This is a genomic window from Weizmannia sp. CD-2023 (genome assembly GCF_036225245.1).
In the GTDB taxonomy this organism is placed as follows: domain Bacteria; phylum Bacillota; class Bacilli; order Bacillales; family Bacillaceae_C; genus Weizmannia; species Weizmannia faecalis.
This window is the reverse complement of sequence record NZ_JARTJQ010000047.1, coordinates 1-57135: the sequence shown is the minus strand read 5'-3', so window position 1 is coordinate 57135 and position 57135 is coordinate 1. Positions and strand designations below refer to the sequence as shown.

63 protein-coding genes, 1 pseudogene and 1 other annotated feature (1 of these 65 only partly in view) are annotated in these 57135 nt (G+C 47.7%); of the genes and pseudogenes, 60 read left to right on the top strand and 4 right to left on the bottom strand.

The window, feature by feature from the left end; all coding sequences use genetic code 11:
- The 47 genes and pseudogenes from rplA to P9687_RS06525 form a co-directional block, all read left to right on the top strand.
- Window positions 1-204 carry the final stretch of a 50S ribosomal protein L1 gene (rplA, locus tag P9687_RS06755; protein WP_061565124.1) on the top strand. 498 nt of this gene lie to the left of the window's left edge, so only the last 204 of its 702 coding nucleotides appear in the window; its start codon lies beyond the left edge, outside the window; it ends in the stop codon at window positions 202-204.
- Between the two features lie 46 nt (window positions 205-250).
- Window positions 251-397 (top strand) — a sequence feature (ribosomal protein L10 leader region).
- A 35-nt stretch (window positions 398-432) separates the two neighbouring features.
- A complete protein-coding gene (gene rplJ, locus P9687_RS06750) occupies window positions 433-933 on the top strand; it encodes a 50S ribosomal protein L10 (protein ID WP_014096510.1) in 501 nt (166 codons plus the stop codon).
- Between the two features lie 47 nt (window positions 934-980).
- A complete protein-coding gene (gene rplL / locus P9687_RS06745) occupies window positions 981-1346 on the top strand; it encodes a 50S ribosomal protein L7/L12 (RefSeq protein ID WP_014096509.1) in 366 nt (121 codons plus the stop codon).
- A gap of 88 nt (window positions 1347-1434) precedes the next feature.
- Window positions 1435-2037 carry a class I SAM-dependent methyltransferase gene (locus tag P9687_RS06740; RefSeq protein WP_035189281.1) on the top strand — a complete coding sequence of 201 codons (603 nt, stop codon included), beginning with the start codon at window positions 1435-1437 and terminating at the stop codon, window positions 2035-2037.
- Between the two features lie 236 nt (window positions 2038-2273).
- Window positions 2274-5834 carry a DNA-directed RNA polymerase subunit beta gene (gene rpoB / locus P9687_RS06735; protein WP_061565126.1) on the top strand — a complete coding sequence of 1187 codons (3561 nt, stop codon included), beginning with the start codon at window positions 2274-2276 and terminating at the stop codon, window positions 5832-5834.
- A 132-nt stretch (window positions 5835-5966) separates the two neighbouring features.
- On the top strand, window positions 5967-9560 hold the full coding sequence (gene rpoC / locus P9687_RS06730) for a DNA-directed RNA polymerase subunit beta' (protein WP_035182958.1): 3594 nt from the start codon (window positions 5967-5969) through the stop codon (window positions 9558-9560).
- A gap of 158 nt (window positions 9561-9718) precedes the next feature.
- Window positions 9719-9967: a 50S ribosomal protein L7ae-like protein gene (locus P9687_RS06725; protein WP_014096505.1), complete on the top strand. Its 249-nt coding sequence runs from the start codon at window positions 9719-9721 to the stop codon at window positions 9965-9967.
- Between the two features lie 96 nt (window positions 9968-10063).
- Window positions 10064-10483, top strand: coding sequence for a 30S ribosomal protein S12 (gene rpsL / locus P9687_RS06720; RefSeq protein WP_014096504.1), 420 nt, complete (start codon window positions 10064-10066; stop codon window positions 10481-10483).
- Between the two features lie 36 nt (window positions 10484-10519).
- Window positions 10520-10990 carry a 30S ribosomal protein S7 gene (gene rpsG, locus P9687_RS06715; RefSeq protein WP_013858074.1) on the top strand — a complete coding sequence of 157 codons (471 nt, stop codon included), beginning with the start codon at window positions 10520-10522 and terminating at the stop codon, window positions 10988-10990.
- Between the two features lie 49 nt (window positions 10991-11039).
- Window positions 11040-13118, top strand: a complete 2079-nt coding sequence (gene fusA / locus P9687_RS06710; protein ID WP_026684118.1) for an elongation factor G — start codon at window positions 11040-11042, stop codon at window positions 13116-13118.
- Window positions 13119-13242: 124 nt separating this feature from the next.
- On the top strand, window positions 13243-14430 hold the full coding sequence (gene tuf, locus P9687_RS06705) for an elongation factor Tu (RefSeq protein WP_014096502.1): 1188 nt from the start codon (window positions 13243-13245) through the stop codon (window positions 14428-14430).
- 319 nt (window positions 14431-14749) lie between these two features.
- A complete protein-coding gene (gene rpsJ, locus P9687_RS06700; RefSeq protein ID WP_013858078.1) occupies window positions 14750-15058 on the top strand; it encodes a 30S ribosomal protein S10 in 309 nt (102 codons plus the stop codon).
- A 37-nt stretch (window positions 15059-15095) separates the two neighbouring features.
- On the top strand, window positions 15096-15725 hold the full coding sequence (rplC, locus tag P9687_RS06695) for a 50S ribosomal protein L3 (RefSeq protein WP_017551220.1): 630 nt from the start codon (window positions 15096-15098) through the stop codon (window positions 15723-15725).
- A 24-nt stretch (window positions 15726-15749) separates the two neighbouring features.
- Window positions 15750-16373 carry a 50S ribosomal protein L4 gene (gene rplD, locus P9687_RS06690; RefSeq protein WP_035189286.1) on the top strand — a complete coding sequence of 208 codons (624 nt, stop codon included), beginning with the start codon at window positions 15750-15752 and terminating at the stop codon, window positions 16371-16373.
- Window positions 16373-16657 carry a 50S ribosomal protein L23 gene (gene rplW / locus P9687_RS06685; protein WP_014096498.1) on the top strand — a complete coding sequence of 95 codons (285 nt, stop codon included), beginning with the start codon at window positions 16373-16375 and terminating at the stop codon, window positions 16655-16657. The genes rplD and rplW overlap by 1 nt, the downstream gene beginning before the upstream one ends.
- A gap of 35 nt (window positions 16658-16692) precedes the next feature.
- Window positions 16693-17523, top strand: coding sequence for a 50S ribosomal protein L2 (gene rplB, locus P9687_RS06680; RefSeq protein ID WP_014096497.1), 831 nt, complete (start codon window positions 16693-16695; stop codon window positions 17521-17523).
- Between the two features lie 60 nt (window positions 17524-17583).
- The gene (gene rpsS / locus P9687_RS06675) at window positions 17584-17862 is read left to right on the top strand and encodes a 30S ribosomal protein S19 (protein ID WP_013858083.1); all 279 of its coding nucleotides are present in this window, start codon (window positions 17584-17586) and stop codon (window positions 17860-17862) included.
- A gap of 17 nt (window positions 17863-17879) precedes the next feature.
- The gene (gene rplV, locus P9687_RS06670; RefSeq protein WP_035189288.1) at window positions 17880-18221 is read left to right on the top strand and encodes a 50S ribosomal protein L22; all 342 of its coding nucleotides are present in this window, start codon (window positions 17880-17882) and stop codon (window positions 18219-18221) included.
- A 3-nt stretch (window positions 18222-18224) separates the two neighbouring features.
- The gene (rpsC, locus tag P9687_RS06665; protein WP_026104594.1) at window positions 18225-18881 is read left to right on the top strand and encodes a 30S ribosomal protein S3; all 657 of its coding nucleotides are present in this window, start codon (window positions 18225-18227) and stop codon (window positions 18879-18881) included.
- Window positions 18882-18883: 2 nt separating this feature from the next.
- Window positions 18884-19318: a 50S ribosomal protein L16 gene (rplP, locus tag P9687_RS06660; RefSeq protein WP_013858086.1), complete on the top strand. Its 435-nt coding sequence runs from the start codon at window positions 18884-18886 to the stop codon at window positions 19316-19318.
- Complete coding sequence (gene rpmC, locus P9687_RS06655; protein ID WP_013858087.1) at window positions 19308-19511, top strand: 50S ribosomal protein L29; 204 nt, start codon at window positions 19308-19310, stop codon at window positions 19509-19511. Before rplP ends, rpmC begins: the two co-directional genes overlap by 11 nt.
- A 20-nt stretch (window positions 19512-19531) precedes the next feature.
- Entirely contained in the window at window positions 19532-19795 is a 264-nt protein-coding gene (rpsQ, locus tag P9687_RS06650) for a 30S ribosomal protein S17 (RefSeq protein ID WP_013858088.1), read from the top strand.
- Between the two features lie 47 nt (window positions 19796-19842).
- Entirely contained in the window at window positions 19843-20211 is a 369-nt protein-coding gene (gene rplN, locus P9687_RS06645; protein ID WP_035189290.1) for a 50S ribosomal protein L14, read from the top strand.
- Window positions 20212-20249: 38 nt separating this feature from the next.
- Complete coding sequence (gene rplX, locus P9687_RS06640) at window positions 20250-20600, top strand: 50S ribosomal protein L24 (RefSeq protein WP_014096496.1); 351 nt, start codon at window positions 20250-20252, stop codon at window positions 20598-20600.
- A 5-nt stretch (window positions 20601-20605) separates the two neighbouring features.
- On the top strand, window positions 20606-21145 hold the full coding sequence (gene rplE / locus P9687_RS06635) for a 50S ribosomal protein L5 (protein ID WP_014096495.1): 540 nt from the start codon (window positions 20606-20608) through the stop codon (window positions 21143-21145).
- 28 nt (window positions 21146-21173) lie between these two features.
- Window positions 21174-21359, top strand: coding sequence for a type Z 30S ribosomal protein S14 (locus P9687_RS06630; RefSeq protein WP_014096494.1), 186 nt, complete (start codon window positions 21174-21176; stop codon window positions 21357-21359).
- Window positions 21360-21388: 29 nt separating this feature from the next.
- On the top strand, window positions 21389-21787 hold the full coding sequence (gene rpsH, locus P9687_RS06625; protein WP_013858092.1) for a 30S ribosomal protein S8: 399 nt from the start codon (window positions 21389-21391) through the stop codon (window positions 21785-21787).
- A gap of 29 nt (window positions 21788-21816) precedes the next feature.
- The gene (rplF, locus tag P9687_RS06620) at window positions 21817-22353 is read left to right on the top strand and encodes a 50S ribosomal protein L6 (RefSeq protein WP_017554010.1); all 537 of its coding nucleotides are present in this window, start codon (window positions 21817-21819) and stop codon (window positions 22351-22353) included.
- Between the two features lie 31 nt (window positions 22354-22384).
- Window positions 22385-22747 (top strand): 50S ribosomal protein L18, encoded by a 363-nt coding sequence (gene rplR, locus P9687_RS06615; RefSeq protein WP_013858094.1) that lies wholly within the window; start codon window positions 22385-22387, stop codon window positions 22745-22747.
- Window positions 22748-22770: 23 nt separating this feature from the next.
- Window positions 22771-23271: a 30S ribosomal protein S5 gene (gene rpsE, locus P9687_RS06610; protein ID WP_013858095.1), complete on the top strand. Its 501-nt coding sequence runs from the start codon at window positions 22771-22773 to the stop codon at window positions 23269-23271.
- 13 nt (window positions 23272-23284) lie between these two features.
- On the top strand, window positions 23285-23464 hold the full coding sequence (gene rpmD, locus P9687_RS06605; RefSeq protein WP_014096490.1) for a 50S ribosomal protein L30: 180 nt from the start codon (window positions 23285-23287) through the stop codon (window positions 23462-23464).
- A 30-nt stretch (window positions 23465-23494) separates the two neighbouring features.
- Entirely contained in the window at window positions 23495-23935 is a 441-nt protein-coding gene (gene rplO / locus P9687_RS06600) for a 50S ribosomal protein L15 (RefSeq protein ID WP_013858097.1), read from the top strand.
- A complete protein-coding gene (secY, locus tag P9687_RS06595; RefSeq protein ID WP_179234124.1) occupies window positions 23935-25227 on the top strand; it encodes a preprotein translocase subunit SecY in 1293 nt (430 codons plus the stop codon). The genes rplO and secY overlap by 1 nt, the downstream gene beginning before the upstream one ends.
- 49 nt (window positions 25228-25276) lie before the next feature.
- A complete protein-coding gene (locus P9687_RS06590; protein ID WP_035189293.1) occupies window positions 25277-25927 on the top strand; it encodes an adenylate kinase in 651 nt (216 codons plus the stop codon).
- A gap of 567 nt (window positions 25928-26494) precedes the next feature.
- Complete coding sequence (gene infA / locus P9687_RS06585; protein ID WP_013858101.1) at window positions 26495-26713, top strand: translation initiation factor IF-1; 219 nt, start codon at window positions 26495-26497, stop codon at window positions 26711-26713.
- A 102-nt stretch (window positions 26714-26815) separates the two neighbouring features.
- Window positions 26816-26929 carry a 50S ribosomal protein L36 gene (gene rpmJ / locus P9687_RS06580; RefSeq protein ID WP_003156543.1) on the top strand — a complete coding sequence of 38 codons (114 nt, stop codon included), beginning with the start codon at window positions 26816-26818 and terminating at the stop codon, window positions 26927-26929.
- Between the two features lie 21 nt (window positions 26930-26950).
- The gene (rpsM, locus tag P9687_RS06575; protein WP_013858102.1) at window positions 26951-27316 is read left to right on the top strand and encodes a 30S ribosomal protein S13; all 366 of its coding nucleotides are present in this window, start codon (window positions 26951-26953) and stop codon (window positions 27314-27316) included.
- A 21-nt stretch (window positions 27317-27337) separates the two neighbouring features.
- Window positions 27338-27727 (top strand): 30S ribosomal protein S11, encoded by a 390-nt coding sequence (gene rpsK / locus P9687_RS06570; protein WP_013858103.1) that lies wholly within the window; start codon window positions 27338-27340, stop codon window positions 27725-27727.
- A gap of 182 nt (window positions 27728-27909) precedes the next feature.
- On the top strand, window positions 27910-28854 hold the full coding sequence (locus tag P9687_RS06565; protein ID WP_014096487.1) for a DNA-directed RNA polymerase subunit alpha: 945 nt from the start codon (window positions 27910-27912) through the stop codon (window positions 28852-28854).
- 48 nt (window positions 28855-28902) lie between these two features.
- Window positions 28903-29319: a 50S ribosomal protein L17 gene (rplQ, locus tag P9687_RS06560; protein ID WP_014096486.1), complete on the top strand. Its 417-nt coding sequence runs from the start codon at window positions 28903-28905 to the stop codon at window positions 29317-29319.
- A gap of 525 nt (window positions 29320-29844) precedes the next feature.
- Entirely contained in the window at window positions 29845-30693 is an 849-nt protein-coding gene (locus P9687_RS06555; protein ID WP_328228660.1) for an energy-coupling factor ABC transporter ATP-binding protein, read from the top strand.
- Window positions 30669-31538 (top strand): energy-coupling factor ABC transporter ATP-binding protein, encoded by an 870-nt coding sequence (locus P9687_RS06550; RefSeq protein ID WP_014096483.1) that lies wholly within the window; start codon window positions 30669-30671, stop codon window positions 31536-31538. Before P9687_RS06555 ends, P9687_RS06550 begins: the two co-directional genes overlap by 25 nt.
- Window positions 31535-32344 (top strand): energy-coupling factor transporter transmembrane component T family protein, encoded by an 810-nt coding sequence (locus P9687_RS06545; RefSeq protein ID WP_014096482.1) that lies wholly within the window; start codon window positions 31535-31537, stop codon window positions 32342-32344. The genes P9687_RS06550 and P9687_RS06545 overlap by 4 nt, the downstream gene beginning before the upstream one ends.
- Window positions 32341-33078, top strand: a complete 738-nt coding sequence (gene truA, locus P9687_RS06540; RefSeq protein ID WP_035182950.1) for a tRNA pseudouridine(38-40) synthase TruA — start codon at window positions 32341-32343, stop codon at window positions 33076-33078. The genes P9687_RS06545 and truA overlap by 4 nt, the downstream gene beginning before the upstream one ends.
- A gap of 199 nt (window positions 33079-33277) precedes the next feature.
- Window positions 33278-33715, top strand: coding sequence for a 50S ribosomal protein L13 (gene rplM / locus P9687_RS06535; RefSeq protein ID WP_026684511.1), 438 nt, complete (start codon window positions 33278-33280; stop codon window positions 33713-33715).
- Window positions 33716-33736: 21 nt separating this feature from the next.
- Complete coding sequence (rpsI, locus tag P9687_RS06530) at window positions 33737-34129, top strand: 30S ribosomal protein S9 (RefSeq protein ID WP_013858111.1); 393 nt, start codon at window positions 33737-33739, stop codon at window positions 34127-34129.
- A gap of 281 nt (window positions 34130-34410) precedes the next feature.
- A pseudogene (locus P9687_RS06525) lies at window positions 34411-36464 on the top strand (catalase).
- A gap of 173 nt (window positions 36465-36637) precedes the next feature.
- Here P9687_RS06525 and P9687_RS06520 read toward each other — a convergent pair.
- Complete coding sequence (locus P9687_RS06520; RefSeq protein WP_035182948.1) at window positions 36638-38590, bottom strand: alkaline phosphatase family protein; 1953 nt, start codon at window positions 38588-38590, stop codon at window positions 36638-36640.
- A 612-nt stretch (window positions 38591-39202) separates the two neighbouring features.
- Between P9687_RS06520 and sat the strand changes: the two genes are divergently transcribed.
- The 6 genes from sat to P9687_RS06490 all read left to right on the top strand — a co-directional run bounded on the left by sat (window position 39203) and on the right by P9687_RS06490 (window position 45192).
- Entirely contained in the window at window positions 39203-40357 is a 1155-nt protein-coding gene (gene sat / locus P9687_RS06515) for a sulfate adenylyltransferase (RefSeq protein ID WP_019722045.1), read from the top strand.
- Window positions 40358-40390: 33 nt separating this feature from the next.
- Window positions 40391-40996 (top strand): adenylyl-sulfate kinase, encoded by a 606-nt coding sequence (cysC, locus tag P9687_RS06510; protein WP_035189300.1) that lies wholly within the window; start codon window positions 40391-40393, stop codon window positions 40994-40996.
- A 199-nt stretch (window positions 40997-41195) separates the two neighbouring features.
- A complete protein-coding gene (locus P9687_RS06505) occupies window positions 41196-42677 on the top strand; it encodes an amino acid permease (protein ID WP_035189301.1) in 1482 nt (493 codons plus the stop codon).
- A 118-nt stretch (window positions 42678-42795) separates the two neighbouring features.
- Entirely contained in the window at window positions 42796-43239 is a 444-nt protein-coding gene (locus P9687_RS06500) for a YbaK family protein (protein WP_014096473.1), read from the top strand.
- A gap of 91 nt (window positions 43240-43330) precedes the next feature.
- Window positions 43331-44044 carry an N-acetylmuramoyl-L-alanine amidase CwlD gene (gene cwlD / locus P9687_RS06495; protein WP_014096472.1) on the top strand — a complete coding sequence of 238 codons (714 nt, stop codon included), beginning with the start codon at window positions 43331-43333 and terminating at the stop codon, window positions 44042-44044.
- A gap of 95 nt (window positions 44045-44139) precedes the next feature.
- Window positions 44140-45192 carry an Mrp/NBP35 family ATP-binding protein gene (locus P9687_RS06490; protein WP_014096471.1) on the top strand — a complete coding sequence of 351 codons (1053 nt, stop codon included), beginning with the start codon at window positions 44140-44142 and terminating at the stop codon, window positions 45190-45192.
- Window positions 45193-45223: 31 nt separating this feature from the next.
- Here the strand turns inward: P9687_RS06490 and gerD are convergent, their stop codons facing one another.
- Window positions 45224-45778, bottom strand: coding sequence for a spore germination lipoprotein GerD (gerD, locus tag P9687_RS06485; RefSeq protein ID WP_014096470.1), 555 nt, complete (start codon window positions 45776-45778; stop codon window positions 45224-45226).
- A 254-nt stretch (window positions 45779-46032) separates the two neighbouring features.
- Between gerD and P9687_RS06480 the strand changes: the two genes are divergently transcribed.
- Window positions 46033-46671, top strand: a complete 639-nt coding sequence (locus P9687_RS06480) for a KinB-signaling pathway activation protein (RefSeq protein ID WP_328228658.1) — start codon at window positions 46033-46035, stop codon at window positions 46669-46671.
- Between the two features lie 255 nt (window positions 46672-46926).
- On the opposite strand, the gene P9687_RS06475 is transcribed toward P9687_RS06480, so the two are convergent.
- Together P9687_RS06475 and P9687_RS06470 are read right to left on the bottom strand one after the other, a co-directional pair.
- Complete coding sequence (locus tag P9687_RS06475) at window positions 46927-47991, bottom strand: C45 family autoproteolytic acyltransferase/hydolase (protein WP_035189302.1); 1065 nt, start codon at window positions 47989-47991, stop codon at window positions 46927-46929.
- A 106-nt stretch (window positions 47992-48097) separates the two neighbouring features.
- Window positions 48098-48838 (bottom strand): polysaccharide deacetylase family protein, encoded by a 741-nt coding sequence (locus P9687_RS06470; protein ID WP_035189303.1) that lies wholly within the window; start codon window positions 48836-48838, stop codon window positions 48098-48100.
- Between the two features lie 138 nt (window positions 48839-48976).
- Here P9687_RS06470 and P9687_RS06465 point away from each other — a divergent pair, with 138 nt between their 5' ends.
- The 6 genes from P9687_RS06465 (at window position 48977) to P9687_RS06440 (ending at window position 56716) form a co-directional block, all read left to right on the top strand.
- Complete coding sequence (locus tag P9687_RS06465) at window positions 48977-49204, top strand: hypothetical protein (protein ID WP_014096466.1); 228 nt, start codon at window positions 48977-48979, stop codon at window positions 49202-49204.
- 332 nt (window positions 49205-49536) lie between these two features.
- Window positions 49537-50928 carry a cytochrome ubiquinol oxidase subunit I gene (locus tag P9687_RS06460; protein ID WP_014096465.1) on the top strand — a complete coding sequence of 464 codons (1392 nt, stop codon included), beginning with the start codon at window positions 49537-49539 and terminating at the stop codon, window positions 50926-50928.
- A complete protein-coding gene (cydB, locus tag P9687_RS06455) occupies window positions 50928-51938 on the top strand; it encodes a cytochrome d ubiquinol oxidase subunit II (RefSeq protein ID WP_014096464.1) in 1011 nt (336 codons plus the stop codon). Before P9687_RS06460 ends, cydB begins: the two co-directional genes overlap by 1 nt.
- A gap of 328 nt (window positions 51939-52266) precedes the next feature.
- The gene (gene cydD, locus P9687_RS06450) at window positions 52267-54015 is read left to right on the top strand and encodes a thiol reductant ABC exporter subunit CydD (protein WP_017551209.1); all 1749 of its coding nucleotides are present in this window, start codon (window positions 52267-52269) and stop codon (window positions 54013-54015) included.
- Window positions 53990-55714 (top strand): thiol reductant ABC exporter subunit CydC, encoded by a 1725-nt coding sequence (gene cydC / locus P9687_RS06445; protein WP_035182943.1) that lies wholly within the window; start codon window positions 53990-53992, stop codon window positions 55712-55714. The genes cydD and cydC overlap by 26 nt, the downstream gene beginning before the upstream one ends.
- Window positions 55715-55927: 213 nt before the next feature.
- The gene (locus tag P9687_RS06440) at window positions 55928-56716 is read left to right on the top strand and encodes an SDR family NAD(P)-dependent oxidoreductase (protein WP_026684497.1); all 789 of its coding nucleotides are present in this window, start codon (window positions 55928-55930) and stop codon (window positions 56714-56716) included.
- Window positions 56717-57135: the final 419 nt, after the last annotated feature.

The window sequence follows — 57135 nt, the reverse complement described above, 5'->3', positions numbered from 1 at the left end:
AAAGCGGGCAATGTCCATGCCCCGATCGGGAAAGCCTCTTTTGAACCGGAAAAGTTGGTTGAAAACCTGTCAACCTTGTTTGACACATTGATGAAAGCAAAACCGTCAGCTGCAAAAGGCACTTACATGAAGAATGTTTCTGTCACATCGACCATGGGGCCTGGCATCAAAGTAGACCCGTCTTCTTTTGTGGCAGCAAAATAATGATTTGACATGCTGCCTGCGGGCTGCTATAATTAAGAACGGTTTTAAAAAGTAAACATTTGTACCGTAGACAGCAGGTGCCGGAGGGCTTAATTTCCTGCCGAGGTAATGCGTATAAATCCGGGGGTGCCTTAGGCCCTCCGCATGCATGAAACCTCCATGTCTCGGGATATGGAGGTTTTGTTTTGGTATAAATGTTCATCAAGAATATCTGTAGGAGGTGTCAAGATGGGCAGTGTAATTGAACAAAAGAAACAACTGGTGGAAGAAATCACCGATAAATTCAAATCAAGTACAGCTGTTGTGGTTGTCGATTACCGCGGCTTAAACGTGGCTGAAGTAACTGAACTGCGTAAACAGCTGCGCGAAGCAGGCGTTGAATTCAAAGTGTACAAAAACACGATGACGCGCCGTGCTGTAGAAGCAGCCGGGTTGGATGGATTAAACAGCGTGATGACCGGCCCGAATGCGATCGCATTCAGTACGGAAGACGTGGTTGCACCTGCGAGAATCCTGAATGATTTTGCAAAAGACCACGAAGCTTTGGAAATCAAAGCGGGTGTCATTGAAGGCAATGTTGCAACCGTTGATGAAATCAAAGCACTCGCAACGCTTCCTTCACGCGAAGGCCTGCTTTCCATGCTTCTCAGCGTACTGCAGGCGCCGATCCGCAACTTTGCTCTTGCTGCAAAAGCAGTCGCAGATCAAAAAGAAGAACAAAGCGCATAAGTTTTACGGAATATACTTTGAAAAATATCTTGTAGGAGGATATGAAAATGACGAAAGAAGAAATCATCTCTGCTGTCAAAGAAATGACAGTGCTTGAATTGAACGATCTTGTGAAAGCCATTGAAGAAGAATTTGGCGTAACCGCTGCTGCACCGGTTGCTGTTGCTGGCGGCGCTGCAGGCGGAGAAGCTGCTGCAGAAAAAACGGAATTTGATGTTGTGCTGACTGAAGTAGGCGCACAAAAAATCAAAGTCATCAAAGTTGTCCGCGAAATCACAGGCCTTGGCCTTAAAGAAGCAAAAGAACTCGTTGATAATGCTCCAAAACCGCTTAAAGAAGGCGTATCGAAAGAAGAAGCCGAAGAACTTAAAGCGAAACTTGAAGAAGTTGGAGCCGGCGTAGAAGTGAAGTAAGACCCTTTTTAAAGTAAAAGCCCGCATTTGGCGGGCTTTTTTCAACATCTCTTCTTCCTGAATCCTCCAAGAAAGAGTGGGACTTTTCATGGCTGAACATTACTACTCGCAAAACCCTGAAGCAAAGCATCAACCGATAGATTTCACCTTTACATTGAGAGGCCATACCTTTCATTTTCAAACAGACCAAGGGGTTTTTTCAAAAAAAGAAGTCGACTTCGGCTCCCGCGTTTTGCTCGATCTTGTGGCCATGCCTGAAACGGAAGGGCCGGTCCTTGATATGGGTTGCGGTTACGGACCGATCGGCCTCGCGCTTGCAAAATCTTTTCCCGACCGCCATGTGCATATGGCGGATATTAATACAAGAGCGGTCGAGCTGGCAAAGAAAAATGCTGCCCGGAACCATATTTCAAATGTTTCCATATACGAAAGCAATCTTTTTGAAAATGTGAAAAGCGGCCCGTTTGCCTTGATTGCCACAAATCCCCCGATCCGCGCCGGAAAGCAGATTGTGCACCGGATTTTTGAAGAAAGTTACCAATATCTCGCAAAAAACGGGGAACTTTGGGTGGTCATCCGGAAAAAGCAGGGCGCCCCTTCTGCCAGGAAAAAATTAGAAAGCATATTTGATGAAGTGGATTGTGTTGGAAAAGAAAAAGGATATTTTGTTTTTAAAGCCAAAAAAATTTGACTCCCGATTTCATATATGTTAAAATCATAAAATGCCAATAGATTAAGGTTCTTTATGCAATTTAAGCTATATTTGTCAAGTATATATTTTGGATGAATTGGAAAATACTTATAAAATCATAAGCTCGTCATGCGATATGTGGTTTTTTCATAAAAAACCCTTTTTCTTTTTGCCTTAGCTTTATTGTTGTTTGACGAAAGATGCAAACAAAACGCTTGATTTGAGGGGTGAATCAGTTGTCACATCAACTAGTTCAGTATGGACGGCACCGCCAGCGCAGAAGTTACGCGCGCATCAAAGAAATTTTAGAGCTGCCAAACCTTATCGAAATCCAAACCGCATCTTACCAATGGTTCCTTGACGAAGGTTTGCGTGAAATGTTCCAGGACATCTCTCCGATCGAGGATTTTGCCGGAAACCTGTCGCTGGAGTTTATTGACTACAGCCTCGGCGAACCGAAATATTCCATCGACGAATGCAAAGAGCGCGACGTAACGTACGCTGCTCCGCTTCGTGTAAAGGTGCGCCTTGTCAATAAGGAAACCGGTGAAGTAAAAGACCAGGACGTATTCATGGGCGATTTCCCGTTAATGACCGAAACGGGGACTTTCATCATTAATGGCGCGGAACGTGTTATTGTATCCCAGCTTGTCCGTTCCCCTAGTGTTTATTTTAACAGCAAAATGGACAAAAACGGGAAATACGGCTACACCGCAACGGTAATTCCGAACCGCGGCGCCTGGCTTGAATATGAAACAGATGCGAAAGATGTGGCTTATGTCCGCATCGACCGCACAAGAAAACTGCCGATTACCGTTCTCCTCAGGGCGCTCGGCTTCGGCTCCGACCAGGAAATTATTGATCTGATCGGCGATAATGAGTACTTAAGAAATACGCTTGAAAAAGATAATACCGAAAGCACGGAAAAAGCGCTTCTTGAAATATATGAACGCCTCCGTCCGGGCGAACCCCCGACCGTTGAAAATGCAAAAAGCCTGCTGATTTCGCGTTTCTTTGACCCGAAACGCTATGATCTGGCCAATGTCGGGCGTTACAAAATGAATAAAAAGCTTCACCTGAAATTCCGCCTGTTCGGGCAACGGCTGGCTGAATCGATCGCAGACCCTGAAACCGGCGAAATCATCGCGGAGGAAGGAACCGTTTTAGACCGGCGTACGCTTGATAAAATTGTGCCTTTTCTCGAAAAAGGCCTGAAGTTTGAAACGTACAGCCAGGCTGGCGGCGTTGTTGATGATGATATCACATTGCAGTCCATCAAAATTTATGCCCCGATTGACGATAACGAAAAAGTCATCAATGTAATCGGAAATGCTTATGTTGATGAAAGCATTAAACATATTACACCTGCGGATATTGTGGCTTCCATCAGCTACTTCTTTAATTTGCTGCATGGCGTCGGCAATACGGATGATATCGACCACCTCGGCAATCGCCGTTTACGGTCTGTCGGCGAATTGCTGCAAAACCAGTTCCGCATCGGCCTTTCCCGGATGGAACGCGTTGTCCGTGAAAGAATGTCGATCCAGGACATTAACACCATTACGCCGCAGCAGCTGATCAATATTCGTCCGGTCATTGCGGCCATTAAGGAGTTTTTCGGCAGTTCACAGCTGTCCCAGTTTATGGACCAGACAAACCCGCTTGCGGAACTGACCCATAAACGCCGGTTGTCGGCGCTCGGCCCGGGCGGTTTGACCCGTGAGCGCGCCGGGATGGAAGTGCGTGACGTGCACTATTCCCACTACGGCCGCATGTGCCCGATTGAAACGCCTGAAGGCCCGAACATCGGGTTGATCAACTCTTTATCAACTTATGCAAAAGTAAACCGTTTCGGTTTTATCGAAACGCCTTACCGCAGGGTTGATCCGGATACAGGGCGTGTTACGGAGCATATTGATTATTTAACGGCTGATGAAGAAGACAATTACGTCGTCGCACAGGCGAACGCACAGCTGGATGAAAACGGCTTTTTCGTTGACGATGAAGTATATGCGCGTTTCCGCGGTGAAAACATTGTTGTAAAAACAGACCGCGTTGATTATATGGACGTTTCGCCGAAGCAGGTTGTATCGGCTGCAACGGCATGTATTCCGTTCCTTGAAAACGACGACTCGAACCGTGCGCTGATGGGTGCAAACATGCAGCGCCAGGCTGTTCCGCTTATGAACCCGCAAGCGCCGATTGTCGGCACCGGGATGGAATATGTCAATGCGAAGGACTCCGGCGCAGCACTTATCTGCAAATATGACGGTATTGTCGAACATGTGGAAGCCAGGGAAATCTGGGTGCGCCGCGTCATCGATGTCGACGGCCAGGAAGTAAAAGGCGACCTTGACAAATACCGCCTGCAAAAATTCAAACGTTCCAACAATGGCATGTGCATTAACCAGCGCCCGATTGTGAAAAAAGGCGACCGTGTGGTAAAAGGCGAAATTTTAGCGGATGGCCAGTCAATGGACCACGGCGAACTTGCCCTTGGCCAGAACGTACTCGTTGCTTTTATGACATGGGAAGGCTATAACTACGAAGATGCCATCATCATGAGCGAAAAACTTGTAAAAGAAGATGTGTATACTTCTATCCATATTGAAGAATACGAATCTGAAGCCCGTGATACAAAACTCGGACCGGAAGAAATGACCCGTGACATCCCGAACGTCGGGGAAGATGCTTTGAAAAACCTTGACGAACGCGGGATTGTCCGGATCGGTGCCGAAGTAAAAGACGGCGATTTGCTTGTCGGAAAAGTCACCCCGAAAGGCGTTACGGAACTGACAGCGGAAGAACGGCTGCTCCACGCGATTTTCGGTGAAAAAGCGCGCGAAGTCAGGGATACATCGCTTCGCGTTCCGCACGGCGGCGGCGGCATCGTGCTCGACGTCAAAGTGTTTACACGTGAAGCGGGGGATGAACTCCCGCCTGGCGTGAACCAGCTTGTCCGCGTCTATATTGTACAGAAACGGAAAATCCACCAGGGCGACAAAATGGCTGGGCGCCACGGGAACAAAGGGGTTATCTCCCGGATTCTTCCGGAAGAAGATATGCCTTTCCTCCCGGATGGCACACCTGTCCAGATCATGTTGAACCCGCTCGGCGTACCTTCCCGGATGAATATCGGCCAGGTGCTTGAACTTCACCTTGGCATGGCGGCCAAAAAACTTGGCCTCCACGTGGCGACGCCTGTATTCGACGGCGCGCGCGAAGAAGATGTATGGGAAACGATTGAAGAAGCCGGCATGGCACGTGATGCAAAAACGGTTCTTTATGACGGCCGCACCGGTGAACCTTTCGACAACCGTGTGTCTGTCGGGATTATGTATATGATCAAGCTCGCCCACATGGTTGATGATAAACTGCATGCCCGCTCAACAGGCCCTTACTCGCTTGTCACCCAGCAGCCGCTCGGCGGTAAAGCGCAGTTCGGCGGTCAACGATTTGGCGAAATGGAAGTATGGGCGCTTGAAGCCTATGGCGCAGCCTATACGCTCCAGGAAATCCTGACCGTTAAATCGGACGATGTTGTCGGACGTGTGAAAACTTATGAAGCGATCGTCAAAGGGGAAAACGTCCCTGAACCGGGTGTCCCGGAATCGTTCAAAGTGCTGATTAAAGAACTTCAAAGTTTGGGACTTGACGTGAAGATTCTTTCCGGCGACGACGAGGAAATTGAAATGCGCGATCTCGAAGACGACGATGACCTGAATCAGGCCGATACGCTGAATATTGCGCCTGAGACAAAAGAAGAACCGGAAGGAATCGGGGCATCCAAAGACTAATCGTTTATGTTGCTTGGAACAAACAGAGGCTTTTGCCCGGATTGTATGCCTTCGTACAATCCGGCTTCTGTTTCTGTTTCTTCTGCGTGTGTTTTAAGGTATGAACCTAAAGACGAAAGGGAGGCTGGCCCCTTGCTGGATGTAAATAATTTTGAGTACATGAAAATCGGTCTTGCTTCACCGGATAAAATCCGATCCTGGTCGTACGGTGAAGTCAAAAAACCGGAAACAATCAACTATCGGACGTTAAAACCTGAAAAAGACGGGCTTTTTTGTGAACGGATTTTCGGGCCGACGAAAGACTGGGAATGCCATTGTGGAAAATATAAACGCGTCCGTTACAAAGGCGTGGTTTGTGACCGCTGCGGCGTGGAAGTCACAAGATCAAAAGTGCGCCGGGAAAGAATGGGGCATATTGAACTTGCCGCCCCTGTTTCGCATATTTGGTACTTTAAAGGGATTCCAAGCCGCATGGGCCTTGTGCTTGACATGTCCCCACGTGCTTTGGAAGAAGTCATTTACTTCGCATCTTACGTCGTCACGGAAGCAGGCGACACTTCTTTGGAAAAGAAACAGCTTCTTTCCGAAAAAGAATACCGTGCTTACCGTGAAAAATACGGCAATAAATTCCAGGCGGGCATGGGTGCGGAAGCCATTAAAAAGTTGCTTCAGGATGTAGATGTCAACAAAGAATGCGAAATGCTGAAAGAAGAGCTGAAAGTTGCCCAGGGGCAGCGCCGTACACGCGCCATCAAACGCCTTGAAGTACTGGAAGCTTTCCGTAATTCCGGCAATAAACCGGAATGGATGGTGCTGGACGTTCTCCCGGTCATTCCGCCTGAACTGCGGCCAATGGTACAACTGGAAGGCGGCCGTTTTGCGACATCCGACTTAAATGATCTGTACCGCCGTGTGATCAACCGGAATAACCGTCTGAAACGCCTGCTTGATCTTGGCGCACCAAGCATCATTGTCCAAAATGAAAAACGGATGCTGCAGGAAGCCGTTGACGCTCTGATTGACAACGGCCGCCGCGGACGTCCGGTAACCGGCCCGGGGAACCGCCCGTTAAAGTCGCTTTCCCATATGCTGAAAGGGAAACAAGGTCGTTTCCGTCAAAACCTGCTCGGGAAACGGGTTGACTATTCCGGCCGTTCCGTTATTGTTGTCGGCCCGAACCTGAAAATGTATCAATGCGGCCTGCCACGCGAAATGGCGATCGAACTGTTCAAGCCGTTCGTAATGAAAGAACTGGTTGAAAAAGGCCTCGCCCATAATATTAAAAGCGCAAAACGGAAAATTGAACGTTTGCAGCCTGAAATTTGGGATGTCCTTGAAGAAGTCATTAAAGAACACCCTGTCCTGTTGAACCGTGCGCCTACTTTGCACAGGCTCGGGATCCAGGCGTTTGAACCGACGCTTGTGGAAGGCCGTGCGATCCGTCTTCATCCGCTCGTATGTACGGCTTACAACGCGGACTTTGACGGCGACCAAATGGCGGTTCACGTTCCGTTATCCGCCGAAGCACAGGCGGAAGCACGCATGCTGATGCTTGCCGCACAAAATATTTTGAACCCGAAAGACGGGAAACCGGTTGTTACCCCGTCCCAGGACATGGTACTTGGCAACTACTACTTAACGCTTGAACGTGAAGATGCAGTCGGTGAAGGATCTGTCTTCAAAGATGTAAACGAAGTGTACACGGCTTATTACAACGGCTACGTGCATTTCCATACGAGAATTGCCATTTATGCCGGATCGCTGAACAATCCGACGTTCACGGAAGAGCAAAACAAGAAGCTGTTGATTACCACAGTCGGGAAAGTGATCTTCAATGAAATTTTGCCGGAGAGCTTCCCGTATATTAATGAACCGACGACAACAAATCTTGAAGAAAAAACGCCGGATAAATACTTTGTTGATCCTTCGATTGACGTAAAAGCGCATATTAAAGAACAGCCGTTAATTCGCCCGTTTGTAAAGGGCTTCCTTGGCAGCATCATTGCCGAGGTGTTCAAACGGTTCAAGATTACGGAAACATCCAAGATGCTTGACCGCTTAAAAGATCTTGGCTTCCATTATTCGACCAAAGCTGGTATTACCGTTGGTGTTGCGGATATCGTCGTTTTAGGCGAGAAAGAAAAAATTCTTTCGGATGCCCAGAAAAAAGTCGATACAGTCATGAAACAGTTCCGCCGCGGTTTAATTACAGAAGACGAACGCTATGATCGTGTTATTTCGATCTGGAGCGGGGCTAAAGATACGATCCAGGGCAAACTGATGGAATCGCTCGATAAACGGAACCCGATTTTTATGATGAGTGACTCGGGGGCCCGGGGTAACGCGTCGAACTTTACACAGCTTGCCGGTATGCGCGGTTTGATGGCCAACCCGGCCGGCCGGATTATTGAATTGCCGATTAAATCGAGCTTCCGTGAAGGCTTAACTGTGCAAGAGTACTTTATTTCGACACACGGTGCCCGTAAAGGCCTTGCTGATACAGCCCTTAAGACGGCAGACTCGGGTTATCTGACACGCCGGCTTGTTGATGTGGCGCAGGATGTTATCATTCGTGAAGACGACTGTGGCACAGACCGCGGGCTTTTGATCAGTGCGTTGAAAGAAGGAAATGAAATCATTGAATCGCTTGAAGAACGGTTAACCGGCCGTTATTCAAGAAAAACGATCAAGCATCCCGAAACAGGCAAAGTCATCATTGAGGAAAACGGCTTTATTACTGAAGATATCGCGAAAGAAATTGTCGATGCCGGCTATGAAAAAGTCTGGATCCGTTCGGCCTTCACTTGCAACACCCGCCATGGTGTATGTAAAAAATGCTACGGCCGCAACCTTGCCACCGGCCAAGAAGTGGAAGTCGGCGAAGCAGTCGGGATTATTGCCGCCCAATCGATCGGCGAACCTGGTACACAGCTGACGATGCGTACATTCCATACAGGCGGTGTTGCCGGGGATGACATTACACAAGGTCTTCCGCGTATTCAGGAATTGTTTGAAGCTCGGAACCCGAAAGGCCAGGCTGTTATTTCCGAAGTGGAAGGTGTTGTCACTTCCATCAGCGAAGGGCGCGACCGTCAATATGAAATTGTCATTCAGGGCGCTGTCGAAACGCGCACTTATACAGCCCCTTATACTTCCCGCTTGAAAGTGGCGGTAGATGACCACGTCGTGCGCGGGCAGGAACTGACGGAAGGTTCCATTGACCCGAAAGACCTGTTGCGTGTCACGGACGTCACAACCGTACAGGAATACTTGCTCCGTGAAGTACAGAAAGTTTACCGGATGCAAGGGGTGGAAATTGGCGACAAACATATTGAAGTGATGGTCCGCCAAATGCTGAGAAAAGTAAGGGTGCTCGATGCCGGCGATACGGATGTCCTGCCGGGAACATTGCTTGATATCCATCAGTTCGGTGAAGCGAATGAAAAGGCGCTCAAGGAAGGCAACCGCCCTGCAACAGGCCGTCCTGTTCTGCTCGGGATTACAAAAGCTTCCCTGGAAACCGATTCGTTCTTATCGGCAGCCTCCTTCCAGGAAACGACCCGCGTGTTAACCGATGCGGCGATCAAAGGGAAACGCGATGAACTGCTCGGCTTGAAAGAAAACGTCATTATCGGGAAACTTGTTCCTGCAGGGACGGGCATGACCCGCTACCGCAAAACGGTTCCTGAACTGGTGAAAAAGGAAGAAGAAGTGCCGGCTGAATAATCGGCGGCAGCACCGGCAAAAACCGGTGCTGCACCTTTTTCTGTTTTTTAGCAAAAAACCATGGCCTTTTTTACACAGGATGTTGACTTTGGATTTTCAAAGTGATAATATATTCAAGGTGCTCCTATGAATACCTGTATACTTTGGAGGATATTGCGATGTCTTATGAAAAAGTAAATCAGGCGAAAAGAATTGTTGTAGGGACAAAACAAACAGCGAAAGCGATAAAGTCCGGAAATGTGGATGAACTGCTCGTTGCCAGAGATGCTGATCCGAATATTACGGGCAAAGTCATTTCCGTTGCCGAACAATTCAATGTGCCGGTTACGTATGCCGAGTCGAAAAAACAACTTGGAAAAGTGTGCGGCATTGAAGTCGGAGCTGCAGCTGTTGCACTTATTTATTAAACACTTTTTGCGGGAGAAACCGCAAAAATTTGTTTTTGCCATTAAATGAACCACCTGGATGTGTGGACTTAAATTGTTCGAAGGGAGGAAAAACAGATGCCTACTATTAACCAATTGGTGCGCAAACCTCGTAAATCAAAAATCGAGAAATCTAAGTCACCTGCGCTGAATAAAGGCTATAACAGTTTCAAAAAAATCAATACCGATCTTTCTTCACCCCAAAAACGCGGTGTATGTACGCGTGTTGGGACGATGACGCCGAAGAAACCGAACTCGGCGCTTCGTAAATATGCCCGTGTCCGTTTAACAAACGGGATTGAAGTAACGGCTTATATTCCTGGTATCGGCCATAACCTGCAGGAACACAGCGTTGTTTTAATCCGCGGTGGACGTGTAAAAGACCTGCCTGGTGTACGTTACCACATCGTGCGCGGCGCACTTGACACTGCCGGTGTTGACAACCGGAAACAAGGCCGTTCCAAATACGGGACGAAAAAACCGAAAGAAAAGAAATAATAAGAACGATAACCATACTTGAAAGGAGGATCATTTATGCCACGTAAAGGACCTGTCGCAAAACGCGACGTATTACCGGATCCGATTTACAATTCGAAACTGGTCACACGTTTAATCAACAAAATGATGATCGACGGCAAGAGAGGGAAAGCCCAGACGATCCTGTATTCTTCCTTTGATATTATTCGTGAACGCACTGGCAAAGATCCAATGGAAGTTTTTGACCAGGCATTAAAAAACATTATGCCTGTACTTGAAGTAAGAGCTCGCCGTGTCGGCGGTGCAAACTATCAGGTGCCGGTTGAGGTGCGCCCGGAACGCCGGACAACTTTAGGGCTTCGCTGGCTGGTCAATTATGCCCGCCTCCGCGGAGAAAAAACAATGGAAGAACGACTGGCGAACGAAATCATGGATGCGGCCAACAATACAGGCGCTGCCGTGAAAAAACGCGAAGATACGCATAAAATGGCGGAAGCAAACAGAGCGTTCGCGCATTATCGCTGGTAATATTCCGATACTCCTACATTACACCTATTAAGGAAGGAGAAAGTACGAGATGCCAAGAGAGTTCTCCTTAGAAAAGACTCGTAACATCGGTATCATGGCGCATATCGATGCCGGTAAAACTACAACAACCGAGCGCATCCTTTATTATACCGGCCGTATTCATAAAATCGGCGAAACGCATGAAGGTGCGTCTCAAATGGACTGGATGGAGCAGGAACAGGAGCGCGGGATTACGATTACTTCCGCTGCTACTACAGCACAATGGAATGACCACCGCATCAACATCATTGACACCCCGGGACACGTGGACTTTACCGTTGAAGTTGAACGCTCCCTTCGTGTCCTTGACGGTGCGGTTGCTGTCCTCGATGCCCAGTCCGGCGTTGAGCCTCAGACCGAAACCGTTTGGCGCCAGGCAACGACTTACGGTGTACCACGGATTGTATTCGTCAATAAGATGGATAAAATCGGGGCTGATTTCTTATATTCTGTCAGCACCCTGCATGATCGTCTGCAGGCAAATGCGCATCCGGTCCAATTGCCGATCGGTGCCGAAGACAACTTTGTAGGGATCATTGACCTTATTGAAATGAACGCTACTTTCTACGGTGATGATCTCGGCACGAAAATTGAAGTACGCGAAATTCCGGATGAGTACCGTGACCAGGCGGAAGAATATCATGAAAAACTGCTTGAAGCAGTTGCTGAAGTTGATGAAGATATTATGGAAAAATATCTTGGCGGAGAAGAGATTTCAAAAGAAGAACTGAAAGCTGCGATCCGCAAAGCAACCTGTAATGTTGAATTCTTCCCGGTACTGTGCGGCTCGGCATTTAAAAACAAAGGTGTCCAATTAATGTTGGATGCGGTTGTTGACTATTTGCCTGCGCCGACGGATGTTCCTTCCATCAAGGGGACGCTTCCGGATACAGGGGAAGAAGTATTCAGGCATTCCAGCGATGATGAGCCATTTGCGGCTTTGGCCTTCAAAGTCATGACAGACCCGTTCGTTGGTAAACTGACATTCTTCCGTGTTTATTCAGGTACATTAAGCGCCGGTTCTTATGTCAAAAACTCGACAAAGGACAAACGCGAACGCATCGGGCGTATTTTGCAGATGCACGCAAACCACCGGAAAGAAATTGACAAGGTTTATGCCGGAGATATTGCTGCTGCTGTCGGTTTAAAAGACACGACAACAGGCGACACGCTTTGCGACGATAACAATCCGGTCATCCTTGAATCGATGGAATTTCCAGAACCGGTTATCCAGCTGTCGGTTGAACCAAAATCGAAGGCCGACCAGGATAAAATGACGACTGCGCTGCAAAAACTGCAGGAAGAAGACCCGACTTTCCGTGCCCATACGGATCCGGAAACAGGACAAACGATCATCGAAGGAATGGGTGAGCTTCACCTCGATATCATCGTCGACCGGATGAAACGCGAATTTAAAGTCGAAGCCAATATCGGTGCGCCACAAGTTGCATATCGTGAAACATTCCGCAAATCGGCACAAGTCCAAGGTAAGTTCGTACGCCAGTCTGGCGGCCGCGGGCAATACGGGGATGTGTGGATTGAATTTTCACCAAACGAAGAAGGAAAAGGCTTTGAGTTTGAAAATGCGATTGTCGGCGGTGTCGTTCCGCGCGAATACATTCCGGCGATTCAATCCGGTCTTGAAGATGCCATGCAGCGCGGTGTAATTGCCGGTTATCCGCTCGTTGACATTAAGGCAAAACTGTATGACGGTTCTTACCACGATGTTGACTCGAGTGAAATGGCGTTTAAAGTGGCTGCTTCCCTTGCATTAAGGAATGCAGCATCCAAATGTGATCCGGTCCTGCTCGAACCTGTGATGAAAGTGGAAATCGTCATTCCGGAAGAATATCTCGGCGACATCATGGGACAAGTTACAGCCCGCCGCGGTCGTGTAGAAGGAATGGAAGCACGCGGAAATGCCCAGGTTGTCCGTGCCATGGTTCCATTGTCCGAAATGTTCGGTTACGCAACAGCACTTCGTTCCAGCACGCAAGGACGCGGTGTCTTCACTATGACATTTGATCATTATGAAGAAGTCCCGAAGTCTATTGCGGAAGAGATCATCAAAAAAAATAAAGGCGAATAATTGATTTCTTGCCTTCAATGAAGTATAACTTTACTAGATTGGTTCAAAGCGCTTTAAAGCTGTCCTTTCAGCTTTAAAGCATCCATATACTTACTCAATCCAAAATATTAAGGAGGATTTCCTGATGGCTAAACAAAAATTTGACCGTTCTAAAGAACACTGTAACATTGGAACAATCGGTCACGTTGACCATGGTAAAACGACTTTGACTGCTGCAATTACTGCTGTTCTTGCAAAACAAGGGAAAGCAGAAGCAAGGGCATATGACCAAATTGACGGTGCTCCGGAAGAACGCGAACGTGGTATTACCATCAACACTGCACACGTTGAATATGAAACGGAAAAACGCCACTACGCACACGTTGACTGCCCTGGACACGCTGACTATGTGAAAAACATGATCACGGGTGCTGCACAAATGGACGGTGCGATTCTGGTTGTATCCGCTGCTGACGGCCCAATGCCGCAAACGCGTGAACACATCCTGTTGTCCCGCCAAGTTGGTGTGCCTTACATTGTTGTATTCCTGAACAAATGCGACATGGTGGACGACGAAGAATTGCTTGAACTTGTTGAAATGGAAGTTCGTGACCTTCTTTCCGAATACGACTTCCCTGGCGATGAAGTGCCGGTTATCAAAGGTTCTGCTTTGAAAGCTCTTGAAGGCGACCCTGAATACGAAGCAAAAATCCTTGAATTGATGGATGCTGTTGACGAATACATCCCGACTCCGCAACGTGACACAGACAAACCGTTCATGATGCCGGTTGAAGACGTATTCTCCATCACCGGTCGTGGTACCGTTGCAACCGGCCGTGTAGAACGCGGTCAATTGAAAGTCGGCGATGTTGTTGAAATCATCGGTTTGAACGACGAACCAAAACAAACAACGGTTACCGGCGTTGAAATGTTCCGCAAACTGCTCGACTATGCTGAAGCAGGCGACAACATCGGTGCACTTCTCCGCGGGATTGCACGTGAAGAAGTCCAACGTGGTCAAGTTTTGGCGAAACCGGGTTCTATTACACCGCATACAAAATTTAAAGCACAAGTTTACGTATTAACGAAAGAAGAAGGCGGACGTCACACTCCTTTCTTCTCTAACTACCGTCCGCAATTCTACTTCCGTACAACGGATGTTACCGGCATTATTACGCTGCCTGAAGGCGTTGAAATGGTTATGCCTGGTGATAACGTTGAAATGAGCGTTGAATTGATTGCCCCTATCGCGATCGAAGAAGGAACAAAATTCTCGATCCGTGAAGGCGGCCGTACAGTTGGCGCCGGTTCTGTTTCCGCTATCGAAGCTTAATCGGTTATTAAAAAAAGCCCGGCCAGGTTATCCCGGCCGGGCTTTTTCAATGCTTACGCGTCCGGGTTGCAGCAATATTTTCCAAAACTTGATGTTGCGCCACAAGGCCTGTATAATAAAAAAGTCGCTGAAATCAGCAGTATATCAAAGTTTATGTTGCATTACACCCGGTTTTTGTGTATAATGTTTGATGTTGGTCTTTGACTGCGATGAAGTGGGAGGTTGCTGGCACACCCGGCCGCTTTGCCATGGCGCGTGGGCCAGGAAAATTTCCATGGAGAATGTCTATTAACAAATAGGCGAAAAAGGAGGGAAAATAATGGCAAAACAAAAAATTCGCATTCGCTTAAAAGCATACGATCACAGAATTCTGGATCAGTCTGCAGAGAAAATTGTAGAAACAGCAAAAAGATCAGGTGCAAACGTCTCCGGACCGATTCCGCTTCCGACTGAGAAATCCGTTTACACCATTCTGCGTGCTGTCCACAAGTACAAAGATTCTCGTGAACAATTTGAAATGCGTACACACAAACGTTTGATTGATATCGTAAATCCAACCCCGCAAACGGTTGATTCACTGATGCGGTTGGATCTGCCATCCGGCGTTGACATTGAAATTAAACTTTAATGATAAAACATGACATATTTAACAGGAGGTGTGACTGATGACCAAAGGAATCTTAGGAAGAAAAATCGGTATGACCCAAGTTTTTGCCGAGAACGGCGATCTTATTCCTGTCACTGTAATTGAAGCAACACCAAACGTTGTGCTGCAAAAGAAAACAGTTGAAACGGACGGCTATGAAGCGATCCAGCTCGGATTTGCCGACAAACCGGAACGCCTGGCAAACAAACCGGAAACAGGGCATGTTTCGAAAGCCAATACGGCACCTAAGCGCTTCATCCGCGAATTCAGCGGCGTAAACACAAGTGATTTTGAAGTTGGTCAAGAAGTCAAAGTAGATATTTTTGCAGAAGGTGACATTGTAGATGTTACCGGTGTTACAAAAGGAAAAGGATTCCAAGGCGTCATTAAACGCCACGGACAACACCGCGGTCCTATGGCTCACGGTTCGCGTTACCACCGCCGTCCCGGTTCAATGGGTCCGATTGCGCCAAACCGCGTCTTCAAACAAAAAGCACTCCCTGGACGCATGGGAGGAGAACGGGTTACCGTTCAAAATCTGCAAATCGTCAAAGTGGATGCAGAACGCAATCTGCTTTTGATTAAAGGTAACGTTCCTGGTCCGAGAAAAGCTTTGGTTACAGTTAAAGCAGCTGTAAAAGCAAAATAATTGTAAAGAAAGGAGGAAACAGGAATGCCAAAAGTAGCTCTATACAACCAAAACGGTTCCCAAGTCGGTGAAGTGGAATTAAACGACGCTGTATTCGGCATCGAACCGAATGAACATGTTTTATTTGAAGCGATCATCATGCAGAGGGCATCGCTCCGCCAAGGTACTCACAAAGTAAAAGGCCGTTCTGAAGTACGCGGCGGCGGACGTAAACCATGGCGGCAAAAAGGTACAGGACGCGCACGCCAAGGATCGATTCGTGCCCCGCAATGGCGCGGAGGCGGTACGGTTTTCGGGCCTGTTCCACGCAGCTACAGCTACAAATTGCCGAAAAAAGTACGTCGTCTTGCGATTAAATCCGCTTTATCGTCAAAAGCACAAGAAAACAATATCTTGGTTCTGGACGCATTAAACTTTGATAAGCCAAAAACAAAAGATTTTATTGCGGTCCTGAAAAATTTGTCCGTGGATAAAAAAGCACTTGTTGTCACAGACGGATTGAACGAAAATGTGGTATTATCCGCACGCAACATTCCGGGTGTTACGGTTGTTGAAGCAGCAGGCGTAAATGTTTTGGATGTTGTGAACCATGATCAATTGATCATGACAAAATCCGCTGTTGAAAAAGTAGAGGAGGTGCTTGGTTAATGGATGCACGTGATGTTCTGAAGCGCCCCGTGATTACTGAACGTTCAATGGAATTGACGGCAGATAAGAAATATACATTTGAAGTTGATGTCAAAGCGAATAAAACAGAAATCAAAGATGCTGTAGAAGAAATTTTCGGCGTCAAAGTTGCGAAAGTGAATGTTGCGAACTATAAAGGCAAGCTCAAACGCATGGGCCGTTATACCGGCTATACAAACAAGCGCCGCAAAGCAGTTGTTACGCTAACACCTGACAGCAAAGAAATTGAAATCTTTGAGGTCTAAATACGATCCATCAAACTTGAAGAGGAGGGAAAAAAATGGCGATCAAAAAATACAAACCAACCTCTAACGGGCGTCGCGGCATGACGGCTTTGGATTTTGCGGAGATTACGACGGATAAGCCTGAAAAATCACTGCTTGCTCCGCTTTCGAAAAAAGCAGGCCGCAACAACCAGGGGAAATTAACTGTTCGTCATCAGGGCGGTGGCCATAAGCGCCAGTACCGGATTATCGACTTCAAACGCGATAAAGATGGTATACCAGGGCGCGTTGCCACAATCGAGTATGACCCGAACCGCTCATCTAATATTGCTTTGATTCACTATGCAGACGGTGAAAAACGGTACATTCTTGCACCAAAAAATCTAACTGTCGGCATGGAAATTATGTCCGGACCGGATGCAGACATTAAAGTCGGGAATGCACTTCCGCTTTCTGACATTCCTGTTGGTACGGTCATTCATAACATCGAATTGAAACCAGGCAAAGGCGGCCAATTGATCCGTTCTGCCGGTACTTCCGCACAAGTGCTTGGTAAAGAAGGAAAATATGTGCTTGTCCGCCTGAATTCCGGCGAAGTGCGCATGATTCTTGCAACTTGCCGCGCAACGGTCGGTCAGGTTGGCAACGAACAGCATGAACTGGTCAACATCGGTAAAGCAGGCCGCAAGCGCTGGATGGGTGTACGCCCGACTGTCCGCGGATCTGTTATGAACCCGAATGATCACCCGCACGGTGGTGGTGAAGGTAAAGCACCAATCGGACGCAAATCACCAATGTCACCATGGGGCAAACCGACACTTGGTTACAAAACGCGCAAGAAGAAAAACACTTCAGATAAATTTATTGTACGGCGCCGTAAAAAATAATGCTGTTGAACTACGGTTCGCAGCCTGAACCGTAGCTCTAATCAGGAAGGAGGACTATTCATGGGTCGCAGTCTGAAAAAAGGGCCTTTCGTTGACGATCACTTAATGGTGAAAGTGGAAAAATTGAACGAGTCCAACAAGAAGCAAGTGATCAAAACGTGGTCACGCCGTTCGACGATTTTCCCTGCATTTGTCGGCCACACAATCGCTGTCTATGACGGCCGTAAACATGTTCCGGTATACATCACGGAAGATATGGTCGGCCATAAGCTCGGTGAGTTTGCTCCGACACGCACATTCAAAGGTCACGCCGGTGACGATAAGAAGACAAGACGCTAACGGGAGGAGGTATTCCAATGCAAGCAAAAGCTGTCGCGAAAACAGTCCGTATTGCTCCTCGTAAGGCACGCCTGGTAATTGATTTAATTCGAGGAAAGCAAGTAGGAGAAGCGCTTTCGATTTTGAAATTTACGCCTAAAGCTGCTTCGCCGGTTATTGAAAAAGTACTCAACTCTGCGATTGCGAACGCAGAACACAACTACGATATGGACGCAAATGACCTTGTTGTGGAAAAGGCTTATGTCGATGAAGGGCCTACAATGAAACGTTTCCGGCCGCGTGCAATGGGACGCGCAAGCCAGATCAACAAACGCACGAGCCATATTACGATTGTAGTATCAGATCAAAAGGAGGGATAATTGGTGGGTCAAAAAGTAAATCCTATCGGTTTGCGAATCGGAGTGATTCGTGACTGGGAATCGAAATGGTACGCAGAAAAAGATTACGCCGATCTATTGCACGAAGACATTAAAATTCGTGAATATATCGCAAAGCGCCTTGCGGATGCTTCTGTTTCTGGCGTGGAAATTGAACGTGCTGCAAACCGTGTCAACATTACAATCCGTACGGCAAAACCGGGCATGGTGATCGGTAAAGGCGGTTCGGAAGTAGAAGCATTGCGTAAAGCGCTGAATGCTTTAACAGGAAAAAGAGTCCACATTAACATTGTCGAAGTTAAAAAAGCAGATATTGATGCAAAACTTGTTGCGGAAAACATTGCCCGCCAGCTGGAAAACCGCGTTTCTTTCCGCCGTGCGCAAAAGCAGGCGATTCAACGCGCCATGCGTGCCGGTGCAAAAGGAATCCGGACGCAGGTTTCAGGACGTTTGGGCGGTGCGGATATTGCCCGTGCAGAACATTACAGCGAAGGTACAGTTCCGCTTCATACGCTTCGTGCGGATATTGACTATGCACATGCTGAAGCAGATACAACTTACGGAAAACTGGGCGTAAAAGTTTGGATTTACCGTGGGGAAATCCTTCCTGCTAAGAAAAAAACCGAGGAAGGGGGAAACTGATCATGTTGATGCCTAAACGTGTAAAATACCGCCGTGAACACCGCGGAAAAATGCGCGGCCGTGCAAAAGGCGGCACTGAAGTTGCATTTGGCGAATATGGTTTGCAGGCTTTGGAAGCTTCCTGGATTACAAACCGCCAAATCGAAGCTGCCCGTATTGCGATGACACGTTATATGAAACGTGGCGGTAAAGTATGGATAAAAATTTTCCCTCATAAACCATATACAGCAAAACCGCTTGAAGTCCGGATGGGTTCCGGTAAAGGTGCGCCTGAGGGCTGGGTGGCTGTTGTGAAACCGGGCAAGATTTTGTTTGAAATTGCCGGTGTTCCTGAAGAAGTTGCACGCGAAGCTTTACGCCTTGCGTCCCACAAGCTGCCGATTAAATGCAAGTTCGTAAAACGTGAAGAAATTGGTGGTGAATCTAATGAAAGCTAAAGAAATTCGTGACTTAACCACTGCCGAAATTGAACAAAAAGTAAAGTCGCTGAAGGAAGAGCTGTTCAACCTTCGCTTCCAGCTTGCGACTGGACAATTAGAGAACACTGCCCGCATTCGTGAAGTTCGTAAATCGATTGCCCGCATGAAAACCGTCATTCGTGAAAGAGAAATTGGAATTAACAACCGATAATGGGAGGAGGTTCGCGATACATGAGTGAACGCAACCAACGCAAAGTATACACCGGCCGTGTCGTATCCGACAAAATGGATAAAACCGTTACTGTTCTTGTAGAAACTTACAAAAAACATTCTCTGTACGGCAAACGCGTAAAATACTCGAAAAAATTCAAGGCACATGATGAAAATAACGAAGCCAAAGTCGGCGATATCGTAAGAATCATGGAAACACGCCCGTTATCTGCTACAAAACGTTTCCGCCTGGTGGAAATCGTTGAAAAAGCAGTCATTATCTAATTTGTATCAGTTCGGATACGGTTGATTCCGAAGGGAGGTAAACGAGGATGATCCAACAAGAAACCCGTTTAAAAGTAGCTGACAACTCAGGTGCACGTGAAGTTTTAACGATTAAAGTATTAGGCGGATCCGGCCGAAAAATTGCGAATATCGGAGATGTCATCGTTGCTACGGTAAAACAAGCAACACCTGGAGGCGTTGTTAAAAAAGGCGATGTGGTGAAAGCTGTTGTGGTCCGTACAAAGAGCGGAGTGCGCCGCAGCGATGGTTCTTATATCCGTTTCGATGAAAATGCATGCGTCATTATCCGTGACGACAAGAGCCCTCGCGGCACGCGTATTTTCGGGCCGGTTGCACGCGAACTGCGCAACAACAATTTCATGAAAATCGTATCACTGGCTCCGGAAGTACTTTAATCGATATAGTTTGTGACAATCAAGGAGGTGCGATTGTAATGCATGTCAAAAAAGGTGACAAGGTAATGGTGATCTCCGGCAAAGATAAAGGCAAGACCGGGACGATCCTTGCGGTATATCCGAAAAAAAACCGTGTGATTGTGGAAGGCGTGAACGTTGTCAAAAAACACGCAAAACCTTCCCAGGCAAACCCTCAGGGCGGTATTCTCGACATGGAAGCGCCCATTCACGTGTCAAATGTGATGCCGATTGACCCGAAAACAAATGAGCCGACACGTGTCGGATATGAAATAAGGAACGACAAAAAAGTGCGTGTAGCAAAAAAATCCGGTGAAGTTCTAAGCGTGCTTAAGGAAATTAAGAAAAAGCCTGAAGAAGAAGGGAGGTAAGCGACATGAACCGCCTAAAAGAAAAATACGAAAAAGAAGTTATTCCTGCTTTAACAAGCAAGTTTCAATATACATCCGTTATGCAAGTGCCTAAAGTTGAAAAGATCGTGATCAACATGGGTGTTGGTGATGCTGTTCAAAACGCAAAAATGCTCGACAATGCAGTAGAAGAATTAACATTGATTTCCGGCCAAAGACCGGTTGTGACAAGAGCGAAAAAATCAATCGCAGGTTTCCGCCTTCGTGAAGGGATGCCGATTGGCGCAAAAGTAACGCTTCGCGGCGAGCGCATGTACGAATTCCTCGATAAACTGATTTCAGTTTCGCTTCCGCGTGTGCGCGACTTCCACGGCGTATCGAAAAAATCGTTTGACGGCCGCGGAAACTACACACTCGGCATTAAAGAGCAACTGATCTTCCCTGAAATTGATTACGACAAAGTCAGCAAAGTGCGCGGGATGGACATCGTCATTGTCACCACTGCGAACACGGACGAAGAATCACGTGAACTGTTAGGCCTGCTCGGAATGCCATTCCAAAAATAAAGCGGACGCTAAAAAGGGAGGCGAAAACGTGGCTAAAAAATCAATGATTGCGAAACAAAAACGTGAACCGAAGTATAAAGTTCAGGCTTATACGCGGTGCGAACGATGCGGCCGGCCGCATTCCGTCATTCGTAAATTTAAACTTTGCCGTATTTGTTTCCGCGAACTTGCATATAAAGGTCAAATTCCTGGCGTGAAAAAAGCCAGCTGGTAAAACCCGAATTTGGGAAGGAGGTAAAAGAAATGGTCATGACTGATCCGATTGCAGATTTGCTTACGCGTATCCGTAATGCAAATACAGTGCGTCATGAAAAATTGGAAGTCCCGGCTTCCAAGATTAAGAGAGAGATCGCCGAGATTTTAAAACGTGAAGGTTTCGTGCGTGATGTTGAATATATCGAGGATAACAAACAAGGGATTATCCGGATCTTCCTGAAATACGGCGCAAACAACGAACGCGTCATTACAGGGATCAAGCGTATCAGCAAACCGGGCCTGCGCGTATACGCAAAAGCAGGTGAAGTGCCGAAAGTGCTGAACGGACTTGGCATCGCAATTGTTTCTACTTCTCAGGGCGTTTTAACCGACAAAGAAGCACGGAAAAACAATGTCGGCGGAGAAATTTTAGCATACGTTTGGTAATTATTTGACGTTGAACGGAGGTGTAAATTATGTCACGTATAGGAAAAAAACCGGTTGAAATTCCATCCGGCGTTACGGTAACCATTAACGGAGATACAGTTACGGTTAAAGGGCCTAAAGGTGAGCTGACCCGCAGCTTCAACCCTGATATTAACATTGCCGTAGAAGACAATATCATTCACGTAACACGCCCTTCAGACAGCAAAAACCACCGCGCTTTGCACGGAACGACCCGCGCACTGCTCGCAAACATGGTGGAAGGGGTGTCGAAAGGCTTTGAAAAATCTTTGGAACTGGTTGGGGTTGGATACCGCGCCCAAAAACAAGGCAAAAAACTCGTATTGAACGTCGGCTACTCCCATCCTGTTGAATTTGAACCGGAAGAAGGCCTGGAAGTCGAAGTGCCTTCCAATACAAAAATTGTCGTAAAAGGCGTAAGCAAAGAACGCGTCGGCGCATTTGCCGCCAACATCCGCGACGTCCGCCCGCCTGAACCTTATAAAGGCAAAGGGATTCGTTACGAAGGCGAATATGTACGCAGAAAAGAAGGTAAAACCGGTAAATAATGCCGCCTAGGATGAGAAAGGAGTGAATTCAATGATCACGAAGCCGGATAAAAATCAAGTACGCAAAAAAAGGCATGCACGCGTCCGCGCAAAATTAAGCGGAACGGCTGAACGTCCGCGCCTGAATATCTATCGTTCCAACAAAAACATTTATGCCCAATTGATTGATGATGTAAATGGCGTCACACTGGCCAGCGCTTCCACGCTCGATAAAGAGTTGAGCCTTGAGTCAACCGGAAATGTGGAAGCTGCACAAAAGGTGGGCGAATTGATTGCAAAGCGCGCAGTGGAAAAAGGTATCAAAGAAGTTGTTTTTGACCGCGGCGGATATCTCTATCATGGCCGTATCAAAGCGCTTGCCGATGCAGCCCGTGAGAACGGATTACAATTTTAATCAAAAAGGAGGGGAAATTTTATATGCTACGTATTGACCCAAATAAACTTGAGTTAGAAGAACGTGTTGTTACGATTAACCGCGTTGCCAAAGTAGTGAAAGGGGGACGCCGTTTCCGCTTTTCCGCACTTGTCGTTGTCGGCGACCGGAATGGCCATGTCGGATTTGGGACCGGTAAAGCGCAGGAAGTGCCGGATGCGATTCGTAAAGCTGTTGAAGATGCGAAGAAAAATCTTGTTGAGGTACCGATTGCGGGTACAACAATTCCGCACGAAGTTGTTGGCCACTTCGGTGCAGGCAAAATCTTGCTGAAACCGGGTTCCCCTGGTACCGGTGTTATCGCCGGCGGCCCTGTCCGTGCGATCCTTGAACTTGCGGGTATTGCGGATATTACGTCCAAGTCGCTTGGTTCAAACACACCGATTAACATGATCCGTGCTACAATGGACGGCATTAAACAATTGAAGCGTGCGGATGAAGTTGCGAAACTGCGCAATAAATCTGTCGAAGAATTATTAGGTTAAGGAGGGAACGCTCATGGCAAAATTGAAAATCACCCTCACCCGCAGTGTCATCGGCCGCCCGCAGGATCAGCGCGAAACGGTAAAAGCGCTCGGCCTGCGCAAAGTCAACCAGACTGTTGAGAAAGAAGACAATGCTGCAATTCGCGGCATGATCAATAAAGTGTCCCATCTTGTTTCCGTATCGGAACAATAATTTTCGATTTTAAGATAAGGAGGTGCAACCATGAAACTTCATGAATTAAAACCTGCAGAAGGATCCCGTAAAAAACGCAACCGTGTCGGTCGTGGTATTGGTTCCGGCAACGGAAAAACAGCCGGCAAAGGGCACAAAGGTCAAAACGCTCGTTCCGGCGGCGGTGTACGCCTCGGTTTTGAAGGCGGTCAAACCCCGTTGTTCCGCCGTTTGCCAAAACGTGGTTTTACGAACATTAACCGTAAAGAGTATGCCATTGTGAACCTTGACGTTTTAAACCGTTTTGAAGACGGCACGGAAGTAACGCCTGCCCTTTTATTGGAAACAGGTGTGATCAGCAAGGAAAAATCGGGTGTAAAAGTGCTTGCAAACGGCAAACTTGAGAAAAAATTGACCGTAAAAGCACATAAATTCTCCTCTGCTGCCAAAGAAGCCATAGAAGCTGCCGGCGGTACAGCCGAGGTGATTTAATGTTCAAGACAATCGCCAATTTTATGCGTGTGGGTGAGATAAGAAATAAAATTATTTTCACCCTCCTCATGCTGGTCGTATTCCGCATAGGGGCCTTTATTCCTGTTCCTTATGTGGATGCTTCCGTTTTGGATGCCTCCACCCAAAACGGTTTAGTCGGTTTTCTAAACACTTTTGGGGGCGGTGCGCTGAGGAACTTTTCCATTTTTGCAATGGGCATTATGCCATATATCACATCTTCCATTATCGTGCAGCTCTTGCAAATGGATGTTGTGCCGAAGTTTGCCGAGTGGGCAAAACAGGGTGAAGTGGGGCGTCGTAAGCTGAATGAGTTTACACGCTATTTTACGGTTATCCTGGCTTTGATTGAAGGCTTCGGCATGTCATATGGCTTTAATAATTTGGCGCAGGGGGCACTGATTACGAAGTCCGGTTTTTGGACGTATTTGATTATCGCACTTACGCTGACAGCCGGCACCACATTTTTAATGTGGCTCGGCGAACAAATTACGGCCAAAGGTGTTGGAAACGGGATTTCCATTTTGATTATGGCCGGCATCATCGCCGGGATTCCGACAGCCATCAACCAGATTTACGCACAGCAAATTGAAAATGCCGGTTCCCAGCTGTTTTTGAAGATTGTTTTGCTGGCTTTTCTTGCATTAATCATTCTGGCCATTGTGGTCGGAGTCATCTATTTCCAGCAGGCATCGAGAAAGATACCGGTCCAGTATGCCCAGCACATTTCCGGCAGGGCAACAACCGGCAGGCAATCAACGCATTTGCCTTTAAAGGTCAATGCCGCCGGGGTCATTCCGGTTATCTTTGCGATTTCGTTCATTATTGCGCCGCAGACGATCGCTTCGTTTTTCGGTTCCAGCAGTGTGGCGAGCACCATCCAGTATATTTTTGATTATACAAAACCGGTCGGAGCTTTGATTTATGTGGCATTGATTATCGCTTTCTCGTATTTCTATGCATTCGTACAAGTCAATCCGGAGCAGCTTGCCGACAATTTAAAAAAACAAGGCGGCTATATTCCGGGGATTCGCCCGGGCAAAAACACACAGCAATATGTCACTTCGGTTTTATACCGGCTGACATTTGTCGGTTCGATCTTTCTTGCTGTGATTGCCATTCTGCCTGTCATTTTCACGAATGTCATCGGGCTCCCGGCTTCCGCCAGAATCGGCGGCACAAGCCTGCTCGTTGTGATCGGGGTTGCGCTTGAAACGATGCTGCAACTGGAAGCACAGCTTGTTAAACGCCATTACAGAGGCTTTATCAAATAAAAATGGTTTCGTTTTTTTGAGACCATGTCAGGAATAAGGGGGCTGTACGATGAATCTAGTGTTAATGGGCCTTCCCGGAGCCGGTAAAGGGACTCAAGCCGAAAAAATCATTGATAAGTATGCCATTCCTCACATTTCCACCGGAGACATGTTCCGGGCGGCAATAAAGGAAGAAACGGAGCTGGGGCTTAAAGCCAAGTCCTTTATGGACAAAGGCGAACTGGTCCCTGACGAAGTAACGATCGGGATCGTGCGCGAACGGTTAAGCAAGGATGACTGCAAAAATGGCTTCCTGCTTGACGGTTTCCCGCGGACGGTTGCCCAGGCAGAAGCTTTGGAAAATATTTTAAGCAGCCTTGGCAAACAGCTTGACTATGTCATCAATATTGAGGTGGACCGGGAGATTCTGACAGAGCGGCTGACCGGCCGGAGAATCTGTGAACATTGCGGTGCGACTTACCATCTCGTGTTTAATCCGCCAAAAACGGAGGGCGTTTGCGACAAATGCGGCGGCCCGCTGTACCAACGGGCGGACGACAACGCAGAAACTGTCGGGAACCGGCTCGATGTCAATATAAAACAAACCCGGCCGCTACTGGACTTTTATGAGGAAAAAGGCTATTTGCGGAATGTAAACGGCCAGCAGGATATTCATCAAGTTTTTGCGGATATCGATCAATTGCTGAGCCAACTGGGTTAAACGTGAACGACTTGGTGAATTCATGAGAGCCGCAATCACGTTGGATGGAAACCACCTTTGGAAGTTTTAACCGGCCGGCTTTTCGGCCATGTCCTGACGGTAAAAAACTTTTCAAGTTTGATGCAATTTCCGCTTAAAAAGGTTATAATGGTTTTCGTGGCATTTTCACCGCTGGATATTTCACGGGTGAAATGACGGCTCTGTTTTATTGGCGATTTGCTTCATCCGTTAACTTGTAATCAATAGATGAGGAAGGCGGCTTCCGTTGTCAGGATTGCCAGTAAGCGTCATTCGAACGTCTCTCATGCAATTCAATTCTGTGCAAATGGCTTTCGTTCGTTCACATGTATGCCGGACATGGGATTGGTCAAGACTGACATGAAAGAACCATGTAACCTTGGGAACGTTTATCAGCTCTTGCCGGCCCCTCGGATCAGCCGGTTTACGTGAATATGCAGCAGGCCGACCGCTTCCTGAAGAGGGAGTTTTGGCGAGCCTGATCGTTTTAAGGTTTTGGAAAAGTATCATTGCCAGGTCCTAAATGTTAGGAGGAGGGAGAAAAGTTCGATGGCGAAAGATGACGTTATTGAAGTTGAGGGCATTGTGAGCGAAACTTTGCCGAATGCCATGTTTAAGGTAGAATTAGAAAATGGTCACACTGTTCTTGCACATGTGTCGGGAAAAATCCGGATGAACTTTATCCGCATTTTGCCGGGTGATAAAGTAACAGTTGAACTGTCTCCGTATGATTTGACCCGCGGTAGAATTACGTACCGCTTTAAATAATGTAGATACACGGCTTTTTCGGTGAAACGGAAAGTCTGCCTGGGGAATCTGTTTGGAAAAAAGGTACCGGGCTTGTACTCCGTATATTAAGGAGGGTAAACCATGAAAGTTAGACCATCTGTGAAGCCGATCTGCGAAAAATGCAAGGTTATCCGCAGAAAAGGCAAAGTAATGGTAATCTGTGAAAATCCGAAACACAAACAAAAACAAGGATAAATTTGAAGGAGGTGCACCTGTATGGCTCGTATTGCCGGTGTTGACATTCCACGTGATAAACGTGTTGTTATTTCTTTAACATACATTTACGGAATTGGTAAATCAACTGCACAAAAAATTCTTGCTGAGGCCGGAATTTCTGAAGATACACGCGTCCGCGACTTAACAGAGGATGAAGTAAACAAAATTCGTGACATCGTGGACAGGCTGAAAGTAGAAGGAGACCTTCGCCGTGAAGTTTCTCTGAACATTAAACGCCTGATGGAAATCGGATCTTACAGAGGTCTCCGCCACCGCCGCGGTCTTCCTGTTCGCGGGCAAAACACAAAAAACAATGCCCGTACACGCAAAGGCCCGCGTAAAACGGTTGCCGGTAAGAAGAAATAATAAGCAAAGGAGGTTGTTCATATGGCACGCAGAACAAATACGCGTAAACGCCGCGTAAGAAAGAATATTGAATCAGGAGTCGCTCATATTCGTTCCACTTTTAACAATACAATCGTTACGATCACGGATGTGCATGGGAATGCTGTTGCATGGTCCAGTGCCGGTGCGCTCGGTTTCAAAGGTTCCCGTAAATCAACGCCGTTTGCTGCACAAATGGCTGCTGAAACAGCCGCGAAAGCATCGATGGAACATGGGATGAAGTCTTTGGAAGTAACTGTAAAAGGACCTGGTGCAGGCCGTGAAGCCGCCATCCGTGCCCTGCAGGCTGCCGGGCTTGAAGTTACAGCCATTAAAGACGTAACACCTGTGCCGCATAATGGTTGCCGCCCGCCAAAACGTCGCCGTGTCTGATTCTTTTTGTATAGATTTTGTATCCTTGTCAATAATGGGATATGATGCATAATCTGCAAAAAAAATGATTTGAATGATCCAGTTGTTATGCATAATAGGGAATTTTGCATGGGGAATTTCGAATAGGGCTCTTTCTGGGGTGCTATACGGGGTTTCGACGTTTTGAAGGAGGGTTAATTTGAATGATTGAAATTGAAAAGCCAAAAATTGAAACGGTTGAGGTCAGCGATGACGCTACTTATGGCAAGTTCGTCATAGAACCGCTTGAGCGTGGATATGGTACTACTTTGGGTAACTCCTTACGTCGTATCCTATTATCCTCACTCCCGGGTGCCGCTGTCACTTCCATCCAAATCGATGGCGTGATGCACGAATTCTCGACAGTTGAAGGCGTTGTTGAAGATGTGACCAGCATTATTTTGAACCTCAAAAAGCTGGCATTAAAAATCTATTCCGATGAGGAAAAAACGCTTGAGATTGATGTGCAGGGAGAAGGCGCTGTGACAGCAGCCGATATTACGCATGACAGCGATGTGGAGATTTTAAATCCGGATCTCTATATTGCGACGGTTGCCGAAAACGGGCATTTGCGTATGCGCATGACCGCCAACCAAGGCCGCGGCTATGTTCCTGCTGATCAAAATAAGCGGGAAGACCATCCAATTGGTGTCATTCCAATAGATTCTATTTATACCCCGGTTCAACGCGTGAACTACCAGGTCGAAAATACCCGGGTAGGGCAAATCAGCAATTATGATAAGCTCTCACTGGATGTCACGACTGACGGGAGCATCGGCCCGAAAGAAGCAATTGCTTTGGGCGCCAAAATTTTAACCGAGCATTTGAACATCTTCGTCGGACTGACAGATGAAGCACAAAATGCGGAAATTATGGTGGAAAAAGAAGAAGACCAGAAAGAAAAAGTGCTTGAAATGACAATTGAGGAACTTGATCTTTCAGTCCGTTCTTATAACTGCCTGAAACGTGCCGGCATTAATACCGTTCAGGAACTGGCCAATAAAACGGAAGAAGATATGATGAAAGTCCGGAATCTTGGCCGCAAGTCCCTTGAAGAAGTCAAAGCAAAGCTCGAAGATTTGGGCTTGGGTTTGCGTAAAGACGACTGAGCCGGTTAGAAGGCAAAGCGATTAATCCAACATAAGGGAGGGAACTTCATGCCTTACAGAAAGTTAGGACGCACAAGCGCCCAACGTAAAGCATTACTGCGCGATTTGGCAACAGACCTTATCATTAATGAACGTATCGAAACAACTGAAGCACGCGCAAAAGAATTACGCTCGGTTGTTGAAAAATTAGTTACGCTTGGAAAACGCGGTGATCTTCATGCCCGTCGCCAGGCTGCTGCATTTGTACGCCATGAAACAGCTGACGAAGAAACAAAACAGGATGCTGTTCAAAAATTATTCTCGGTCATTGCAGAACGTTACGCGGATCGCCGGGGCGGCTACACCCGCATCTTGAAAGTAGGCCCGCGCCGCGGAGATGGTGCACCGGTTGCCATTATTGAATTCGTTGAAAAAGAAAAGCAAGATCAGAATCAAGAGCAAGATCAAGAGCAAGTAAACGAATGATTTTCTTGAGGGCTGGACAGTTGAAAGGTTCTTAACTGCTTCTTTGCCCTTTTTCTATCTTTTTTCGGTTTGTAATTGCAGCAGCTCTAGGACAGTCTGTGATTGCAAAACCTTTTCGTTTATGTGTGATGCAATAAACTGTGAGTGTTACGATGGGCGCATTTTGTGCCCGTCTAGCTCTTGCACCCCTTTTTATTTCTGTGCGCCGGATTGTTAACGTCTACACTGAAGAGGGGTGCAGGCTTTTTTATTATGGGGATATTTTACCCGCCAAACTGCACGACAATACGGTAAAATATAAATACAAGCAAACGGGTGAAACATTGGTTATCATCGTTCGGAAGAGAAGCCGTTTGTAAACGGGCTGTTGCTGACGCGTGGCGAGGCGCATAAAGGCTGGGTAAACACCCAAGCAATTTTGCGGCGCCGCCATCAGGATGGAAATGAAGTTGAAGAGAATAGCGAAGGATTGCTTAGCATGTTTTAACCGTGCTAAAAAGCAGGTTACAGAGGAGGAATCCGGCATTGGCAGACAGCACGAACGTGATCATTGACATCGACCAGGTTTCCTTCCGTTACCCGGAACAGGAAACGTATGCACTAACAAATATTTCTTTTCAAGTTTATAAAGGCGAGTGGCTGGCCATTGTCGGGCATAACGGATCCGGAAAGTCTACGCTGGCGAGGCTCTTAAACGGCTTGCAGTTTCCCGGAAAGGGCACGATAACGGTTTCCGGCCTCAAGTTGTCGGATGAAAATGTCTGGGAGATCAGAAGGCGCGTCGGCATGGTGTTTCAAAATCCCGACAACCAGTTTGTCGGTACAACCGTTCAGGATGATGTCGCATTCGGGCTGGAAAATCACGGTGTGCCGCGTGAGGAAATGGTGAAACGCGTCCATGATGCCTTAAAGCGGGTGCGGATGTCGGACTTTGTGGACCGCGAACCGCACCATTTATCAGGCGGGCAAAAACAACGGGTGGCGATCGCCGGGATCATCGCGCTAAAGCCGGAAGTGATCATTTTGGATGAAGCCACGTCCATGCTCGATCCGGTCGGCCGCAAAGAAGTGCTGGAGACGATTCGACAGCTGAAACAAGAAGCAGGGCTGACCGTCATTTCGATTACCCATGATCTTGAAGAAGCTGCCCAGGCGGAACGGATGATCGTGATGAACCGCGGCGAGGTCTACCGGGAAGGCACACCGCGTGACATTTTTCAAATGGATGAGACATTGACTGTGCTTGGCCTTGATATTCCGTTCCCGGTCAAAATGGCAAAAGCGCTAAAAGCAAGGGGCTTGGACTTACCGGAAATTTATTTAACAGATGAAGAATTGGTGGATGCACTATGGACATTGCATTTGAACAAGTAGAATACCGGTATCAGCCGAATACGCCGTTTGAAAGGCTTGCACTCTATGACATTTCCCTCGCCATCCCGTCCGGCCGCTATATCGCCGTGATCGGGCATACCGGCTCAGGTAAATCGACGCTGCTGCAGCATTTGAATGCCCTGCTTCAGCCGACAAAAGGAAAAGTAACAATCGGCAGCCGGGTGATTGAAGCCGGAAAAAAGGAAAAAAACTTGAAGGCGATCCGGCAAAAAGTCGGGATTGTGTTCCAGTTTCCTGAACACCAGCTGTTTGAAGAAACGGTGGAAAAAGACATCTGTTTCGGCCCGAAGAATTTCGGCGTTCCGGAAAAAGAAGCGAAACAGCGGGCGAGGGAGCTCATCCGGCTTGTCGGGCTTTCAGAAGAGATTCTTGCAAAATCGCCGTTTGACCTGTCAGGCGGGCAAATGCGGCGAGTTGCCATCGCTGGTGTGCTTGCGATGGAACCGGACGTGCTTGTGCTGGACGAGCCGACTGCCGGGCTTGATCCGCGCGGGCGCCACGAGATGATGGGCATGTTTTACGAATTGCACCAGAAGAAGCATTTAACGACTGTGCTTGTTACCCACAGCATGGAAGATGCCGCCCTATATGCCGATGAACTCGTCATTTTGCATCAGGGGAAATTGATGAAAAAAGGCGCACCCCGTGACATCTTTTCCGATCCTGGATTGCTTGAAAAATGGGGATTAAGCGTGCCGGAGATTGTCCGCTTCCAGACGATGCTCGAGGAAAAAACCGGTATGAAGTTCAATAAGACATGCCTGACAGTGGAAGAACTTGCGGAAGCATTGCAATCGGTTTTGAAACGGGGTGGGCGCGTATGATGGAAAAAATGATTTTCGGGCGCTATATTCCGGGCGATTCCGTCATTCACCGGATGGATCCACGTTCAAAATTGATTTTTGTATTTGTCTTTATTTGTATTGTATTTTTGGCCAATAATGCGGTCACCTACGGGATTCTGGTAATCTTTACCTTGCTTGTGATGCTGGTTTCAAGAGTTCCTGTCCGCTTTTTTATTAAAGGGTTATTGCCGATTTTATGGCTGGTCATTTTTACTTTTTTTCTGCAGCTATTTTTCAATCGCGAGGGCAGCCTTGTTTTCCATTATGCATTTATTCATATTTATAGTGAAGGGATCCGGCAGGGTGTGTTTATTTCGCTCAGGTTTATGCTGCTGATCTTTTTAACATCGCTTTTGACGCTGACGACAACGCCGATTTCGCTGACAGACGGGATTGAAATGCTGCTTGCGCCGCTCCGGAAAGTAAAATTTCCGGTCCATGAACTGGCATTAATGATGTCCATTTCCCTGCGGTTTATTCCGACATTAATGGACGAGACGGAAAAAATCATGAAGGCGCAGATGGCCCGGGGTGTCGATTTTTCCGGCGGGAGTATAAAAGACCGGGTGAAAGCCATTATTCCTCTATTAATTCCGCTGTTTGTCAGTTCGTTCAAACGTGCGGAAGAGCTGGCAACGGCAATGGAGGCCCGGGGTTACCAGGGCGGGGAGGGGCGGACGAAATACCGCCTGCTCGTCTGGCGTACGGCTGATACGCTGTCCATTTGTGCGCTGGCCGTCGTTATTGTCCTGCTCGTGCTGTTCCGTGACGGGGGGATTTTATGAAGCGCGTAAAATGTACGGTCAGTTACGATGGTTCCCGATTCGCGGGGTACCAGGTCCAGCCGGGGCAGCGGACGGTCCAGCAGGAAATTGAAAAGGCGCTGGCCACTCTTCATAAAGGCCGCCACGTGAAAACGGCGGCTTCCGGAAGGACGGATGCCGGCGTGCACGCGATGGGGCAGGTGATCCATTTCGATACGGATCTTTCTATTCCGGAAACAAGCTGGCCGGCCGCTTTAAACAGCCTGCTTCCAGGCGATATTTCGGTCTCGAAAGCGGCATATGCGGACCCTGCTTTTCACGCCCGCTACTCGGTAAAAGAGAAGGAATACCGCTACCGGATCTATTTTTCTCATGTCCGCAGTCCGTTTAAGCACCGTTACGCGTTAAGGGTCTGGTATTCGCTTGATATCGAGGCGATGGAAGCAGCAGCTGAGACCGTGCTCGGCACCCATGATTTTACGAGTTTTTGTTCAGCGAAAACAGAGGTGGAAGACAAGATTCGTACGTTAAAAGAGATTCGGTTTTTGCAGCAGGACGATGAATTGGTGATCTGTTTTAAAGGAAACGGTTTTTTATACAATATGGTACGGATCTTAACCGGCACTTTGCTTGAAATCGGAAGTGGCAAACGCGACCCCGGTGAAATGCGCGAAATCCTTGAAAAACGGAACCGGATTTATGCGGGCAAAACCGCGGCGCCGGAAGGGTTGTATTTATGGAAAGTATCTTATTGACGGAGCATGAATCCGCATGATCAAAAGAAGATAAAAACAACCGGGCCAGGCGTAACATTCACTTGACATTCTTGCCCCAAAACGATATTATAACCTATGGTATTGTTTTTTAACTCCACGATAAGCCCCGGAAACTTATTGTGATAATGACAATAGATCATGACTGTGTTTTTGTGAATATTTTTTAGGAGGGTAACTCATGCGTACGACTTATATGGCAAAAGCAAACGACGTTGAACGTAAATGGTACGTAGTGGATGCTGAAGGCAAAACCCTTGGGCGCCTCGCTTCTGAAGTGGCATCCATTTTACGCGGCAAACATAAACCAACTTTCACACCGCACGTGGATACGGGCGATCATGTGATCATCCTGAATGCTTCTAAAATAGAATTGACAGGCAAAAAACTGGAAGACAAAATTTACTACCGTCACAGCCAGTTTGCAGGCGGTTTGAAACAACGTACAGCAGGCGAAATGCGAACGAAATATCCGGAAAAAATGCTGGAACTGGCTATTAAAGGCATGCTTCCGAAAGGTTCTCTTGGACGCCAAATGTTTAAAAAATTACATGTGTATGCTGGTACAGAGCATCCGCATGAAGCACAAAAACCGGAAGTTTACGAACTTCGCGGATAATTTTAAAAGGAGGGCATTATTTTGGCACAAGTACAATACGCCGGAACTGGACGCCGCAAAAGTTCTGTTGCACGTGTCCGCTTAGTTCCTGGAAATGGCAATATTACGGTGAACGGGCGTGATGTAAAAGATTACATTCCGTTCGAAGCTTTAGTTGAAGTGATTAAACAACCATTGAATATAACAGAAACAAACGGCAGCTACGATGTTCTCGTAAACGTAAGAGGCGGCGGTTTCACAGGCCAAGCTGGCGCAATCCGCCACGGTATTGCCCGCGCATTGCTGCAGGCTGATCCTGAATACCGTGCAGTGTTAAAACGCGCAGGCCTTCTGACACGTGACGCCCGTATGAAAGAACGGAAGAAATACGGTCTCAAAGGCGCTCGTCGTGCACCTCAGTTCTCGAAACGTTAAATTATTGGCACTTCAAAGGCTCTCTTCACTTATGTGGGGAGGGTCTTTTTTATGTCCAAAAAAACCCGTGACCACATGTGACGCAGCAAATGCAAAAAGACTGTTATAACAATAAACTTCCGTACCGAAAAGATTCGAGAGGAGATAGTTCATATCTTAGATATTCAAGCAATACTGGGACAAGTTGCTCCTTGTAGATTGAAAAGGGTGATCCGGCATAATTTACCGGATTGCAACGTATGAATATATTAGTTTGAAGTTTATTTGTGAAGGGTGATCACATGGATGAAGCAACAAACGACAGGAAGAAAGTGAGCGTGAATAGAAAGGATGAGCAACTAGAACAGTTCCGTGTTAACAATGTAGGTAAGAAACTTACAACCAATGAGTCAGTAAAGATTTCAAATGATGAACAGACTTTAAAAGCTGGAGTCCGCGGCCCTACATTAATGGAGACTTTTATTTTTTTGAAAAACAGATGCATTTTGACCATGAACGGATACCGGAAAGAGTTGTTCAAGCAAGAGGTTTCGGGGCACATGGAGAATTTGAATTGTATAGATCAATGAAACAATATACAAAAGCTTGCTTTCTACAGAAACCCGGGGAAAAGACACCCGTATTTGTTAGGTTTTCCAACATGCAAGGAAATAAAGGCTCAAGTGATACGACATTGGGTCCACGCGGCTTTTCAACCAAGTTTTATACAAGGGAAGGGAATTACGATTTATTAGCGCTCTCATTCCCTGTATTCATTCTTAACGATGCCTTTAAGTTAGCGGATGCGATACATGCGCTTAATCCGGAGCCACATAATGATATCCCACAAGCCTCACCCGCTCATGATCATTTTTGGGATTTTGTTGCGAATAATCAATCTTCTGCTCATTTCATTATGTGGGCAATGTCTGATCGAACCGCTCCCAGAAGTTGGCGAATGATGCAAGGGTTCAGTATTAATACCTTTCGATTTGTAAACGATGATGGAAAAGCTACTTTTGTAAGATTTCATTGGAAGCCTGTCCTTGGCGTTCATTCATTACTAATCGATGAAGCGCAAATTATTGGTGGGGTGGACCCCGACTTCCATCGAAGAGACCTGTGGGAGTCCATTGATCTTGGAGCTTACCCTGTATTTGAATTAGGTGTACAAATGATTGATGAGGATGATGAATTTAAGTATGGTTTCGATATTTTAGACCCTACCAAATTATGGCCGGAAGAAATGGTTCCCGTAGAAATTATCGGGAAAATGACATTAAATAAAAATGTTGATAATTTCTTTGCGGAGGTAGAACAGGTAGCGTTTAATCCAGCAAATGTGATCCCAGGAATAGATTTTTCCAATGATCCGGTTTTACAAGGCAGATTATTTGCTTATCGGGATACACATATGCACCGACTTGGCGGGCCAAACTTCAATGAAATACCGATCAATCGTCCCATCTGCCCGGTTCACAATAACCAGCAAGGCGGGTATATGCAACAAAAAATCAATGTTGGAAAAATAAACTATCATAAAAATTCCTTAGCGCATAATACTCCTGCCACTTCCAGTCCGGCAGAAGGAGGTTATGTGCATTACAAGGAGAAGGTAGAGGGGCACAAGATTAAAGCGGAAAGTAAATCGTTTAAAGATTACTTTTCGCAGGCCAGACTGGTTTGGAATAGTATGTCGTCTGTTGAGAAGCATATTACACAAGCATTTTGCTTTCAGCTCGGAAACGTGAAAAGCCAATCAGTTCGCCAGCAAGGCGTTGATATGTTTGCCAATGTTGATGAAGGTTTGGCAACCACTATTGCTGAATATGTTGGTGTGAATCGTCCGAGCGGGGTGCAAGTTCCAGTTACAGCAAGTTCCCCGGCTCTTAGCATGATGAATACGCCAAAATATCCATATTCGCTTAAAGTGGGCGTTCTGATCGGCAATCATTTTAATGGGAAAGAGGTAAAAACTGTCATTGGTCTTTTGCGGAAATATGGTGTTTTTATCGAATTTGTTGGCGAAAAGTTTGGAACGGTGACAGGGACAGATGGCACGAAATTCAAAGTGAATAAAACATTTCTAACAACAAATCCCAACCTGTTTGATTCACTCTATATCGTTGGCGGAAGTTCCGGAAATGAAACAAGGTTCAGTCAGGATATCATGCGTTTTGTAAGTGAAGCATACAAATATTATAAACCGATTGGTGTTGCAACAACTGCACATACTTATATTAAAGCAACAGAGAAGAATAACTTACTCGGGGTCGTTTTTGCCGCAAATAATCCTTACTTCGGTGAGGAGTTTGTCTCTGCTATCGCTCAGCAACGTTTTTGGAATAGAAAATAATATGGTTATTTATATGGGGGCACGCTCGTTCTAGCATCTCCTGAATAATAATTGAGCATATAAATATTTTGTAAAGATGATAAAATTGATAATCCTTCGACTACATTTTAAACATCAACGATAAAAAAACAGCAAAGCCGCCGTAAGCAGCGGCTTTGCCCTCTCTCCCGCCATTATGGCACCAGTTCTTTTATTTCCTTCCCGTCCACAAAGAAAGGCGCAGGCACGTTCATCATCCGGTAAAGCGTCGGGGCAATGTCGATTAAAGAAAGCCGGCGCGATACCTTTTTATGCGGAATGTCCTTTCCGTATGCAAGCAGAACCGGGCGCAGATCACTCCTTTCCGGGTTGCCACCGTGGTTTCTAAGTTCGGACGGGGCATGGAAAGAGGAAGAGATGTCCGAATCCATCATGTAACCTCTCGCTGCGACAAGCGTCACATCACCGGCATGCGGGTGGTGAAACCACTCACTTTTTTTGCTTTGCGCTTTGATCACGGACTCGTACGGCCGGGCCGGGTCATTTTTTACCGTATCATACAGGGACGATACCGTTTCTTTTGTAGTGGACCAGCTGCTATGCCCGTTTGTTATGCCTTGCCACCAGTCCGAAAGATAGAAACCCGCCAGTTTGGATTTTGAAGCAAGGATGCGCGGGTCGCGGACAGACGAAAAGATTTTTGCCACCTCCTGCTGCACATTCCCGTAATCTTGTTTAGAAACAATTCCGCCTTTCTTACTTCCTTTCAAATTGATGTAGACATGGGCCATCGTGCCAGAAGCAACTGCATACGATTTTGTCCGGTTCAAATCAATTTCTCCGTTTTTCTTTAAAACAAGCAGACCGTGTTTTTTAAGCTCGTAATTCGGAGAGAGCCCAGTGTGCATCGGTTCCATGCCGTGGTCTGACACAACAAACAATTTGTCATTTTCCCCAAGTGACTGCAATGTTTTTCCAACTGTATGGTCGGCCAATTGATACGCCCAACGGACCCGGGCCGCATATGTTTTTGCTTTTTTATCGGAATAGCCGGACTGGCGCGGGTCTGTTGACAAATAGGCATGTTCTTCATGGTCGATTTGCGGCTCATAAAACATGAGCAGATCCGGTTTATAGCGATCCTTAATGAATAAGGAGACATTTTGCACCCATTGGGCAAAGCGGGTGGAGATGTCTTCATATTCTGTCCGGGTAATCCAGCCTTTTTTGAAGGCAGCCAAGTCTTCATCCACAGGGAAAAATCCGAACAGGCTGTTTATCGTTTTGGCAAAATCCCCCGGTCCCTTGATTGATGCAGATGTGACCGCTGTCCGGTACATTTCCGCTTTCGACAGGGTGCGGTCGGTTTTTTTCATCTTGAACCAGAAGCCGGCCGGTTGATGATTTTCATTTAACGTGAAACTGCCCCATTGATTGACACCCACTCGCGCATCTTTATCTTCAATCGTTTTGTTGTCCGAAAAATAGAAAAGGTCATACGCATCATGGTGAAGAGCGGCAGCCAGCACATGAATGGTCCGGTTCTTTGCTCCCTTAAGTTTTAACCGGTAAACGGCTTCTTTTAGCGGTTTCCGGCTTTTCGGGGCATTGTTCCATCCTTTGGCGGGACGGAATGTAAGATGGACAAGGTCACTTTTTGCAAAAGTATCCTTGTAATAGATGGCGTAATCGGCATGCGCCTTTGAAACTTCCGGGTTGGAGCCGGGAAAGCAGATCGTCGCCGTCACTTTTCCGTGTTTCCGTCCTTCAGACCAGATGGCCGGGACGTCCAGTGCAGACCAGAAGGCGTCCTCTGTTTCCGTCAGTTTAAAATTTTTATTGTGAAATGCGTTGCTGACCAGGCCGGTTTTCTCCGGTTTGGCCCCTGTTGCAATGGAAGCATGGGAGGCGGCGGTGAGGGACGGATAAACCGCTGTAATGTCTTTGGCATCAAATCCATGCTTCATAATTTTGTTTAAATGCGGCAGTTCCTTTTTATGTTCGTGGACATAATCGTTTTTCATGCCGTCAAAAGACACGACAACAATGGTCCCTTTTTCAGATGCAGCCAGGGGTCGGCCCGGAACAAGCGCACAAAGGAGGGCGGCCGGCAGGATGTACTGAAGCAAACGGCTGAATCGTTTCATGGACCTTCCTTCCTTCCTTTCTTATATGTACTGTCAGCATTCTATTTTCCCTTGATGGCTGCAGGTAAACAAAGCGCGGAAACAGGGAAGCTAAGGCACTGGCTAACTTGTTCATCATTTTTTAAGCATCTTCATAATGGAATTGCGATCTCCGCCAGCGGCAACTTAGGACCCATTCTCCATCCGAACTTACGGATTAAAGCGGATCATTTTTTCACACGAAGAACGGTTTGATCATACACTTGATTGTCACTTTAAATTGCCGGCACCTTTCATTTGCCATAGCTGGAAGACGAAACGAAGCTGAGGCAGAAAATCAATCTTTTCTTCCCCCGGCACTGCAAACAAGCCTTGACGATTTGATGCAGCGTGTAGACATCACGGAGATACTTGCTTGCCCTTGAAGGAAGTCTTTCAGTCCAGGGCATATCATGAGCGGTCGAGAAGCTATACCAGGATTATTTAAATGATTACGGCGAGCTGTACCGTGATCCGCCAAGATCTGCAAAAAAATAAATGCAAAAATAATCTGTTTAATGCTAAAATAAATATTACGGAAGTATTCCAATTGTTTTTATAGGAAAAATGCAAACGAGTGGAGGAAATTGGAACATGGCTTTTTCAACGAGCATCCCGCACGGCGGTATATTGGTAAACCGGGAAAACCACAGTGCGGAAGCTTTAAAACAGGCAGAACAATTACCGGCATTAACCGTTTCCGACTGGAGCATCTCCGACCTGGAACTGATCGGTATCGGCGGCTTCAGCCCGCTGACCGGGTTTATGGGGAAGCAGGATTATGAAACGGTTGTGGAAAATATGCGGCTTTCAAACGGCCTTATCTGGAGTATTCCGATCACGCTTCCCGTAACAGAAGAGGAAGCGGAAAGGTTTGAAACCGGCGAAACGCTCGCATTAAAAGGTGCAGACGGCGTGATCTACGGCACGCTCACACTGGAAGAAAAGTATACAGTGGACAAAGAACGGGAAGCAAGGCTCGTGTACGGGACAACCGACCCGGCGCACCCCGGCGTTAAACGCTTATATGAAAACGGGGATGTGTATCTTGCAGGGCCGGTTACGCTTTTAAACCGCCCGAATCATGACGAGTTTGCCGCTTATTATAAAGATCCGAAAGAAACAAGGGCATTGTTCGCATCCCTCGGCTGGAAAACGATTGTCGGCTTCCAGACGCGCAACCCGGTCCACCGCGCCCATGAATACATTCAGAAAAGCGCGCTTGAAATCGTTGACGGGCTGCTTTTAAACCCGCTTGTCGGCGAGACGAAAAGCGATGATATTCCGGCGGATATCCGGATGGAAAGTTACGAAGTGATTTTGAAACATTATTATCCAAAAGATCGTGTGCGCCTTGTTATTTACCCTGCCGCCATGCGCTATGCAGGCCCGCGGGAAGCAATCCTGCATGCGCTCGTCCGTAAAAATTACGGCTGCACCCATTTCATTGTCGGCCGGGACCATGCCGGTGTCGGCGATTACTATGGGACGTATGAAGCACAGGAACTGATCAGCACTGTGGAGCAGGAACTGGGCATCACCATTTTAAAATTTGAGCATGCGTTTTACTGCACGAAATGCGGCAATATGGCCACAACGAAAACCTGTCCGCACGGAAAAGAAGACCATATTCATTTGAGCGGGACAAAAGTGCGCGAAATGCTGCGCGCCGGCCAAAAACCGCCGAAAGAATTTTCCCGGCCGGAAGTGGCAGAAGTGCTGATCAAAGGGATGAAAGTGCACAATTAAACGTCCGCAAATCATAAGGAGGGAACCGGCCGCATGGCGAAAGCAACCAATATCACATGGCATGAAACCCAAATTAAAAAAGAAGACCGCCGGAGGTTAAACGGGCACTCCAGCGCAGTCCTCTGGTTTACCGGGTTATCCGGTGCGGGGAAATCAACGCTGTCCGTCGCCGTTGAACAGGAACTCCACGGGCGGGGGATCCGCACGTATATCCTCGATGGCGATAATATCCGCCACGGGTTGAATAAAAATCTCGGGTTTTCCCCGGAAGACCGGAAAGAAAATATCCGCCGCATCGGAGAGGTGTCAAAACTGTTCGTGGATGCCGGCGTAATGGTGCTGACGGCGTTCATTTCACCGTACCGTGCTGACAGGGACATGGTGCGCGAACTGGTCGAAGATAATGAATTCGTAGAGATTTACGTGAACTGCCCGCTGGAAGAATGTGAACAGCGGGACCCGAAAGGCTTATACAAAAAAGCCCGCAATGGGGAAATACAAAATTTTACCGGTATAGATGCCCCTTATGAAGCCCCGGAACATCCGGAACTTGTCGTGGAAACCCACAAACAGCCGCTGGAACAGGCTGTCGAGCAGGTGATCCGCTTTTTGGAAGAAAAAGGGTACATCGAAAAGTAGCCGGTTTTATAAACGGCAAACGTGCAGCAGGTGCAAAACCTTGCTGCACGTTTTTCTACATAGGGATGTAAGATTATGCAACAAAATGCTGGAAATATGCAAAATCCTGTTTTCATCCAGAATTTTTTGTGCTATGGTATGGACGTTGTGATTTATTTTAACCAGATGCGTATGATAGATAAATGGAGATGAACATACGATGGCAACACAAAAATCCGGCCTGAAACGGCGTTTAAAGGCGCGGCATCTGACCATGATATCACTCGGCGGCTCGATCGGGACCGGGCTTTTTCTCGGAAGCGGCGCCGCGATTTACCAGGCGGGCCCGGGGGGAGCGCTGCTTGCCTATTTGGTTATCGGTGTGATGGTCTATTTTATTATGACAAGCCTCGGGGAACTGGCTTCATTTATGCCGACAAGCGGGGCATTCAGTACGTATGCAACCCGCTTTATTGATCCGGCGCTCGGTTTTGCGCTCGGCTGGAATTACTGGTACAGCTGGGCCATTTGTCTTGCAGCGGAACTTTCGGCATCGACACTGGTCATGAAATTCTGGTTTCCGCACAGCCCCAGCTGGTTGTGGAGCGGCCTGTTTTTGCTCGTGATTTTTCTTTTGAACATTTTGTCCGTGAGAGGCTATGGCGAAGGAGAGTACTGGTTTTCCTTTGTCAAAGTGGCGACCATTATCCTTTTTATTGTTACCGGCTTTTTGATGATATTTGGCATATTGGGTGGGGCACCGGCCGGCTTTAAAAACTTTACAATCGGGGATGCGCCTTTCCACGGCGGTGCGCTTGCCGTGCTTGGCGTGTTCATTACCGCCGGATTTTCATTCCAGGGGACGGAAATTGTCGGCGTTGCAGCCGGGGAAAGCGAGAATCCGCGCAAAAACGTGCCAAAAGCAATCAAAAGCATTTTCTGGCGCATTTTGTTGTTTTATGTCCTTGCAATTCTTGTCATCGGGCTGATTATCCCTTATACGACAAAAAGTTTGCAAAGTACGGATGTAATGGTGAGCCCGTTTACGCTTGTCTTTAAAAAAGCGGGGCTTGCGTTTGCTGCATCCCTAATGAATACGGTCATTTTAACGGCTGTGCTGTCGGCGGGAAACTCGAGCCTGTATGCTTCAACAAGGATTTTGTATGCAATGGCCCATGAAGGCCAGGCGCCGAAGTTTTTCGGCAAACTGAACAAACGCGGCGTGCCGGTCGCAGCCCTTGTTGCCACGGCCATTGTCGGCGCGCTTGCATTTCTCGCATCCGCATTCGGGGACGGCGCCATTTATATCTGGCTGTTGAATGCAGCGGGCGTCACGGGCTTTATTTTCTGGCTCGGGATTGCCGCCAGCCATTACCGTTTCCGGAAAGCGTATCTCGCCCAGGGACGTTCACTTGACGATCTCCCTTATCATGCGAAATGGTACCCGTTCGGCCCGATTTTTGCGCTGATTGTCGGCGTGATCGTTATTCTTGCGCAGGATTATCAGGCATTCCTCGGCGGCCGTATCGACTGGATGAGCGCCATTGCCGCGTATCTCGGCATCCCGCTTTTTGCCATCATGTGGCTCGGCTACAAGCTCGTAAAGCGGACAAAAGTCATCCCGCTTGAGGCATGCCGGATTGATGACCGGGGATTTGACCAGGAGCCGGAGCATACTGAAAAAAAGGATGCGCGCTCCTGAGCGGTGTGTTGGCTTAAAGCGCTCGCCCATGTTGCGATATCGATTCCTTGTTTGGAAATCATTATAAAGTATCGACGCCTCTACGCCCGCGTACAATACCGGTAAGGAGTGGGTAGAGATGAATGAAGTCATTACCACCCTGTCTGCGAAAAGACGGGAGAGGCAAATGAAAGCGGAACGCAATTTGCTCCGCGAACTGCCGGTTGAAGTGCTGAAGAAAAGCTTCCAGTCCCATTTCGGTTCGTTCCGGATCAACGGGGGAGCGTGGATGGAGCAGGGGATCGAAGAAGGGTGTTACGATGTCGCCATTGAAGCCTATTTATTGGGCGGCCATTACAGCCGGTTCGGGTATTACGGCGAGCCGGCCGAGCAGGCAAAGAAACGGTGCGAAACCGAATTAAAGCATATTACAGATACTCTGTACAATTTTTGGCTTTATTGGACATTCGGCAATGATACGATGCAGGAGTCCATTTACTATACATGCGAGCAGTTTGCCGACTACTTTTGGTCTTACGGCTTTAAAAAAGGCGAACAAAGGCGGAAACTGCGGCTTCATTAGGGGATGCCCGTTTGCGGCTCCCTTTTTTGCAGTTCTATTTTCCTCCCTTGTCCCATAACTTTTCAATAAGGACAGGGAGAGGGAGATTGTGATGAAACGGAAAATCAAAATTGCGGGGTTTCTGCTTGGTGTCACCCTTTTATTTTTACTTGTGCAGTTTGAGTTTTTCCAAAAAGATACGTGGCGCCCGTGGAATCTGCCGCTTTCCGGGAAAATCATCTATCTGGATCCGGGGCACGGGGGGCCGGACGGCGGGGCAACGGGAGATGAAGTGCTGGAAAAAGATGTTGCCTTAAGTGTGGCGGCCAAAATCAAAGACTATCTTCAGCAGCAGGGCGCGCTTGTTATTATGACGCGCGAAACGGACACAGACCTTGCTGATAACGAGACAAAGGGCTACAGCCGCCGCAAAGTGGAGGATTTAAGAAAAAGGCTTTCCCTGATCAACGAGTCGGAAGCGGACCTTTTTATCAGCATCCATCTGAACGCTATTCCGCAATCGCAGTGGCACGGCGCCCAGACTTTTTACGCCCCGACTATGATTGAAAATAAAAGGATCGCCACGTTTATCCAGGCGGAGCTGGTCCGGAATCTCGAAAATACAAACCGGGCTTCCAAAACATTGTCCAATGTGTATTTGCTGAAGCATGCGAAAAAACCGGGCTGCCTTGTGGAAATCGGGTTTTTGTCCAATCCCGGGGAGCGGGAGCAATTAAAATCCGATGCGTACCAGACAAAGGTGGCGGCATCCATTTATGAAGGGATTATGCGCTACTTTACAAAAGAAAAGGACTTAAAGAACTGACAAGCATCCGGAGCCGTTCCAGCGCAAAACACTGCCATTGTATGGTATACTGGAATCAAGCTGGAAACGACTTCATTTTAAGGATGGTGTAGAAAATGTTGACGGAACAACAGGTTTACGACGTGTTAAAAGGGTTTGAAGATCCTTTTTTACATAAAACGCTGGAAGAAACAAAAGGGATCCTCGAAATCAAAATCAAAGAAGAGATCCAGCATGTCAGTGTCAAAGTAGCGATTGCCAAAACTGGTACAAGCGAACAGCTGCAGCTGCAGATGGCCATTGTGAAAGCATTGAAGGGGATTGGCGCGAATACAGTCGGCATCCGTTTCGGCGAACTGCCGAAAGAAACGCTCGACCGGTTCCGCGATTTGTTGCAGGAAGACAACAAAAACCCGCTCGGCTCCGCCAAAACGGAATTTATCGCCATTGCAAGCGGCAAGGGCGGCGTTGGGAAATCGACCGTTTCCGTCAATTTGGCGGTTGCACTCGCCCGCCTTGGGAAAAAGGTCGGCCTGATTGATGCCGATATTTACGGATTCAGCGTGCCGGACATGATGGGCATTATGCAGCGTCCGGTTGTCCGCGGAGAAAGAATTATCCCGGTGGAACGGTTCGGGGTCAAGGTCATTTCGATGGGCTTTTTTGTAGAAGACAATGCGCCGGTGATCTGGCGCGGGCCGATGCTTGGCAAAATGCTGAACAATTTCTTCCATGAAGTGGAATGGGGCAACCTCGATTATTTGCTGCTTGACTTGCCGCCGGGCACCGGGGATGTGGCGCTCGATATCCATTCGATGCTGCCGCGCTGCAATGAGATTATCGTGACAACCCCGCATCCGACTGCGGCTTTCGTTGCGGCACGGGCCGGCGCGATGGCACTCCGGACGGAACACAATTTGCTCGGTGTCATTGAAAATATGGCTTATTTTGAAAGCAAGGTGACCGGCGAACGCGAGTATGTATTTGGTCGCGGCGGCGGGGAAAAACTTGCCGAAGAATTGCGGACCGAAGTGCTCGGTCAGCTCCCGCTTCAGCAGCCGGACTGGAATGAACATGATTTCGCGCCGTCCATCTATGCCGAAGACCACCGGCTCGGAAAAATTTATACGGAAATCGCACAAAAAATTGTGGACAAGCTGAAAAAATAAATGTGGAAAGCGGCGGAGCCAAATCCCGCCGCTACTTTTTGTCTTTCATCGTTTTCGCCGCTTTCAGCAGACTGTCTTCCATTTTCGCTTTAAAAGCCGGGTCATTAAACGTATCGATGACAACCTCCTGCATGGTTTTCCGCATTTCTTTGCTCTTTAGCATCGTTTGCACTTCTTTTTCGTAAGCCGGGTCTTTTAAAATATCCATCATCATTGCCTGGTAATCCGGATCCTTCATCAAACTTTTCAACAGCGCTTTGTTTTCAGTTTTCATGCTGTCTGCAACCGCGGCGGCAAATTTCGGATCCTGCATGGCTTCTCTCCAAAAAGCCTTGCCTTTATCGGAAGTTAATGTTTGTTCGATCGCTTCTTTCATGTACGCCTTGTCAATGACCAGATTCTTTTTCATTCCGTCGCTTGTAATCACGTCCTGCAGCGCTTTTTTTCCTTCATCGGTTTTCAATATGTCAATGACCATTTTTTTCGTCTGGTTATAATCCGCTTGCCCGCCTGTTGAAGCCTCGCCCGAGCAGGCTGTAAGGGCAGCGCAAAGGCTGATCAGGAGCAAAACGGTTCTTGGTTTCATGCTTTTGGCTCCCTTCTTCATTCTATCTTTAATATGTGAAGTTCTTTTCGGATTATGCGCTCGGCGGGGAGGCTTAAAAGCACTGGAATTTTTTCCCGGGACCGGAGCCTGATCGTGCTACAGCTCTGCAAAAACCGGCTTCATCGTGCGGATTGGTAAAACAGTACAGTTGGGAAAGCCGGCATGATGTGCTGGATTTTTCTCATGATTCTCTGTTACAATAAAGGTACTTTAAAGGCAAAGGGGGATGGGGATTGACAAGCCGGAACTGGGTTCGTTTCTTTTTTGCCGCTCTTGCCATCGGAGGGGTGTCAGCCGGGATTCTCGGGTTTTTCGTCCGCTGGCCGGAAATGGCGCCTTATTTTGCACATGCGGATCTTTTGTCCATCGCTGGCGCGTTTTTCTGGTTTGCGGGGTTGGGCTTGATTTTCAGTCTTGTCAGTCAGGTAGGTTTCTTCGCCTGGTTAACCGTGCACCAGCTCGGGCTTGACATTTTCCGTTCGCGGCTTGTCTGGCAGGCCATTCAGCTTGTTGCAGCCTGTTATGTACTGTTCGATTTTGTGTACTTCCGCGCGGATACCCGCCAGTCCCTGCTGTTTGCAGCACTGATCCTTGTGTCCGCGTTTGTGGTGGCAGCTGCTAAGACGAAGCAGGCAAAAAGTGCAGGGGCTTTTATTCCTGCCTTGTTTTTCATGGTGGCAGTGACCATTCTCGAGTGGGTGCCAGCTTTGCGTGTCAATAGCATATCCTCGCTTTATCTTATGCTTTTCCCGCTTCTCATCTGCAATGCTTACCAGCTGCTTGTGCTTCCACATTTTTTAAAGCGCTCCCAAAAGGAAAAAGAGGAAAAAGCAGCATTGCGCAAGATCGCAGAAGAAAAGACGGCAAACTAAAACCGGAGCCTGATGGGGTATCCGGTTTTTGCTGTTTGGGCAGTAAATGCATAAAAATTTTCTCAGCTGGCAATAGACACGATAACAGTGGGAACGCTTGAAACGCCCGCGGCCCATGAAAAAAAGCAATAGAAGAGTCCATGGCTTCTGCTCCATACGACACAGAGCACCGGATGATTCCATTTTTGCAACCGCAGCATTTTTCCGGTAAAGGATGCCGCGGCCGGAATCCATGGTTCATGACCGCGGTTTCGATCATTTTTGAAACCAGTCGGCCCCTTTGTCCATATGGAGGAAGGGGATATCCGTATCCACTTCGCCGGTGATCTTTTCAATGGGCAAGTCTTCTCCTGACAGCCATTTGGCAAAGTCAATTTTCACCGGCTCGCAGTCACCGCCTAAAGCGAACCAGGCTTCCATTTGCTTTGGCAGGTAAGCGGAAGTATGGATTGTGCCCGCCCAGCTAGCGTATAGTTCTGAAAAAACGCCTTTATCCCGGCTATTTAATAATTGAAACGCGTCCCGGGCGCTGGATAGATGCCCTTTTTCCTGTTCCAAAATGGCGGTTCTGCGCATCGAATCGCTGAGATGATGCCGGTTTTCTTTGCTGAGGGTTTCAAAATGATTGGTGCAAATATCTCCGTTCCGCACGGCGACCGCGCGCGGAGAGGCTTCGACAATCCGGGTTTCCCCGCTTTTATCATAAACGACATAGCTGAATGAATGGCGGTGCGGAATTTCTTTTAACATGGCAACGGCTTCGTCAATATTTACGCATGATTCCAGTAGCAGCCTGCCAATCATGCAGCAAATAAACCCGTCGCCGGGACTTTTTCGATGGATAAACGTATAGCCGATGGCGAGCCCTTTTTCATTCATGCCGTCCATCCGCCCGGTGACGCGCTGGCTCGGCCCGGCAATCGCGTACCCCTGGTCGGTTGGCTGGTACAGGACATAGCGTCCTTCATAGGTTTTAGGATGGTAATCATAGTTGCGGATGAGATAGCCATCGCCTGTTAAAATCGAGCAGCCTGATTTTGTGTAATCCACCCGGTAGCCGCCAAATTCCTGCAAAACTTTTTCCATCGGCCATTTCAGTGCTTCCTGCAATCCGCACAACTCGTCCCAGATTCCGGGTGCAAAGCGGGTGATTGCGTCTTTCGTTTCGTTAAGGTCGATTACAAACCGCGGTTTTCTGACTTTCCATTGATTGTCGCGGTTTTGGATGGAAAGGGATTCTTTTAATGCAAGCCCCTGCATATAACCGAATTTTTCATGTGACCCGCGAAATTGGACCACTGTGCTGAAAATTTGCTTCATTATTCCATTCACCTGCAAGCCCATTTGGATATCCTTTCATATCATTCATTTTAACACATTGTATTTCTCTTCTCCTAACAACGATATACCAAGTGGGCCTGTGGCTTTAAGGAATCACTTTCGTTTCTGCTTTGCCGTTTGCAATCATTTCGGAAACGGTCACAAATTTTCCTTTATCCGACAAGTGGCGGATGATTTGCGGCAGGGCTTTGTTCGTCTGCTTTGCGGCATCAGAAGCGTGCAGCAGGATGATATCCCCGTTTTCGGCTGTGCTTGCTTTTTCAATAATTTTTGCGGTGCCCGGGTTTTTCCAGTCATCGGTGTTGACGCTCCAGTGAACCATTGTAAGCCCCAGTTGGTCCGCAATTTTTAATGCCGTTTTGTCAAAATGGCCGGTCGGGGAACGCAAAAGTTTTACATCCTTTATTTCAAGTTTTTTAAACACTTCTTGTGCCTTCTGCATATCATGCCGCACTTTAGCCGGTTCTTCATCCGTGTAATCCACATAGGCATAACCGAGGCTTCCGATCTCATATCCGGCTTTTTCAATCCTATTCACAATATCCGGGTGCTGTTCCGCCCACGCGCCTGACAGGAAAAAGGTTGCGGACTTTACGCCGTTTTTCTGCAGCGTTTTCAAGATAGGGACGGCTTTTTCATCGCCCCAGCCAATATTAAAAGTTAACGCAATGCCGTTTTCTCCTTTAAAAACGGCTTTCGGGGTGCCTTTTGCTGAAAAAGCTGCCGTCTGCGTCAGCGTTTGGGTATAGATCAATAAGGCAGTAAAAAACGAGACAATGACAATGAAAAGATACGGTTTCCAGTTTCGCGATTTCGTATGGTGCATGATTCAACCTCCCGTTAAAAACTGCACTTGTCTTATTGTATGCGCCATTTTTTCAGGATTATGCAAGGAAAAGTGCTGTGATATTTTCCTTAAATTTGGTAAAAATAGACGTACCATGAACAGAAAGGGTGCATGCGGGTGTTAGGTCTTGTCGTCCATGAAAAAGAGCTGCTGGAACTGCAGTATTTGTTGAAAAGAGAAATGGAAGAAATTTTACTTGACCTGAATGATGAGCGGATTGAGCGGGTCATCAAAAGGGCCATGAAAGAACGGTACCGGATTCTTTTTAAGCTCCTGACAAAAGTCGCGCCCCAAAGCGAATATGCCCAATTCGCCGTGTCCTATAGGCGGGAAATGAAACAGTAAAGAGCGGAGGCAGCCGCTCTTTTTTTTTACGGTCTTTTGGAAAAGAAGAAGCGAAGAGCGTTCTGGAAAAAGGGAAATCACGGACCTTGACCGGAAAGAAGGACGCGAGTTGTCCCGGCCGCCCGGGTGAGCCGCACCCTTTTGATCGCGCTTTCACAAAAAGTCAATAGGCCTGGAAGAATAATTTTCCAGAAAAATAATTTGTCAAATAATATTCGACAGTTTTTAACCGAATTGTCACATGGCTCCTATCTATACCATAAAAAGATTAAATATAATATAAGTGTAATGATAAAGTAACGGAAATATGGAAGAGGAGGGGATTTTGGGAAATGAGTGAAGTCATATTGGCACGGACCCAGTTTGCAACGACAACCTTGTTCCACTTCATTTTCGTGCCGCTTTCAATCGGATTGGCATTTATTGTCGCTGTCATGCAAACGCTTTACATGGTGAAAAAGAAAGAAATTTACAAGAAAATGACGAAGTTTTGGGGAACCTTTTTCCTCATCAACTTCGCAGTCGGAGTGGTGACCGGGATTATCCAGGAATTCCAATTCGGGATGAACTGGTCGACCTACTCGCGGTTCGTCGGGGACGTATTCGGCGCACCGCTTGCGATTGAAGCGCTGCTTGCGTTCTTTATGGAGTCGACTTTCATCGGCCTATGGATTTTCGGTTGGGACAGACTCCCGAAAAAACTGCATCTGGCCTGCATCTGGCTCGTCTCGATCGGAACGATGCTGTCGGCGCTCTGGATTATGGCCGCAAACTCGTTCATGCAAAATCCGGTCGGCTATACGATTCACAATGGCCGTGCCGAAATGAACAATTTTGCCGCCGTGCTGTTGAACCAAAAATTGCAGGTGGCTTACCCGCACATTATTTTCGGCAGCCTTGCCACCGGTGCGTTTTTCATCGCCGGCGTTTCGGCCTGGAATTTGATCAGGAAAAAAGAAGTGGCCTTTTTCAAACGGTCTGTTGCCATCGCACTTATCGTTGGTCTTCTCAGCGGGCTCGGCCTTGCCTTTTCCGGGCACAGCCAGGCACGTTATCTCATTAATGTCCAGCCGATGAAAATGGCTGCTGCGGAAGGCATCTGGCAAAACACCGGGGACCCTGCGCCGTGGACATTGTTTAGTGTCATTGATACGAAAAATAAAAAGTCGGAATACAGGGTGCAAATTCCGTACTTGCTGAGCTACTTATCCTATGGCAAATTTTCCGGATCTGTCAAAGGGATGAACGAGCTGCAAAAAGAATACACACAAAAATACGGGGCAGGCAATTATATTCCGCCTGTAAAAACAACGTTTTGGAGCTTCCGGATCATGGTTGCCACCGGCGGCATTATGATCCTGATGAGTTTGATCGGCCTGTACCTTGTCTGGAAGAAAAAAATTGAAAACAGCATGCGTTACTTGAAATGGCTGTTCCCTTGCATGTTTATCCCGACGATCGGCAACTCGTTCGGCTGGATTATGTCTGAAATGGGCCGGCAGCCATGGGTGGTAAACGGCTTGATGAAAACAAGTGCGGGCGTTTCGCCGAATGTTTCGGCCGGCGAGCTGCTGTTTTCACTGGTTGCGTTCTCGATTGTCTATACGCTGCTTGCCGTGGCAATGGCTTACCTGTTTATCCGCGTTATTAAACAGGGCCCGCAGGCAAAACCGATGGAAGACATTACTGCATCGGATCCTTTCAATACAAGGAGGGTTGTATAATGCAGTTAAATGAATTGTGGTTTTTGCTCGTTTGTGTGTTATTTGTCGGATTTGTATTTCTGGAAGGTTTTGATTTCGGAGTCGGGATGAGCACAAAATTCCTTGCCAAAAATGAGACGGAAAAACGGGTGCTCATTAATACGATCGGGCCGTTCTGGGATGCCAATGAAGTATGGCTCCTGACAGCGGGCGGCGCCATGTTTGCTGCTTTCCCGAACTGGTATGCCACGCTTTTTAGCGGCTATTACCTTGCCTTTGTCGTCCTGCTGCTTGCGCTTATTGCCAGAGGGGTTGCCTTTGAATTCCGCGGCAAACTCCAGGCAAGCAAATGGAAAGGTATTTGGGACTGGGCCATTTTGCTTGGAAGCCTCCTGCCGCCGTTTTTGCTTGGTGCTCTGTTTTCCGGGATGATCAAGGGGCTTCCGATTGACCGCTCGATGACGATGCATGCCGGATTTTTCGACATCGTCAACCTCTACACGATCGTCGGCGGGCTTGCTTTTGTCGCTCTTGTCTATCTGCATGGCCTGATGTTTATCCGTTTAAAAACGGATGGCGAAATCCGTGAACGTGCCGGAAAAGCCGCGATCAAAATGTATATCGCTACAGGCGCCGTCGTTGTCCTGTTTACCGTATTAACCGCTGTTTTTACAGACGCGTTTGTGAAACGGGGTGCCATTTTAATTCCGGTCTATGCCGTTGCCATCGTGCTTTATCTGGCACTGTATCCGCTTTTGCGGAATAAAAAAGAAGGATTGAGTTTTGCCGTAACCGGGTTGATTTTAATTCTTGTAACCGTCTCGTTTTTCATCGCACTTTTCCCGAACGTGCTGATCAGTTCAATGGGGGCGGCGAACAACTTGACGCTTTATAAAGCATCGTCAAGCCCGTATTCGTTAAAAATCATGACGATCGTCGCATGCACGATGGTACCGGTCGTGCTCGCTTACACGATTTGGAGTTACTACGTCTTCCGGAAACGGGTTACACCGCATGAATTGCATTATTAAAAAAGTTCAGGGGGCGGGGGTTAAAGATCGCCGTCCACTGCTCACCCGGGGAGCGGATTTCGGGCAAACCGGGTGTTTTCTTTTTCATTCGGCACCGTTTGGACGGGTGCGGAGAGAAGCAGATCAATACGGGAATAGGGAATGGATACTACTCCTGGAATGGAACCTTTTGGATGGGTACGGAGAGAAGCAGTCCGCATATTGCGGATTGAAGCAGGAACCTGGCACGATCTTAGGGACTCCGTACAGGTGAAAATATGCCAATGAACGAATCAAAAAAGCCCTGCGTATGGCGGAATGGCCCCATACCGGAGAGGAGCTGGTGCGGATGGATAAACATCTGATGCAGTATAAAGGCAGCTTAAAAACTTTTATCATTGCCGGATGCCTGACGATGATCCAATCGGTTGCTATTATCGTGCAGGCAGTATACCTGGCAAAAGCGATTGTCCATTTATACAAAGGGGTGCCGTGGCAGGAAGCAGCGGCTGAATTTGGCATCTTTTTCGCCGCCCATCTCATCCGCCACTTTTTGCAGTGGGCAAAGTCGCGGGTTGCGTTCCGGTTTGCCGGCCGCACGTCCCTCCATTACCAAAACTTGCTCGTTGAAAAGCTGTTTCGCATCGGACCGCGCGCCATCAGCAGGCATGGCACGGGCAATCTGGTGACGCTTTGCCTTGAGGGCATTCCGGAGTTCCGTACTTATTTAGAGCTTTTTATTCCACGGTTTATCGCGTGCCTGACGATCCCGGCTGTTCTCCTTGTGTATATTTTTTCACAGGATGTTGAAACCGGGATCACGCTGCTGGTTGTCATGCCGATTTTAATCGGGTTTTTGATTCTGCTCGGGCTCGCCGCGCAAAAGCAGAAAGAAGCGAGATGGGAAACGTACCAGCTGCTTTCCCGCCATTTTGTGGACTCGTTAAGGGGGCTCGTGACGCTGAAATTTTTAGGGCGGAGCAAAAGCCATAAAGAAGCCATTTGGGAAGTCAGCAACAAGTACCGGATTGCCACAAACCGCACGCTCAGGATTGCTTTTTTATCGTCGTTTTCCCTAGACTTTTTTGCGACTTTGTCCGTGGCGGTCGTGGCCGTGGAACTCGGGCTCCGGCTGATTAACGGGCAAATCGGATTTGAACCGGCCCTTGCGCTTTTAATTCTCGCGCCGGAGTATTTTATGCCGGTCCGCGATCTTGGCAGCGATTACCATGCCACGATGAACGGCAAAGAAGCGGGCGAGAAGATCCACCGCCTGCTTGCCGAAAAAGAAGACTTTGGAAACGGGCTTTCTTTTCCCGTCCCGGTTTGGAACGAACACAGTACATTAACAGTGGAAGGGCTCGAAAAACAGTCGCCGGAAGAAAACCGGGCGATCTTGCAAGATGTCACGTTTACCGCCCGCGGGTTTCAAAAAATCGGTGTGATCGGAATCTCCGGTTCGGGCAAATCGACGCTGATTGACCTGTTATCCGGGTTCTCCATGCCGGATGGCGGACGGATCAGGATTGACGGCCTGGAAGTTCCGCATTTGTCCTTTACAGAATGGCAAAAGCAGGTGAACTACATTCCGCAGCATCCGTATATTTTTGCAAAGACCGTACGGGAAAATATTGCCTGGTATGCGCCGGATGCGCCGCTTGAAAAGATTGAGGAAGCGGCCCGGACAGCAGGGCTTTCCGACCTCATCGCCAGCTTTCCGAACGGGCTTGATGAAAAAATCGGCCAGGGCGGACGGGTGCTAAGCGGCGGTGAAGAACAGCGGATTGCGCTTGCGCGGGCATTGCTGGATGCACGTCCGGTTATGCTTTTGGATGAGCCGACTGCGCATCTCGATATCGAAACGGAACAGGAAATTAAACAGCTGATGCTCCCGCTTTTTGAACGTAAACTTGTCTTTTTTGCCACCCACCGCCTGCACTGGGTAAAAGAAATGGATTTGATTTTGGTGATGGATGGCGGCAGGCTTAGAGAAGCGGGCACATACGATGAGCTGTACCGGAAAAAGGGCGCCTTTTACGAACTTGTCGAGGCGCAGCGGGGAGGGGTAGAACATGGCATACTTCAACCGGTATATTAAACCGTATATCCGCCAGTACCGGTGGCTGATGGCAGCTACTGTCCTGCTTGGCATTATTGCTTTTCTTGCTTCATCGATGCTCACCTTTACGTCCGGGTATTTGATCACAAGGGCTTCGGAAATGCCGGTGACGATTCTTTTGATTTATGTCCCGATCGTCGGCGTGCGCGCTTTCGGGATCGCGCGGCCGGTCGCCCGTTATTTTGAGCGACTTAGCGGGCATAATACGGTGTTGAAGATTCTTGCTGATATGCGCGTCAAACTGTATGAAATGCTCGAACCGCAGGCGCTGTTTATCCGCTCGCGTTTTCAGGCGGGGGATCTGCTCGGCACGCTTGCCGATGACATCGAGCACTTGCAGGACGCTTATATCCGCACCATTTTTCCTGTCGTGACGGCGCTGTTTTTGTTTTTATATTCTGTTTGCACGCTGGCTGCATTTGACTGGCAGTTTGCGTTATGGATTGCCTTATTAATGGGGATCGTCCTGTTTGTTTACCCGCTTTTATCCTTATATTTCATGAAAAAACGACAAATCGCGCTGAAAGAAACACAGAGCCGGCTGTACCGCAACGTCACGGATACTTTATTCGGCATCCGCGACTGGATCATCAGCGGAAAGAAAGAACGGTTTTTCAAGCAGTTTCATGAAGACAGCCAGGAAAGCCACGAAATGGAAAGGAAGATGTCCTTTTGGAATCATAACCGGAACTTTCAGCTACAGGTCATCTCGGGCATGATTTTAATATTGACCGGCATCTGGGCAGGGCATGCCGCAATGCATGGAGACATCGCCCCGACCTATATTGCGTCTTTTACACTTGTAACCCTTCCGATTCTGGAAGGCATCATCCCGGCATCCGTGGCGGTGGAAAAGATTCCGGCATACAAGGAATCCCTGCAACGGATTGACGCGATCCGGCAGTACGTCCCGGATAAAAGCAGGAATAGCGCAGTTCCTGGAGAGAAAGCGGATATCCGTTTGGAACATGTCTTTTACTATTATGAAAACGAACCGGCCGCAGCTTTGAACGATGTGTCACTCACCATTCCCCATGGGCAAAAAATCGCGGTGCTTGGCAAAAGCGGAGCGGGCAAATCGACGCTTCTCCATCTGCTGATTGGGGCGCTGCAGCCTGCTTCAGGGACCGTTTCCATCGGCGGGCATGCCCCGGCAGCATATGGCGAAGGGATTCACCAGCTGGTCAGTGTCTTGAACCAGAAACCTTATCTGTTCGCGACAACGGTCGAAAATAACGCTGCCCTCGGACGCCCCGGCGCCACATCAGAAGAAATAGAGGAGGCCATCCGGCAAGTCAAACTTGACCGGTATCTCCACTCCCTTCCAAATGGGATCCATACCCAAATGGAGGAAACCGGCCAGCGTTTTTCGGGAGGCGAGCGGCAAAGAATCGCCCTCGCACGGATCCTGCTGCAAAATACGCCTGTGGTCATTTTGGATGAACCGACTGTCGGACTTGATCCCCTGACAGAGAAAGACCTGCTCGATACGATGTTTGAAGTTTTAAAAGACAAAACGGTGATTTTCATTACTCACCATCTGGCCGGGATGGAAAAAATGGATCAGATCGTCTTTCTGGATGAAGGAAAAATCGCCATGCAGGGCACACACGCGGCATTGATGGAAAACCATGCGCGTTACCGCAAACTTTATCAACTGGACCGCGGGGACGCTTGACCAGCCCCCGCTTTTTCCAGTGCCACTGTTGCAGCATGGGCGCCTGCAAGTGAATTTGCCGTTTTTTATTTCTGCCCGTGCCGCGAAAGAAGCAGATGGGTTATCTATCGCCGGTTGCAAAAAATAGACACAATTTTTGAAAGCGTTACCATTGCTTTCTTCTTTACAAACCATTACACTGAAGATGAACCGAATTTGGAAAGGGTGGCGCCAGTGCAAACATTTGATTTCACAGGAAAAGTTGCAATCGTAACCGGCGGCGGGGGAGGAATCGGCCGCGAAGCATGCTTGAAACTGGCTGCGGGCGGAGCAAATGTCGTGGTCGCTGATTTATCTGATGAATTGGGAGAAGAAACGGCTGGAAAAATCCGTGAAAATGGTGGGGAAGCGATTTTTGTCCGGACCGATGTTTCCAAATCCAAAGATGTCCAACATTACGTCCGAACTGCGCTAGATACTTATGGAAAAATTGATATTCTTTTAAACAATGCTGGTTGGGAAGGAAAGATGAAACCGCTCATAGATTATCCCGAAGAAGTATTTGATAAACTGATGGGCATTAATGTACGCGGCGTCTTTCTTGGTATGAAGTATGTGTTGCCGCATATGATCAGCCAAAAAAGCGGCACCATTGTCAATACGGCTTCTGTTGCCGGCCTCGTCGGCACACCGGAAATGGTGGCATACGGCGCCAGTAAGCATGCGGTGATCGGCATGACGAAAACGGCAGGAATTGAGGCAGCTCCGTCCGGCGTCCGTGTCAATGCGGTATGTCCAGGGGTTGTGGACACAGAAATGATGAGAAAAATTGAAAGCGGTTTTGCCGGAGGTGATTCAGCAGCTGCTGAACAAACGAGGCAGCAAATGGCTGCATCCGCCCCGACTGGCCGCTATACACAACCGGAAGAAGTGGCGAATGTTCTGCTCTATCTTGCATCAGACCTGTCTTCCCATATCATTGGGCAAACGGTTGTCATTGATGGCGGGGCAGTCCTTTCCTAAAGTCCGGCTGTAATATCTATTATAAGAAATAACAATTTCGATAAATGGAGGGAAGCTCCCGGGTATACCGTCTGCAGTATAACGCCTGGCTGTACAGCGTAAACAAGTTGATTTGGCTTCCCTCCGTAAAGCTGAAAAAATATATAAAATAAATAAAATCTCTCAGCTCTGTTGCCTGCTGCAAAAAGTATCGTCATGCAAATCGGTGCCCAGGCTTGATGTAAAAACTCAAGTTCATTTTATATAGAATAAAAATATACAAAGGCTGTTGACATCGATTTGCTATCTTGGTACATTAATAAATGTCGCTGCTTCACATGAGGTAGGTCAGATAAAAAAGTGTTGACAAAGCACTTTATACTTGATATAATATATAAGTCGCTGCTATGAAGAAACAGCGAAGATTGTTCCTTGAAAAC

Excerpts from the sequence above, each read along its gene's own strand:
- rplJ (WP_014096510.1), top strand. The coding sequence starts at position 433 with ATGGGCAGTGTAATTGAACAAAAGAAACAACTGGTGGAAGAAATCACC.
- rplL (WP_014096509.1), top strand. The coding sequence starts at position 981 with ATGACGAAAGAAGAAATCATCTCTGCTGTCAAAGAAATGACAGTGCTT.
- P9687_RS06740 (WP_035189281.1), top strand. The coding sequence starts at position 1,435 with ATGGCTGAACATTACTACTCGCAAAACCCTGAAGCAAAGCATCAACCG.
- P9687_RS06725 (WP_014096505.1), top strand. The coding sequence starts at position 9,719 with ATGTCTTATGAAAAAGTAAATCAGGCGAAAAGAATTGTTGTAGGGACA.
- rpsL (WP_014096504.1), top strand. The coding sequence starts at position 10,064 with ATGCCTACTATTAACCAATTGGTGCGCAAACCTCGTAAATCAAAAATC.
- rpsG (WP_013858074.1), top strand. The coding sequence starts at position 10,520 with ATGCCACGTAAAGGACCTGTCGCAAAACGCGACGTATTACCGGATCCG.
- fusA (WP_026684118.1), top strand. The coding sequence starts at position 11,040 with ATGCCAAGAGAGTTCTCCTTAGAAAAGACTCGTAACATCGGTATCATG.
- tuf (WP_014096502.1), top strand. The coding sequence starts at position 13,243 with ATGGCTAAACAAAAATTTGACCGTTCTAAAGAACACTGTAACATTGGA.
- rpsJ (WP_013858078.1), top strand. The coding sequence starts at position 14,750 with ATGGCAAAACAAAAAATTCGCATTCGCTTAAAAGCATACGATCACAGA.
- rplC (WP_017551220.1), top strand. The coding sequence starts at position 15,096 with ATGACCAAAGGAATCTTAGGAAGAAAAATCGGTATGACCCAAGTTTTT.
- rplD (WP_035189286.1), top strand. The coding sequence starts at position 15,750 with ATGCCAAAAGTAGCTCTATACAACCAAAACGGTTCCCAAGTCGGTGAA.
- rplW (WP_014096498.1), top strand. The coding sequence starts at position 16,373 with ATGGATGCACGTGATGTTCTGAAGCGCCCCGTGATTACTGAACGTTCA.
- rplB (WP_014096497.1), top strand. The coding sequence starts at position 16,693 with ATGGCGATCAAAAAATACAAACCAACCTCTAACGGGCGTCGCGGCATG.
- rpsS (WP_013858083.1), top strand. The coding sequence starts at position 17,584 with ATGGGTCGCAGTCTGAAAAAAGGGCCTTTCGTTGACGATCACTTAATG.
- rplV (WP_035189288.1), top strand. The coding sequence starts at position 17,880 with ATGCAAGCAAAAGCTGTCGCGAAAACAGTCCGTATTGCTCCTCGTAAG.
- rplP (WP_013858086.1), top strand. The coding sequence starts at position 18,884 with ATGTTGATGCCTAAACGTGTAAAATACCGCCGTGAACACCGCGGAAAA.
- rpmC (WP_013858087.1), top strand. The coding sequence starts at position 19,308 with ATGAAAGCTAAAGAAATTCGTGACTTAACCACTGCCGAAATTGAACAA.
- rpsQ (WP_013858088.1), top strand. The coding sequence starts at position 19,532 with ATGAGTGAACGCAACCAACGCAAAGTATACACCGGCCGTGTCGTATCC.
- rplN (WP_035189290.1), top strand. The coding sequence starts at position 19,843 with ATGATCCAACAAGAAACCCGTTTAAAAGTAGCTGACAACTCAGGTGCA.
- rplX (WP_014096496.1), top strand. The coding sequence starts at position 20,250 with ATGCATGTCAAAAAAGGTGACAAGGTAATGGTGATCTCCGGCAAAGAT.
- rplE (WP_014096495.1), top strand. The coding sequence starts at position 20,606 with ATGAACCGCCTAAAAGAAAAATACGAAAAAGAAGTTATTCCTGCTTTA.
- rpsH (WP_013858092.1), top strand. The coding sequence starts at position 21,389 with ATGGTCATGACTGATCCGATTGCAGATTTGCTTACGCGTATCCGTAAT.
- rplF (WP_017554010.1), top strand. The coding sequence starts at position 21,817 with ATGTCACGTATAGGAAAAAAACCGGTTGAAATTCCATCCGGCGTTACG.
- rplR (WP_013858094.1), top strand. The coding sequence starts at position 22,385 with ATGATCACGAAGCCGGATAAAAATCAAGTACGCAAAAAAAGGCATGCA.
- rpsE (WP_013858095.1), top strand. The coding sequence starts at position 22,771 with ATGCTACGTATTGACCCAAATAAACTTGAGTTAGAAGAACGTGTTGTT.
- rpmD (WP_014096490.1), top strand. The coding sequence starts at position 23,285 with ATGGCAAAATTGAAAATCACCCTCACCCGCAGTGTCATCGGCCGCCCG.
- rplO (WP_013858097.1), top strand. The coding sequence starts at position 23,495 with ATGAAACTTCATGAATTAAAACCTGCAGAAGGATCCCGTAAAAAACGC.
- secY (WP_179234124.1), top strand. The coding sequence starts at position 23,935 with ATGTTCAAGACAATCGCCAATTTTATGCGTGTGGGTGAGATAAGAAAT.
- P9687_RS06590 (WP_035189293.1), top strand. The coding sequence starts at position 25,277 with ATGAATCTAGTGTTAATGGGCCTTCCCGGAGCCGGTAAAGGGACTCAA.
- infA (WP_013858101.1), top strand. The coding sequence starts at position 26,495 with ATGGCGAAAGATGACGTTATTGAAGTTGAGGGCATTGTGAGCGAAACT.
- rpmJ (WP_003156543.1), top strand. The coding sequence starts at position 26,816 with ATGAAAGTTAGACCATCTGTGAAGCCGATCTGCGAAAAATGCAAGGTT.
- rpsM (WP_013858102.1), top strand. The coding sequence starts at position 26,951 with ATGGCTCGTATTGCCGGTGTTGACATTCCACGTGATAAACGTGTTGTT.
- rpsK (WP_013858103.1), top strand. The coding sequence starts at position 27,338 with ATGGCACGCAGAACAAATACGCGTAAACGCCGCGTAAGAAAGAATATT.
- P9687_RS06565 (WP_014096487.1), top strand. The coding sequence starts at position 27,910 with ATGATTGAAATTGAAAAGCCAAAAATTGAAACGGTTGAGGTCAGCGAT.
- rplQ (WP_014096486.1), top strand. The coding sequence starts at position 28,903 with ATGCCTTACAGAAAGTTAGGACGCACAAGCGCCCAACGTAAAGCATTA.
- P9687_RS06550 (WP_014096483.1), top strand. The coding sequence starts at position 30,669 with ATGGACATTGCATTTGAACAAGTAGAATACCGGTATCAGCCGAATACG.
- P9687_RS06545 (WP_014096482.1), top strand. The coding sequence starts at position 31,535 with ATGATGGAAAAAATGATTTTCGGGCGCTATATTCCGGGCGATTCCGTC.
- truA (WP_035182950.1), top strand. The coding sequence starts at position 32,341 with ATGAAGCGCGTAAAATGTACGGTCAGTTACGATGGTTCCCGATTCGCG.
- rplM (WP_026684511.1), top strand. The coding sequence starts at position 33,278 with ATGCGTACGACTTATATGGCAAAAGCAAACGACGTTGAACGTAAATGG.
- P9687_RS06520 (WP_035182948.1), bottom strand. The coding sequence starts at position 38,590 with ATGAAACGATTCAGCCGTTTGCTTCAGTACATCCTGCCGGCCGCCCTC.
- sat (WP_019722045.1), top strand. The coding sequence starts at position 39,203 with ATGGCTTTTTCAACGAGCATCCCGCACGGCGGTATATTGGTAAACCGG.
- cysC (WP_035189300.1), top strand. The coding sequence starts at position 40,391 with ATGGCGAAAGCAACCAATATCACATGGCATGAAACCCAAATTAAAAAA.
- P9687_RS06505 (WP_035189301.1), top strand. The coding sequence starts at position 41,196 with ATGGCAACACAAAAATCCGGCCTGAAACGGCGTTTAAAGGCGCGGCAT.
- P9687_RS06500 (WP_014096473.1), top strand. The coding sequence starts at position 42,796 with ATGAATGAAGTCATTACCACCCTGTCTGCGAAAAGACGGGAGAGGCAA.
- cwlD (WP_014096472.1), top strand. The coding sequence starts at position 43,331 with ATGAAACGGAAAATCAAAATTGCGGGGTTTCTGCTTGGTGTCACCCTT.
- P9687_RS06490 (WP_014096471.1), top strand. The coding sequence starts at position 44,140 with ATGTTGACGGAACAACAGGTTTACGACGTGTTAAAAGGGTTTGAAGAT.
- gerD (WP_014096470.1), bottom strand. The coding sequence starts at position 45,778 with ATGAAACCAAGAACCGTTTTGCTCCTGATCAGCCTTTGCGCTGCCCTT.
- P9687_RS06475 (WP_035189302.1), bottom strand. The coding sequence starts at position 47,991 with ATGAAGCAAATTTTCAGCACAGTGGTCCAATTTCGCGGGTCACATGAA.
- P9687_RS06470 (WP_035189303.1), bottom strand. The coding sequence starts at position 48,838 with ATGCACCATACGAAATCGCGAAACTGGAAACCGTATCTTTTCATTGTC.
- P9687_RS06460 (WP_014096465.1), top strand. The coding sequence starts at position 49,537 with ATGAGTGAAGTCATATTGGCACGGACCCAGTTTGCAACGACAACCTTG.
- cydB (WP_014096464.1), top strand. The coding sequence starts at position 50,928 with ATGCAGTTAAATGAATTGTGGTTTTTGCTCGTTTGTGTGTTATTTGTC.
- cydD (WP_017551209.1), top strand. The coding sequence starts at position 52,267 with ATGGATAAACATCTGATGCAGTATAAAGGCAGCTTAAAAACTTTTATC.
- cydC (WP_035182943.1), top strand. The coding sequence starts at position 53,990 with ATGGCATACTTCAACCGGTATATTAAACCGTATATCCGCCAGTACCGG.